This window comes from Nitrosomonas sp. Nm84, assembly GCF_003201565.1.
In the GTDB taxonomy this organism is placed as follows: domain Bacteria; phylum Pseudomonadota; class Gammaproteobacteria; order Burkholderiales; family Nitrosomonadaceae; genus Nitrosomonas.
In genome coordinates, this window is the sequence record NZ_QJJP01000029.1 from 1 (window position 1) to 46,405 (window position 46,405).

A 46,405-nucleotide genomic window follows, 5' to 3' on the forward strand; every position below is an offset into this window, starting at 1 on the left:
TAAGTTGCCTTGTTCTCTTTTCTTCATCAACAAATCCTGTCGGTTTTAACTTTCCGTAGTATCGCTTAATTTCTTGACAATTTCCCGACAGTCCCACCGTAGGTTCACTGTTCCTTTGCTACCATGTTCAAGTAGATAGTTAAAAGGTTTAAGAAACACTACAACGTCTAACACATGGTTATTATGACTATCTAAGGATGCTGAAGAACTTAGATTGGATTGAGTGTTATGAATAAAACCTCACCTTGGTATGCTTTTAAAGGTGTTTTAAATAAAACAGCAAGTAATTGAATGTAAATATGAATTAACACATAAACATCACTGTTTTTTAAGTATCCTCGGGGTTTGGGGCAGACAGCCCCAATATATTTTTGTGAGTGAAACGATCTCGGTAAGTAGGTTAGTATTCATGGATGTTCAATAATGCGTATTAAACTCGCTCAGCCGATTTAAAAGCTACTGAAGGTAGCTTTTGGTGGATTAATTTATTTGGAACGCTTAGGATGCGATCTAATGAAAAATAGGGGTATTTTATAAATACAAAATCTCTATTGTTTTGTTTTTGTAAAAAATTACTTATTTGTCTGACAAATGTGAGTGTCATAAATGTTATCCACATATTCACATATATGATTAATTAAAGACTAATATAAAAAAGATTAAAAGAAGAAAAGAATAGGGTTTTTTGAATCTTTATATTAATAAATGTAATCATAAAGATATTGGATAATTTTATAAACTAACTGTGAGTCATAATCACCACCTTTCATGAGGTGTGAGTTATAACCACCACATTTTGATACAGAGTGTGAGTCATAACCACCACATGTGTGAGTCATAACCACTACTTTTTAGTTGAGATGTGAGCTATAACCACCATATTGAACAGAAATATGTGTTTTTTTCTCTGCTGAAATCGGTAAGAATCTGTTAGAAATGTCGCTGTGTGAATTCTAACCACCACTTAATGTGACTTATAACCACCACTTTTTAAATAAACTGTGACCTATAGCCACCACAAAGTGTGAGTCATAACCACCACACTATCAGGACTTATTCACAGATATTAGGTTTGGGTCGATGCTATGCTTATCTGAATCACTGTTGCGTTTATTGGCGGCCTTTTGTTCGCTAATAAATTCATTTGATGGATATATTATGTATTTAACATCTGTAATTGCGCGGCTTTCTTTACGTTCGTCTGTTTCATAGTTTGCTATGATATTTTTTTCTTTTAGTTCGTTTAACGCTGAAAGTACTTTCTTTCTGTTATCAATTTCTCTGTTCTGCTGTAATAATCCGGTGCTTTTCAAATCTGAATACATGAAATGATAGTTATTAATAAGATTTGCATGCCGATAACGATTGATTAATTTCTTGTAAATTAGGCGAGTCAGTTGCTCATCACAGCTCATTAGGCGATCATAATTAAACTGTCTGTATTCAAGCTGATTTATTGCATGGCTAATAAACAGAGGTAATCTACCGATGTGTTGTGCATCGGTGTCAGCCAGATACTCTTCACGGCCAACAGTCACCAAGTCTTGTAGAATGGAACCTTTCCAGATTTCCTTTTTCTCTTTAGAGAGTGTGATTACACAAGAACTCATCACTTCTATGGCATGTTTTATTTGATTAATATTTCGGTCGCGACCTCTGGATGCGAGCTCTTTCAAAACCATTCTTAAAGAAAACCGAACCCATGTTTCAACCTTGTTGACATCATGAATACCATGATTTTGTATAGTGAGAATTTTTTTTAAAGCTTCTTCCACAAGTTCTTCAGTTATACCAGGGAAGAACGCTTGATATTTATTATTGCCTTGTTTTATTAAGGCGGGTTGAATACGAACAGTAAAATTACCGCCTTTCTCCGAATAGTTCCATTCATAGGGGTCAGCATGGCCTGTATCTGTTCTTAATTTCTTTACTTGAGCAGGCGTCAGAAAATATTTCGGAATACTTTCCCATATTTCAACGGTATTTGAAACCTCACTTTTGTCATTGGTGACAAACTGCGAGAACAGATCAAGCTGAAGGCTTTTGATGTACTTTTCTGGAGGTTTTTTCACTAGCTTATATCGTATATAAGGAATTGCACATTTATTTATAGATGCATGCGTAATTGTACTATTAATTTTCTGTGTGTTACTCATATCAAAACCTCTGAAATATTTTCCCGGATAAGATAAGTCCTAGAAAACAAGTACCATAACCAGGACAGCAATGAAGAACAGGCCTGTGGCCAATAAATTGATGATGGCTGCTTGCCTGGTATTTCTGACTATCGTTGCTATCTCTTTTATTTTCTCGTTAAAACCCGATTCTATTTTTTGATCGATTGACTCAAAACAGGAATTAATTATTTGTTCGGTTAACAGATTGGTGTTGCGAGAGCTTGCCTGTAGCAGCGAATTGGCTTTATTTTCCGTAGCTTGTGACCATTGATTGATATTTTCTTCCAAGGTCGAGCGAAAATTATTTAAAAGCACCTGGTGCGCTTTAATATTTTCCTCAAGCAAGATTTCATTGAGTGTGTGAATCATTAATATCGGATCATCATCCGTGAGGGCAATGCCGTGTTTGGCAGCGACTCTCTCAATGATCTTATTAAAATGATCCAGATCCGTCGTTGTCATGCTAGAACAGCGGCTACATTCTCAATGTTGGTGAAAAGCTGTTTCCTGATAATATTTAGCCGCTGACGCACCATGATGGGCAGGGATTTGCTCTCCAGAGCTTCACTGAAGGTTAATTTGGATTGTAATATTTCACTTAAATCCTTGCCGAAAGTGTCCGCTTTATAATTAGGGATTCTGATAATGGCTGAAACGCGGCTTTTGTTATCCAGATAAGTTTTCATTTCCTCGAATCTTTTTCCATCCATTTCTATTTCTCCCCAATAAGGGTTCAACCAAACAACAAACAGCGTATCAATTGGAAAGGATTCGATTAAATTCGCAAATCCTGTAAGGGTGTCGAGTAGCGCCTGGCTGCCTGTAATGACTGTATGAATAACCAGTTCATGGCCCATGTCTGGAAGCAGGGCAGGGATCTGGTTGCTGATGAGATAGTGCGACATGGGCACAAAGGTACTGGCACCGTTGTCAATAATGACGTCACTTTCCGATTTGGCGATGAGTTCAATCAAGTCGTCAAATTTTCTCGGATCAATTTCATCGCCGGACATCACATTAATCTTTCGCACGTTTAGCTTTTTGAATCCGTGGAATGTCGCATTCACGGGATCTGTATCAACACAAATCAGTTTTTTACCTTTGGCCAGCTTGTGCTGAGCCAGCGTTGATGCGATGAAAGATTTACCGACACCGCCTTTGCCTTGCAAAATCATATGTATTTTAGCCATCAGATTAACTCCTCTTTATCAATTGACGAACGATAGTTAAAGCCATGGTTATCCGGTTCCCGAGAAATGCCGGCTACCGGCTGCCCGTGCTTCTTCCTTGCAGATAAATCATCCGGTTTAGCAAAAATGTGCCTTTTGACAAGATTCCTGAACCAGAGATAGGAACAACCTATTTTTTTCTCATCTTTTAGAGTCGACCATATTTGTCGCATTGACCAGCCGTCATAAAGTGACTGGCTGATTTCTGTTTTCAGAGCCAGGAAAGCAGGTTCATATAAATTCCTGCGACCTGGATTCTTCTGCTCTCTCATAGAGATTCGTTCGGATAACGATGGGTTCATGGCAAATTCCTGACTGTTATTTGGCGTAAAAATATTCAAATTAATTACAGTATCTATTGGGTATTTATTTACTTCCTGTTTAGTTTAATTTGACTTACAACTATCTGTATTTGGTGCATATAAAGACAAGCTACAGATACTTTTTAGTATTGTTTAAATATTATTATATCCATATATTATACGTTTTCAATGTATTTGTTTAATGATAATATCTCTCGTGTAAACAAACTCTACCGGGCAAGATATGTGAAGTTAGCTAACTTTTAAAAAAGTTAACTCACATCACAAGGGTCTTATTCGCACATGTGCTCAACGAATCTTGCTCTGCGAGGCTATCAACGCCAGAATAATTTTTGAGGTGCGTCATGGTTCAAAAGCGGCTATTACATCTTCGAGTGCCTGTAACGCTGGATGAAGAGCAGGGAATCAGAACAAAAGCACGTGACACGGGTTTGTCAGTGGCCAGATACATGCGTCAGGTGAGTCTGGGATACCTTGTGCCGAGTGCCATCGATAATCAGCAAGTAGAGAAATTATTAAGAATTAACGGCGATTTGGGCAGGGTAGGGGGGTTGTTAAAGATGTGGCTGACCAATGATGTCCGGCTAAAAATAACCAGCAAGGCAGAAATTGAAGCGACTCTGGTTGCCATACGCACAACGCAAAACGCTATGCTGGATGCGATCCTGGAACTCAGAAACAAAAAGACAAATACTTAACGGTTAATTATTGCGATGATCGCTAAAATCATACCCATCAAATCAGTGCGAAGAAGTAACTTCTCTGCGCTGATACAGTACTTAACTGATCCTCAAGACAAGAGTGAGCGCGTCAGTCAGATCAAGGTATCAAACTGTTATTCAGATGATCAGATGGCGGCACTCATTGAGATACAAAATACACAAGAAATGAATAAGCGCGCCAAATCAGATAAAACCTGCCATTTGGTGCTGAGTTTCCCTGAAGGAGAGCGTTTATCCTTTAAGAGTCTCAATGCAATTGAAGAGCGATTCTGTGATGCTTTGGGTTTTACTGGTCATCAACGCATCAGCGTAGTCCACGATGACACCAATAACCTGCACGTGCATATCGCCATCAACAAGATTCACCCAAAAAACCTCACAATCCATAACCCTTACTATGATTACAAAAAAGTAGCGAAGCTTTGTGAGCAAATCGAACAGGAATATGGCTTAACAAAAGTTAACCATGAAACCGTGAGCGATAAAGCTTCCAGAGTAGCGCAGGAAATTGAAACCAGAACAGGTGTGGAGAGTTTGCTTGGCTGGATCAGGCGCGAGGTACTCACTGAAATCAAACACGTGGACAACTGGCAGGATTTACATCGGGTGTTAGCCACGCATGGTCTTACCATTAAAGAGCATGGCAACGGGTTTGTATTGGTTGCCAATAATAATGTGGCCGTTAAAGCCAGTTCGGTTGATCGCTCTCTCTCCAAAGGGAATTTAACTCAAAGACTGGGTGCATTTATACCTAGTGAGCATTCTGATCAACCTTCGCGTTCGGACACCAAACAATACCAGCCGAGACCGCTACAAAACCGAATAGATACTTCAAGGCTCTATGCAAGATACCAGCAAGAACAAGCGGATAGCGTCAGACAGCGCACTACTCAATGGGCCATGCTGCGACACACAAGGGATCAGCTCATTGAACGTGCCAAACGGGAAGCAAAACTCAAGCGCAATCTCATTAAAAGCATCAAAGCTGGGAGATTGGCAAAGAAAGCGCTGCATGCAATCGCCCATCAGCAGTTCAAAACAACTATAGCAGTCATTAAAAGTGATTATCAAGAAGCCTACCAGCACTCTAAAGCCAATCATTCCAGAACGGGGTGGCTGGATTGGTTAGCAAAAGAAGCCAAGCTTGGCAATGCTGAAGCATTGGCTGTTTTGCGATCCAGAAGAGTTGGTCAATTTAAGGGTAACCAGGTATCGGCTAAGCAAAGCAGTGATGGTTTCAGTACTGATGGCTACTTCAAGGATAGTTTTGTTGAATCGATCACTAAAATCGGCACAGTCACTTATCAAGCAGGATCAACCACCATACGCGATGACGGTAAACGGCTCATCGTCCTGCCAGATACATCGCACGAAGCCTTGGCGGATATTTTGCAAGTGGCCATGAAGAAGTACGGCAGCCATCTTGCTATCAGTGGAACTGAATCGTTTCGTCTTCAGATAGCACAGGTTGCGGTACAAAACCAAATGCGCATCACTTTTGATGACAAGCGGCTTGAACAATACCGTCAGCAGTTAATGAAACAGCACAGGGTAAATAGCGCGCAATTGGTAGGTCGGCAACGATCCACTACTTCAACTCCCAGAAGGGGTCTTTAATGAATAAAAACAGTCTATTAAATAAAAACAATAGGAATGTTAAGAAGGATGCGCTCATCGTTCGGCTATTATCCCTTGTGTGTCTGATCGGAGGATTGCAGGTAGCCACCCAGTATTTTGCGTACAAATTCAATTATCAGCCGCAATTAGGCGCACACCTTTTTCACATTTATGAGCCCTGGTCAATTCTGTTATGGGCAGGAAAATGGTATTCCCAGTATTCAGGCATCATCGATCTGGCGGCAGGTTTTGGCATTTTATTTTCAAGCATCGGTTTGATATTGGTGCTGGTCATCAAAATGGTGCTGGCTAATTCATCCAGAACCAATCAGGGGTTACATGGATCAGCCAGATGGGCAGATAAGCAGGACATTGTAGCCGCAGGACTGCTTTCAACAGGCAAGAATAATCATAATGATGCAGTTTATGTCGGCGGCTGGCGGGATAATTCCGGCAAAACCCACTATCTGAAACACAGCGGCCCGGAACATGTGTTGTGCTATGCCCCGACTCGCTCTGGCAAAGGGGTGAGTCTCGTCATACCGACTCTGCTTTCCTGGACTCAGAGTGCAGTCATTACTGATCTCAAAGGTGAGTTATGGGCATTGACCGCCGGTTGGAGAAAGCATCATGCTAAGAACAAGGTGTTGCGCTTTGATCCGGCATCAACCAGTAGCGCGCACTGGAATCCGTTGGATGAAATCCAGATTGGCAGTGGCATGGAAGTCGCCGATGTTCAAAACCTGACCACCTTAATCGTTGATCCGGATGGCAAGGGATTACAAACCCACTGGCAGAAGACCAGCCAGGCACTTCTTGTGGGTGTGATTTTGCATGTATTGTATAAATCGCAGCGAGAAGGAACTCCGGCCAACTTATCGACTGTCGATTCAATGCTATCTGATCCAGATCGCGATATCAAAGAGCTTTGGATGGAAATGGCCATGCAGGATTATCTGGATGGTAAAAGCCATCCCGTGATTGCAGCGAGTGCGCGAGATATGCTCGATCGCCCGGAGGAAGAAGCAGGTTCAGTTTTATCAACCGCTAAATCCTATCTATCCTTGTATCGAGATCCGATCGTGGCCAACAATATCAGCACTTCGGATTTTACAATCCGTGACCTCATGCACCATGAACATCCTGTCAGTTTGTATATTGTTTCACACCCCAATGACAAATCGCGGTTGCGTCCTTTAATCCGCATTCTGATCAATATGATCATCAGAATGCTGGCGGATAGAATAACGTTTAAAGGTGGTCAACCAGCTGCGCATTACAAACACAAGCTGTTATTGATGCTGGACGAATTCCCAAGTCTTGGAAAACTTGAAATCTTCCAGGAATCCCTCGCGTTTATCGCAGGCTACGGCATCAAAGCCTATCTGATCTGCCAGGACTTAAATCAGCTTAAAAGCCGTGAAACCGGCTACGGGCACGATGAAGCGATCACTTCCAATTGTCACATCCAGACCGCATTTGCACCCAACCGGATTGAAACGGCGGAGCATCTATCCAAACTGACCGGACAAACCACAGTTATTAAAGAGCAGATTACTACCAGTGGCCGCCGGTCATCGATGATGCATGGACATGTCACCCGTACCCTACAGGAGACGCAGCGTGCATTATTAACGCCGGATGAGTGTATGCGACTGCCCGGCCCCATGAAAGATGCTGAAGGCAAGATCACCCAACCGGGCGACATGATTATTTATGTAGCCGGTTTCCCCGCGATCTATGGCACGCAGCCTTTGTACTTTCAGGATGAAACCTTTACGGCACGGGCAAAAGTTAACTCCCCGAGCTTCAACGACAAATTAACCGGATTGTGAAAGACCTGGCACGCATGAGAATCAACTTCATGAAAAAACCAATCAAAATCCTGGCTGTTTCTGTTCTGGCAGTGAGCGTTAGCCTATTTGTGCTGAGTATTGGTTTTCAAATCAGCGGGATTTATATCAATACCACGCCAAGTTTGCCGGTGGGTTTCTACAAGGTCGTTGAGGAACCAATTGTCAGCGGCGCGTATGTCGCCTTCTGCCCACCACAGAATGTGGTTTTTGATATGGCCAAGGATCGATCCTACATCAATCCAGGGGATTGTCCGGGCGGTTATGGTTTGTTGCTGAAACGTGTGTTTGCACAATCCGGAGATACGGTTTCCATCGATCAGGCTGGCATCTTTGTGAATGGTGAACATTTACCTAACAGCGCTCAGCTAACGGCCGATGCTGAGGGTCATCCATTACCGCAATACCGGCTGGAAGCTGTGCTGGATGATGCTGAGTATCTACTGCTATCCGATTTAAACCCACAATCCTTTGATGCGCGCTATTTCGGGTTGATTGCGCGTGATCAGGTTCAACAGGTTGTACGTCCGATTTTTACCTGGAGTCATTAATTAAAAGGAGTCAACGCCATGCATAGACCGCAGATTGATGCTGAAACAAACAATCCTGACATACAAGAAGTCATAACGGACAAGCTGCTCGATGCAGAAATACCGGGCTTCCAGGCTGAATTTGATCCGTTAGAGGCGCAAATGTTAGGCGCATTTACGGAAGACGCCTTAAGTGAACAGGATGCGCTGGATAGCACGATTGATCATGTAGCGGAGGTTGAAGATGAAAGAGGCTAAGAAGGCTTTTCATGAACAAATCGCTGAGAATCTGATTGAGCAACTCAAAAAAGGTGTTGCACCCTGGCAAAAGCCGTGGGAACCCGGAGATCTGCTGGCTGCATTACCTGTCAATCCAACAACCGGCAAACGTTACCGGGGGATTAATAGCCTGAACCTGATGAGCCGTGCGTATACGGATCCGCGTTGGCTCACATACAAGCAAGCAACAGCTCTTAACGCACAGGTGCGCAAAGGTGAAAAAAGCACGCTCGTGCAATACTGGAAATTTACCGAGGAGCGTATCAAAGAAGATGATAACGGGAATCCTGTTCTAAATAGCAATGGTCAGCCCATTAAAGAACAGGTCAGGCTTGAGCGCCCCAGGGTGTTCTACGCATCCGTATTTAATGCTGAACAAGTGGATAATCTGCCAGAACTTGACATTAAAGCCCCTGACTGGGATCCACTGGAGCGGGCTGAACAGATATTACAGGCATCCAATGCCGTGATTCGTCATGGTGAGGCAGACAATGCATTTTACCGGCCATCAACAGACAGTATCCACTTGCCCCACAAGCACCAGTTTCCGACACCCGATCGATATTACGCAACAGCCCTGCATGAACTGGGCCACTGGACCGGTCATGAATTGCGCTTAAACCGTGATCTCTCGCATCCATTTGGAAGCGAAGGCTATGCAAAAGAAGAATTGCGCGCCGAAATTGCCAGCATGTTGTTGAGCGGTGAGCTGGGTATCGGTCATGATCCCGGGCAGCATGTGGCTTATGTGAACTCATGGATCAAAGCGCTGCAGGAAGACCCCACAGAAATATTCCGTGCCGCTGCTGATGCTGAAAAAATCCAGGATTATGTACTGGCATTGTCACAACAACAGAAAATGGTACAGGAAGTTGATGCGCAGGAGACAATCAAGATGGATCAAATCAAGCAAAACAACGCCACTTATTTACAGAATCTCTCCCCTGATCTGGCCACCCTCGCGTCCCACAACATAAAACTGTTGAATGATCTAACACTGGACATGCCAATCAAGGATCAAGATGCCATCACGCTGGTAGCCGATGCGCTCAAATTTTTGAGGGGCGGCGGCATTGATAATCTGGAGTTTGAAGCAGTATCTGAAGAAAAACTGGGCTTTAGAATTCCGGCTGACTGGAATGGACAGTTACAGATTCAGGGTAACGTAATTCAAACCGATGAAAATGGCATTGAGTCTATAGTATCCGCTGATTCAATGAATAGAGAGCCGCAATTTTGGGGAGTGACTATGCAGCGCGATGACCAGACTTTCCAATGGGTGAAAGACTGTGAATCCAAACAAGAAGCGCAGGATTTAACTAACCTGCTTGCTCTCATTGATGTCGCTGCAGAAAAGAATGAACATGAAAAGGCCGCTAAGCTTGCCCAGCTCCATGAAAATCGCATCCCAAATGACACGCTAAGTGCGGAAGAAGCGGTATCAGGAGCCTTGGCTCAGCGAGATGCCCAAATTCATCAGAATCAACAAGCCCAACAAATCAATAGGCGAGCGAGTCAACAAAACGGTGACAATTCTCGTAAATACTTATTTGTTCCTTACACAGAGAAAGATTTGGCAAAAGCCGCGGGGGCTCGTTGGGACAAAAAGGTTAGATCCTGGTATGTAGGGCCAAAAGCAGATATTCAGACATTGCAGCGTTGGTTACCTGAGAATGTTTCCAGACAGCAGGAACCCGCTATCGATCCGCACCTAGAATTTGCTGACTTGCTGCGCGCTCAAGGTTGTCTGGTTGATGGCAATCATCCGGTGATGGATGGCAACAAAAACAGAATTAAAGTTGAAAGCGACAAGCCCGGTGAGAAATCAGGTTTTTATGTAGCGCATCTGGATGGCCATCCTGCTGGGTATTTCAAGAATAATCGAACCGGAATAGAGATTCGCTGGAAGGCCAAGGGGTATTCGTTAACGGATGCACAAAAGGCTGAATTGATCGCCCAGGCCGCTATCAAGCAGCAAAACAGGAAAGCCGAACAACAGGCGCTGCAAATTAAAGTTGCTGATGCGCTTCAAGAATTGCTGGCAATCGCACCTGCTGCCGGTTCAGATCATCCTTACTTACTGGATAAGCATGCAAGACCGGGAGATTTGAGAATTGTGCCGCAGAATACGGATGATTTACCCAATGATTCAATCATCAAAATCAGTCAAAACTGGCAGGAAGTCAAACTACTTCGTGAAGAAAATCCAGACAGTATTGTGCTGACAGCCGGTGATTTATTGCTGAGCGCACAAGATATTCAAGGACAGATCTGGAGTGTGCAAACGATACAGCCGAGTGGTGCAAAGCTTTTTGCAGCGGGTAGCAGAAAGGAGAATAACTTTCATATCGTGGGAAATAACGGTCAGGGACTGGAAGCAGCCATCAATACAACACCTGCTATCGTGATAGCTGAAGGGTATGCCACCGCAGACACGCTATCCCAGGCGCTGGATTATCCTGTCATCGCCGCATTTGATTCGGGCAATTTGTCCAAAGTCGCGCAGGATTTGCATGAAAAGTATCCGCATAAACCCATCATTATTGCCGGAGATGATGATCATCACCTGGAATCCACCATTGGCAAAAACCCCGGCAAGGAAAAAGCATTGGAAGCAGCGGCATTGGTGAATGGTATGGCGGTATTTCCGGTTTTTGCACCTAATGAGCAGGTATCAAAGAGATTAAATGATTTTAATGATCTGGCCAATAAAAGCTCACTTGGTATTGATGCGGTTAAACGTCAGGTCGGATCGGTTGTTGAAAAAGTATCTCAGCAGGCTAAACTGACCTGTTTAGCGAAGTTACAAACCCGTGTTGAACCTAAGCAGCAGGAAATCAAGCAAAAACGGGCATTAGTCAGGTAATTTAAATCCGCTACTATTTCTTTAGGTGACATCCTCATTGAATATACGAAGGCATTCAAAATGATTTGTGTTATAGGTTTCGGCTTGCTAGATATATCACTTAGTGCTATATTATATTTAAGGCAGATACAGGATGATAATTTACAAGACACGATGGTTTGATCGTTGGGCAAACAAACAAGGATGACCTCGCCTAGTCTGTGCGCCGCTGTGCGTGAGATGACTGAGGGACTGTATGATGCCGACCTCGGCAATGGGCTGCTGAAAAAACGAATTGCGCGATTAGGACAAGGAAAGAGAAGCGGCTTTCGCACATTGGTCGTCACCAACAAAGGAAACCGTTGGATATTCTTATTTGGCTTCCCAAAGAACGAACGTAGCAACATCGACAAAGATGAAGAGATAGCGCTAAAGCTGTTGGCTGCTCACCTGCTGTCACTAACCGCGCAGGCGCTCGATAAAGCACAATATGCGGGAGAATTAATGGAGGTTAATTGCGATGCGCAAGACTAAATCAACCATTCTTGAGGCTGTACATGATACGGCCAAGGGTTTACACAAGGCTGGCGTGTTGGATCAGGTTACGCTACGCGAATTCGATCGATTGTGCTTGCCGCCTATTGAACCCTTGGGACCGGAGCAGATAAAACAAATTCGCGAAGCTACACGTGTCAGTCAGGCGGTGTTTGCTGCCATACTAAATACAAGTGTTTCGACAGTACAAAAATGGGAGATCGGACAGAAACGGCCAACAGGTACCGCTCTTAAGTTACTACATCTTGTGCAAAAGCGCGGTCTGGAAGCTGTCGTCTGAATGTATTAATTCCTTCTCTTGCAGCAATCTATGTACTTACGCAGCAGGGGCGCCATGTACGGTGGTATTGAATACCAGGATCAAAAGATTTATTTCCCGCAACCGGACGCACGCTTGCCTGTGCGGCTACGAGATAGCAATGTTACCTGGATAACGTGGGGCAGACGCAAGGATGAAGCCATCGGTAAATTTCCGAATGGCGGCTGGGCACGACTGAATTCTATCAAAAGCGACAAATGGAAGCCCTGGCACCCAAGACCGGTTTTAATTGCTGCTGAACAGTTCATGGAAAAAGACCATGACAATCAATCCCACTGGATAGAATTGGATAAGCGAATGATGATTCAAGGATTATTGGCAGAAAGAGACAAAGAAACTCGGGTTTATGTGGTGACTATCGACGCACCACCTGAATATGGGGTAGTGTGCACATAGCTGCAAAAACCACCACATAAAATGAGTTATCACGATAAAATTGCCAATAGCAAGCATGTCTTCTCATCTATTCCGCGTGTTGCGAGGAGAATTTTTGAAATGGCATTGGAGCAAAGACGAACTGGAAACTCGGTGGTCACTATCTGTCGGGAAATTGGTGTTATTGCTAGGCCGCATTGGTCGCGACCGACTTGGATGTGAAATTCTGCTCAAATTTTTTCAATTTCAAGACTTTTTCTCAAACGATCAAAAAAGCATACCTCATGAAATCGTTGTCTACGTTGCAAGTGTAACGAATTCAGCCCCAGAAGATCTGGATGCGTACGAATGGGATGGATGCACGGGTCAACGCCATCGTAAGAAAAATTTAAGTTTTTTGGGCTACGCCGCTCAACGAGCGAGTATTTAAAATGTTTACGCACATGGCTGACTGTCCACTACGTTTTGCCTATAGTAATAAAGCATCGAGGCTCCTCTTCAACGGTTGTAATTTCTGTTAATCTTGAGCGATCATAAAATAATTTTATTACATTAATACTTTATGCGTTTGCTTCGTTTTTCGGGATTTTATTACTTTCATTTTGCTTTTATTGGAGCCTTTGCACCTTATTGGAGTTTTTATCTGCAAACGCTTGTATTTAATGTGTTAGAAATAGGTGTATTGATATCCTTACAGATAAGTGTGTTAATGTCATTGTTAATGATTACGCGTATTTTAATTGATAATACAAATAAACGTGGATCTGAATTTACGACTCCTTATACACTATATATGCCAGAGAAAAAACCGCCAGAAAAGTACATTAAAAGCCTTCAACTTGATCTGTTCTCACAGTTTGTCACCAATGACAAAAGTGAGGTTTCAAATACCGTTGAAATATGGGAAAGCATTCCGAAATATTTTTTGACACCTGCACAAGTAAAAAAATTAAGAACAGATACAGGCCATGCTGATCCCTATGAATGGAACTATACGGAGAAAGGCAGTTATTTTACTGTTCGCATTCAACCGGCCTTGATAAAACAAGGGAATAATAAATATCAAGCTTTCTTCCCTGGTATAACTGAAGAACTTGTGGAAGAAGCTTTAAAAAAAATTCTCACTATACAAAATCATGGCATTCATGATGTCAATAAGGTTGAAACATGGGTTCGGTTTTCTTTAAGAATGGTTTTGAAAGAGCTCGCATCCAGAGGTCGCGATCGAAATATTAACCAAATAAAACATGCTATAGAGGTGATGAGTTCTTGCGTAATCTCGCTCTCTAAAGAGAAAAAGGAAATCTGGAAAGGTTCCATTCTACAAGACTTGGTGACCGTTGGCCGTGAAGAGTATCTTGCCGATACTGACGCACAACACATCGGTAGATTACCTCTGTTTATTAGCCATGCAATAAATCGCCTTGAATACAGACAATTTAACTATGATCGTCTGATGAGCTGCGATGAACAACTCTCTCGCTTTATTTATAAGAAATTAATCAATCGTTACCGGCACGCCAATCTTATCAATAACTATCATTTCATGTTTTCAGATTTGAAAAGCACCGGATTATTGCAGCAAAGCAGAGAAATTGATAACAGAAGAAAAGTGCTTTCAGCATTAGACGAATTAAAAGAAAAAAATATCATAGCGAGCTATGAAACAGACGAACGTAAAGAAAGCCGTGCAATAACTGATGTGAAATATACAATTTTTCCTTCTAATCAATTTATAAGCGAACAAAAAGCCGCCAATAAACGTGTCAATGACACAGAAAAACAAATAAATGATATATCCCCACCGATTTTAATTTCTAATTAAATTAGAGTCTTAGAAAATTAAAGCGGTTTTAGACGTAACAATTTAAGGGTTTTCTGATAGAGATTATCACCGCGATGATTAAAACGAAATTCAGTTTCTTTCAGGTGCAGATAAAAGGTGTGATCAGGCTTGAAGGACAGGGAGGGATGCCGATGACTGCAAACGATGATATACCTACCCCCCATGAGTCGGGGTTTTTACATATTTACTCTGCATTTTGTTAGTAGAATAAATGATAAGCTTTCATACACTCAACAAATATTAATAATGACAAGCTTGCTTCCAAAAAATACTGTTCACGCAACATAATAATCGGGAAAATTCATAGGGTGCAAAGATTTAAAGAATTCTTGGAAAATAGGCAAATCAGCATTTATTTTAGTACCGTAGCTATCGCAGCGGTTATAGGTATGTTTGTACCTCAAACAACTATACTTGAAGTAGGGATAAATCCAGCTTTAGCATTAATGCTCTTCGTAACATTTCTACAAGTACCTCTTACAAATCTTAGACAAGCATTTACTCGTATTCGGTTTTTTACTGCATTGCTTCTCACGAATTTTGTCATAATTCCTTTATTTGTTGCCGTACTGGTACAGTTTTTAATACCAAATCCGCTGATTTTATTTGGGGTGTTATTAGTTCTACTCACTCCTTGTATAGACTATGTTGTTACATTTTCACATCTTGGCCGTGCTGATGCCAGACTGCTCCTTGCCTCAACGCCAATACTCTTAATTGTTCAAATGTTGTTATTACCCGTATATATGGGGTTTTTTCTAGGGGATAACGCAACTGAACTTATCCATTTCACTCCATTCGTTCATGCGTTCATTTTTCTGATTGCGATCCCCTTAATACTTGCCAGTATTGTTCAAATTTGGGCAGCTCAGACTAACACTGGGGTTTGGGTATTATCTAGATTAGGATTATTACCAGTACCTGCCACAGCACTCGTTCTGTTTGTAGTTATTGCGGCTGTTGTTCCGCAATTGGAAGAGGCGATGGAGGCAGTATGGATAACAGTTCCGATATATATTACTTTTGCGGCTGTTTCTCCATTAATAGGGTGGCTGATAAGTCGATTTTTCCACCTTGATGCACCAGCTGGTCGTGCTATAGCTTTCAGCTCAGGTACACGAAACTCGCTAGTAGTGTTACCTCTGGCACTTGCAGTACCAGGAGCAATACCTGTGTTACCAGCGATCATCGTTACACAAACTCTTGTCGAGCTCGTGAGCCAACTCATCTATGTGCGATTAATTCCAAAACTTATAAATCATGAACTAACTGAAGTATCCTAAATGAAAAGTGTGTTTTGGGCTCAAAAAACATTTTTTCCCTGATATTTCATCAGATGAATCACTGCATGCCTAGTCAGCATGGCAATATAAGTCATTATGCTCTTCTGTATGTTACCGAGGATTGGTACAGGTGGAAACCAGAGAATGTAATCGCGCCATATATAAAAACGCAATTATTAAGGAAATTGTTATAACTGGGTTAAAGGAAAGAAATAAACCCAGCTATAACTCAAAGAAATGTGAAACGGTATAAGCCCGATAAATTATCGTTCAAGTGCGTATTAATTATATACATAATTTGTTAAAAATAACAATGTTTATCGTGCCTTTTTTCTTTTCAATAACTTATTTGATAGAAAGGCAAGTAACAAAAAGGTTAGTAAGTAAGGTACTGCTGTACTAAAGGCAGCTACATAATTGACCTTTTGGATTTTAAGAGGAAATTCATAGAGTAAAGGAGGAACTCCCTCACCGGTAATGAACATGGTATAGTTTCCTTCATCTAAGTTAAATTCGCCTTTAATCACCCCATCCGAATGATTTCTTGAATAAAAGGAAGATATCGTCTTGCTGTTATTTTTCTCGCTTCCTCTTACTAACTGTATTGCAATAGGCATATCGCGTAGCGCCTGATCTACTAGATCCAAAACCCATAGAATTTCGCCTTCTTTAGGAATCTCTGTGCAGTATTCAGCCTCCGGGTCGTGTTGTGGCTGGTAAGTGCTTAAATGTACCATGCTCCCCGCGATGTTTTTTACACATATATCTGATTCTAATGTTACTTTTCCATGTGCAAAAACAGAACTTACTGGAAATACTGTAGAAAAGGTAAGTATCAAGACGAATATAAACATTCTCTGTTTAGTCATTTCCTTCTCCCAGATTTTCTTTAATTTTTAATTCTAATCCTTTTTTAATTCCCGCCTTTTATTATTCATAAGAGGCGGGAATATTAAATAAATCTCAAATTAAGGAACAATCCGGTTATTGAGAATGTCTTTGCTTTGGTTGTTCCAGATTACGTCCGTCAGGTTTGAGTAACGGGTGATGATTTGCGCTGCAATACCACCTGAAAATAAACCTGCCCAACCCAGAATCACAAAGCCCCAGTGCAATGGCGCACTAAACAGTTCTTCCATGAACCAGAATGCATGGCCCCATTCGTTCAATCCTACGTTTGGCAGAATCATCAACGGGCCTGCAATCGCCATCACCAACGGAAATGATGTGCCGCGGCTATATAATGGCAGACGGGTCATCGCGTACAGGTATGAAGCTACGCCACATACAATGTACATCGGGAATGAACCATAAAACACCACTACGTGACTTGGTGTGAAGCTGGTGTCACGAATAATCACTTGGTGCCACGATGCATCTTGTTCGGTGAAGAAGCTGCCGCCCCAGTAAACGCCAAACAGATACACACCCAGCCACATCAGCCAGTAAAAATAACGTTTGATCTCTAACTTGGGATCCAGGTTGTCCAATTGCTCTTTCGTGTCACGGGTTTTTAATATCCAGCCCCAGGTAACCAGCGCAAACAGCGGCATCAGCGTCATGTGCACACGCCACAGCCCCATCCACACTTTGTCAAATTCCGGTTCCATCGAGTCCATGCCGTGTGAATATGCAAATGTCCTTTGATACCAGATCCAAAATATCGCTACAGAAAGCATCGTAAAAAGACCAATTTTGTAGTACTTTGAATCGTACCAAAGTGACATATCATAATCACCACTTTTACTGGTAACGTTACTACTTGTGTTATAGGCTGTTGCCATTTTAATACCTCCTAATCATTTAATTTTTAAAAAAAATCTTAAAAAGAATGATCTTATCTATTAGAAAATTAAATAGATGAAATCTAATTCCTTATAATTAAAAGTAGACTTTGTTTTTTCATGATAGTTCCCATAAAGCCTGCATTGGTATTATATATTCACTGGATTGAATTTAAAAGAAGGGTCTTAGGAAGTTAAAGCGGGTTTAAACGTAATAATTTGAGAATTTTATGATAGAGATTATCACGACGATGATTAAAACGAAATTCGGTTTCTTTCAGGTGCAGATAAAAGGTGCGCTCAGGCACGTTATTGAATTTTGCCAAACGGCGCTTGGCAAAACTTCAGAAAGATTCGATACCGTTAATATGCCGCTCACCACTGGCAAATTCATTGTTACCATGATGTACCCTGAAGTGCTTATCAAAGCCAATATCGACCAATCCGTCATAGCCCGCGCCATCCATCAGAATGGATCACGGTATCTGGTGCTACATGACCACGGATAATGGCTTGCAATGTCGCTTTAGAACAATCTGGCAAAAGCGCGATACCTTTGCCGATTTCTCCTATTGTAATAACGCAGATAAACAGATGTTCATCTGGAACATCATTAACAGCTTCATAAACCGTAACCAGTGGATCTGGTTTATAGAGTTCGGATAACACGCATGTATCCAATAATACCCTCATAGATCAACTAGCCGCATTGAACTTTTATCACGCATATCATTTAGATGGTCGATCTCGTATGGTGGAGAGAGAATATATTGCTTAAATTAAAAGTTTTCTTTTGACCAATCAGCGGTTCATATTCGTTTTTGGAAATGATTACAACATCACCATCCCGCCGGTGAACAACTTGAATTTTTCCAATCAGTGCATTATTGAACAATTCACTAAATTTATTTTTTGCATCTGCAATACGCCATTCATCCATAATTTTCCTATCTAGGCTAGATTGTCTAGACTTATGAAAAAAATCCTTCAATTAAAAAATCAGAAACACAACTTAAGTCCCATCTTTACTATTGATAAAATATGTTATCAATAGTAAAGTAATTCTATAATTCAAGAAGGTTGAAATATTTTTTTGCTTTATTAAATTCCATTGAGTAGGATAATATCCTACTTACTGAAAGGTATTAGAAACATACACAGGAAATAAAAAATGAAGCGCACCGATAAAGCAGAAAAAATCAGCATTACCCTTCCGCCTGACATGCTGAAAATTATTAGAGAAAAAGTGAAGGACGGTGCCTACGCTTCCACAAGTGAGGTTATTCGTGAAGCGATGCGTTTATGGCAAAGACAGGAAGAAGAACATCAAGCGAGAATTGCTTCCATTCGAGCGCGTCTGGAACAATCCGCACACAGTGGCGAACCTGTTTTGCTGGATGCGGCATTTGAAAAGCTCGAGCAGCTTCATCAACAACGCATAAGCGCACCAGGCCATGAAAAGCTATGAGGTGTATCTAACACCCGATGCTATCAAAGACCTGACTGATATTTATGAATATATAACTAAGAAGAGCGGATTTCCTGAAGTCGCGTGGGCATATATAGAGAAATTACGCCTAAAGTGCCATGACCTTAAAACAATACCTTTGATTGGACAACAGCGCGATGATTTGCGTAAGAATCTCAGAATCGTTGCCATTGATAAAAACGCGATCGCGGCTTTTGAGGTTATTGAAGACAAACAAATCGTCACTATTCTTAATATTTTTTATGGCGGCAGAGATTATGAAGCGATTATGGGTAGTGAAACATCGCATAAAAATGATGAGCTAGATAAATAATATGACAAATCTTATTACCACAAACAATCGCGCACTCACTGCGAAAGAATTTCAGGGCCTTGCTGATGTTCCACCTGAAGTGGAATGGTTTGCAAATTTAGGAAACAAAGCCACTCGTCGCGCTTATGAAAATGCCTTAAAGGATTTTATGAATTTCACGGGCATTCAGAATCCGGGAGAGTTCAGGATTGTGACCCGCGCTCATATTATTGCCTGGCGTGATGATTTGTTGAGTCGTTCATTAAGCAGTATGAGCATCCGACACCGTTTATCTGCACTGTCGTCTTTATTTGAATATCTATGCGACAAAAACACAGTTACGCATAATCCAGTCAAGGGTGTAAAACGTCCTGCAGTTGAGAGTTATGAAGGTAAAACTCCGGCAATCGGAGATCATCAGGCGCGCGGATTGCTCGATGCACCGGATACCAGCTCACTTAAGGGCAAGCGTGATCGTGCGATACTGGCCACTCTACTCTATCACGCATTGCGGCGTGATGAGTTGTGCCGATTGAAGGTTAAAGATTTTAAGCAGGAGCGGCGCGGTGTGCCCCATATAAAAATATCCGGCAAAGGAGGCAAGACACGTTATGTACCGTTGCACCCTGCGGCCAGTGGCTTAATCCATGATTATCTCGATGCTGCTGGACATGGTCTCGAAGATACTGGTGCATTATTCCGTTCAGCCAGTAATAACCGGATTAAGGGATCACAAAAACCGATTACCCCAGACGGTATTTATAAATTGGTACAGAAATACTCTAAAATGCTAGGTTTCAAAATCGGCGCGCATTCCTTACGCGCAACAGCAGCCACCAATGCGCTGGATCATCAAGCAGATATTGCCAAAGTACAAGAATGGCTGGGACATGCCAATATTGCTACTACAAGGATTTATGATCATCGCAGAACCCGGCCAGAAGATAGTCCAACGTTTAAGGTTGTATATTAAGTTTATTCCGGACTCTCTCAAAATTTCTTTGCGACAATTGTGTATAACTTTTCCTAGAAATTTTTCTAATATGGGTGTCAATCATCGTTGAGAACTTGCTAAGTAACGTCACAATCTTCCACCGGCAACAATCCCTATCACATTGTGATAAGGCATGATCTATTTTACATCGGGTAACATTGATTGCTGAAAGTGGCAAATTTTGGATGCTGTTTTACAGCGGTGAAGAATTCAACGAAGCGTTTCCGCATCAAGGGTAAGTGTGCGAGAGAACTACCAGAGAGGAGTGAAGGGGACCGATCCCTAACGCGATTTTTCTTTATCCTGATTTCTTCATTTTTGTTGAACAAAATCAGCTGTTGCATTATTTTGAATTCATTTGATGCTAAGCCATGTAGCGAGGGTTGCAAGCGTTAAAATCAATACTGGCACAGTCAGCACGATTCCCACTGTAAAGTAATATCTCCAAGTGATGACCATATTTTTCCGCGCGAGCACATGCAGCCATAGTAAAGTTGCTAAGCTGCCAATTGGAGTAATCTTTGGCCCCAGATCGCAGCCAATAACATTGGCATAAATCATAGCTTCCTTTATCGCACCTGTTGCGCTGGTCGCATCGACCGACAACGCGCCAATCAATACCGTAGGCATATTGTTCATGATGGATGAAAGAAAAGCAGCCAAAAAACCAGTGCCGAGCGTTGCACCCCACAAGCCATAACTAGCGAAATTATCGAGAAGGCTTGAAAGGTATTCGGTCAATCCTTCATTACGCAAGCCGTACACGACTAAATACATTCCCAGGGAAAAAATGACGATCTGCCAGGGTGCTTCACGTACTACCTTACGTGTACTGATGATATGGCCATGCGCTGCCACCGCGAGCAATATTAGTGAACCGATAACAGCCACAATGCTAATTGGAACTCCATAGGGTTCAAGACCAAAAAAGGCAATAAGTAACAAAACGAGAACCACCCAACCGGCGCGAAATGTTGCCGAATCTCGGATTGCTTCATTGGGTGCCTTGAGTTTGCTTACGTCATAGTGTGCCGGAATACTGCGGCGAAAGCAGAGGTAAAGCACGCCCAAACTGCCCAATACTGAAACAATATTGACAGGAATCATCACAGCAGCATACTCGGCAAAGCCGATCTTAAAAAAATCTGCCGAAACAATGTTAACTAGATTAGATACCATAAATGGCAAACTGGCCGTATCGGCGATAAAACCCGCTGCCATTACGAAGGCAAGTGTAGCAACCGGGTTAAATCCGAGCGCCAGCAACATCGCCATCACGATTGGAGTTAAAATCAAAGCTGCACCATCATTAGCGAACAAGGCTGAGACAGCCGCGCCCAATAACACAATAAACGCAAATAATAAATGCCCATTGCCGCGTCCCCAACGACCTACATGCAGCGCAGCCCATTCAAAAAATCCTGCTTCGTCGAGTAGTAGACTGATAATAATGATCGCAATAAACGCAGCCGTCGCATTCCAGACAATATTCCAAACGGTAAGAATATCGTTAAGATGTACCACACCGAGAATCAATGCTGCAGAAGCACCCATCATAGCGCTCCAACCAATACCCAGCCCGCGCGGCTGCCAAATGACTAATACAAGTGTAAATACGAAAATTAGTATGGCAATCAGCATACAAGGTCGCTCCCATTGATACAGTGTTTTTGAATTGCAGATATCGCCTTATGAGCGATGGTTAGAATCTTAAAACGCCTATGTTGTCCAGTCTCCGCTGTAAAGAGGGAGATTTACTTTTAATTAACTCTTCTATTGACGATTCAAAGAAAAACTCGATTCGCGCTCGCAATATGCGATAAGCACGCTCGAAAGCTGCATTAATCTCTTCTTCTGTGCCAGTTGCTTTTGCTGGATCAGCAACACCCCAATGAGTACGCAAAGCAGAGCCAAGATAAACCGGACAGGCCTCTTTATCAGCATTACCACAAACAGTGATTACGATATCTGGAGTCTCCGGTAAATTTTCCCAAGATTTGCTGAATAAGCCCTCTGTTGAGATGCCTTCACGTTCAAGCAACGCAAGCGAACGATGGTGAACTTGTCCAGTTGGTTTACTACCTGCGCTCATTGCATGCCAACCTTTGGGAGCAAGATGGTTGAAAGTAGCTTCAGCGAGGATAGAGCGGCAGGAATTTCCAGTACAAAGAAAAAGTACGTTCATGATTAACCTGCACAGCAAGATTCCGATTTAGCAGGAATCGAGGTGTCTTTCCCAAACATAGGGATAGTCTTTAGTGAATGAAACGCCTCCCATGCGATGCCTTGCGGGTCAACCGTCCAATATTTATTAGATGAGGCATAACAACATTGAGCGTTTTTTTGTTCTGAAGCAGGCACATCAGCACGAACCAAACGATCATTCATTTCGTTTAATGCTTCGTCTGAATCAACTTGTATTCCAACATGATCTAAGCCAGGTTTTGCACCTGTTGCCGATATTGCGAAATTGATATACGGATCATCCAACATCCATTTAGCGTAATCCGATTTGGTGACTGCGGGTTCTACACCAAATAATGCAGAGTAAAAACGAATATTATCTTGCAAATTATCGACAGCGATATGAACATGAAAGCGTTTCATCAGATTTACTCCTGAGTTAAATGAAATGAAAGGAAAAATTCTTTTTAGCTATTCTTTTTCATCGCAGCAGACTTCAACGGGACTACAAGGAACACCAGCACAACAATTCTCAGTGAGATAGCCTAATAAGGCATTCATGGTTTCAAAGTTTGCCGAGTAATAAATAAAGCGGCTTTCCTGTCGGGCAGTAACCAACTCCGCATTAGTCAGTTCTTTTAAGTGAAACGATAGCGTTGCATTAGGAATATTTAATTCCTTTGCAAGTTGACCTGCAGCAACCCCCGATTCTCCATCCTGAACCAATACTCTGAATATCGTCAGACGAGTTTCATGAGCTAGGGCAGTTAGGGCTTTAATAGCAATATTGATTTCCATATTTCCAATATAATGGAAACATAATTTACTGTCAACACTCTCAAAATATTTCACTTAAATTACTTAAAGAAAATAATTTCATTGAAAAGTCCCCCTCCTTTCTGGCTTGTTTAATTTTTTCGACCGCTACCATAGAATAATCTATCGCCTCGGCCAAATATCATATTAGCTGTATGCTTACCTTTATCTATCGATAGGCTGGGAATTGGTTACAATAAAAACATGAAAATATGCAAGTAAAATTGGATACTGGTTAATCTTCTGCTACCTTGGCTCAGTCTGCTTGCAGTGATGCAATAATTGGGCAGGAAACATTTCCTTTTCGTGTATGGCAGGCGCGTAAAAGCGCAGATAGCGCAGCCTCCATGCGCGTCAGATCTTTCAGTTTTTTACGCACATCTTTTAGTTTTATTTCAGTCAAATAGCTGACTTCATTGCAGTGAATGCCGTCTTCCAGCCGTAGCAATTCACTAATTTCATTCAAACTGAAACCCAGCCGTTGGGCAGATTTTACAAACCTTACGCGCTGCACATTAACTCTACTATAACGACGAATGCTGCCGTAGGGCTTGTTCGGCTCGGGTAGCAAACCTTTGCGTTGATAGAAGCGGATCGTTTCCACACTGACCTCAGCCGCCTTAGCAAATGCACCGATGGTCAGATTCTCCAGATTATTCTCCATACCGCTTGACTCCGTACATGACTACGGAAGTAATCTTACGGTACTCGTAAAATTTTTAAAAGGAGAAATGCATGGCCGAGCCACAACAGGGGCGCAGTGCCCTCGTCGCTGGAGGGTTGGCCGCTATCCTTGCCTCCATCTGCTGTCTAGGGCCGCTGGTATTGATCGCTCTGGGATTCAGCGGTGCCTGGATCGTCAATCTGACCGTATTGGAACCGTATCGCCCGATCTTCATCGGCGCGGCGCTGGTGGCCATGTTCTTCGCGTATCGCCGCATCTTTCGTCCGGCACAAGCCTGCAAACCCGGCGAAGTCTGTTCCATCCCTCGAGTGAGGATCGCCTACAAGATTATTTTCTGGATCGTGGCTGTCCTGGTGATGGTCGCGTTGGCCTTCCCTTATGTCCTTCCATTATTCTATTAACAGGAGATTCTCATGAAAAAACTTATCGCAATAGCTGCATTCTTAGCTACTCTGACTGAACCTGCATGGGCCGCTATCCAAACGGTTACGCTGTCTGTACCCGGCATGACGTGCGCCGCTTGCCCGATCACGGTAAAGAAGGCACTCTTTAAGGTGGATGGCGTGCAAGAGGTCAATGTGAGCTACAAGAAACTCGAAGCCGTTGTCACCTTTGATGATGCCAAGACCACTGTCGAGACATTGACCAAAGCTACCGAAAATGCTGGCTATCCGGCCTCGGTGAAGCAATGAACGTGAAAGACCCCAAAACCCTGGTTCGGGTCGGCCTGGTTGGCACGGTTTTGGTGGCGCTGTGCTGTTTCACTCCGATCCTGGTCATCCTGCTCGGGATTGTTGGGTTATCCGCCCTCACCGGGTATCTCGACTACGTGTTAATACCCGCGCTCGCCATATTCATCGGCCTGACTATTTATGCCATATGGCGCAAACGCAAGGCTGATGCCTGCTGTGCATCCACTGGCGCCGGAGAAAACAAATGATCGAAATGAAAGTAGATGGCATGACCTGCGAATCTTGCGCATCACATATCAAACAAGCACTGGTAAACGTGTCCGGTGTTAAATCAGCCGTTGTGTCCTACCTCAAGGGAACAGTGCAACTGGATACCGAGCCAAATACCTCACCGGAGGCACTGATTGCAGCTGTCACGGCACTAGGCTATCAGGCGATCTCCTATAAAAGTACAGCAGCGCTTGATAAAACAGACAATCACTTGCACGTTGCAATCATCGGTAGCGGCGGCGCGGCGATGGCGGCCGCGCTAAAGGCCGTCGAGCAAGGCGCTCAAGTCACATTGATTGAGCGCGGCATCATCGGCGGCACCTGCGTCAATATCGGCTGCGTGCCGTCCAAGATCATGATCCGCGCCGCCCACATCGCCCATCTGCGCCGTGAAAGTCCATTCGACGACGGCATCGCAACGACCGAGCCCTCGATTCAGCGCAGCAAACTGCTGGCCCAGCAGCAGGCCCGCGTCGATGAGCTGCGCCACGCCAAGTACGAAGGTATCCTGGATGACAATCCGGCTATCACCGTACTACGTGGTGAAGCCCGTTTCAAGGACAGCCATAGCCTCACCGTCCGGTTGAACGATGGCGGCGAGCGCGAAGTGACGTTCGATCGCTGCCTGATTGCCACCGGCGCCAGCCCGGCGCTGCCGCCCATTCCCGGCCTGAAGGAGACACCGTACTGGACTTCGACTGAAGCCTTGATCAGCGACACCATTCCCGAACGTCTGGCCGTGATCGGCTCGTCGGTGGTGGCGGTCGAGCTGGCACAAGCCTTCGCCCGGTTGGGCAGCCAGGTCACGATCCTGGCACGCAGCACGCTGTTCTTCCGCGAAGATCCGGCTATCGGCGAGACCATCACAGATGCTTTCCGTACTGAAGGGATCATAGTGCTGGAACACACACAAGCCAGCCATGTCGCTTATGTAAATGGTGAATTCGTACTGACCACGGGGCACGGCATCGTTTCCGCCGACAAGCTGCTGATCGCCACTGGCCGCGCAGCGAACACGCACGACTTGGCACTGGAGGCGGCAGGTGTGACCGATAATTGCCAAGGCGCTATTGTCATCGATAAGGCTATGCGCACGAGCAGTCCACATATCTACGCTGCTGGCGACTGCACCGACCAGCCGCAATTTGTCTATGTGGCGGCAGCGGCAGGGACGCGCGCGGCCATCAATATGACCGGCGGCAAAGCGGTGCTCGACCTGACCACCATGCCTGCCGTAGTATTCACAGATCCGCAAGTGGCAACCTTAGGTTACTCAGAGGCGGAGGCGCATTTGAAAGGCATTGAGACAGACAGCCGCACACTCACGCTGGACAACGTACCACGCGCGCTTGCCAATTTCGACACACGCGGCTTCATCAAACTGGTCGCCGATGCAGGCTCGGGCCGTTTGATCGGCGTACAAGCGGTGACCCCGGAAGCAGGAGAACTGATCCAGACGGCTGCACTCGCTATCCGGGCACATATGACGGTGCAGGAACTGGCTGACCAATTGTTCCCCTACCTGACGATGGTTGAGGGATTGAAGCTCGCGGCGCAGACCTTCTCCAAGGATGTGAAACAGCTTTCCTGCTGCGCCGGGTGAGGAAAAAAACAGGTATTCGATGAATGTCTACACAGTATTCCGTATAAATAGCTTTAAGTAATAAGAGACCGTACATGGACGCCCACAATTTGCAAAGCATTCAATTTTTGATGATGAACTGATTTAGATTGCAGCCATACATTCGGATTTTTCTTGGAGAACTTACTCCTATCCCTGATGGAATTCGCTAAATAGCACCTGATCACTGCAATGCACTCGAAGTGCCAGGTCCCGTTAAGGTTAAGCTAATTACGGTCTTAATTAAGGCATAGGTAATTAACATAAGTCTATTATTCACAACCTTTTCCACGGAATTTGTGGATAACGCATAGAACTGGCTTAATTCATATAAACGCCAGGTATTTTATTGTTTTCCGTGATAAAGCTTTTCTAGCCAGTCAGCCCATTTAGCGGCTCTGACCATCAGATCAGCGCGATATATTAAATTATATTTTGGAGTCCGTGAATGATAATTGGCCGCCTTTGTCCAGATGTCGCCTCTATCATTCTTGATATGCAGACGCACGCGCCATGCGGCCAAATCATAGGAATAACAACCTGGATTTGCTACATGATCAGGCGTGATGCCATATTTGGATAAATCTTGAAGATATGAGGTATTAAACTGCATCGAGCCAACATCGTGAGTACCGTTACTGTTACGCACCCATTGGCCCGGTTTTCCACTCTCCTTTTCGGCTATCGCTAGTAAAATATTGGCGGGTATTTCATACTTGATGGCGGCTGTAATTGAGCACACCACTCTTTCCTGCATATCTGGTGGCAAATCCATCATCAAACGAATCGCTTAAATACCTTATTCATTATTTGCCCCCTCCTTGCGAAATATTGTTCATACCCGCAGATTCCTGAGCCTGACCCTTTTCGATAGCGCTGCGTAAAGCATCCGGCCCCGAACTTCTTGCCGCTGCTAGCCGACCGGCTGCCAGTGATCCACCATAAGATGCAACGGCTGCAGCAGTACCTGCCGCTGCCATAAAACCACCGGCGCCATAGCTGCCAATTCCAGCGCTCGAGCCTATGCTACTACCCGTTATAATGCCAGCCAGTAACGATGGTAATCTGGAAATCAACACAAAAAATGCAATCGTAAAAATCAGCATAACCGCCAGTTCTTCATAATTCATAACATTTTTACCCATTTTGGCGTAAAAACTGGATAACAGATCACTGCCAATACCAACGATCAGGAGCATCACAAATAACTGTATTCCAATACCCAAAACCGTTTTAAAGTAGTTTATGGCGATGTCGGATGTCCAGCGTGCGCCACCAAAACCTAAAAAGAAGATACCTGCATACATTAACACCCATCCTGATATCAACAAGAGCAGCATGTTGACTGCTATTACTGTCAGAATAATTAAAATTATTAAAGAAATGATAAAACCCATCAAACTATCTATAGGTTGCATGAATGTAACGCTCTTCGTTGCCTGGTTCCAGATTAAAATCCCTGTATGCATAATACTGGCATGACTCGCACCACTCGGCAAACCGGCGGCAGTGCCGCCTAATTGCTGCATAGAGTCTATAATAGTGCCCGCAATATTGTGACCCGATACGGCATTAGTCAGCAGCCAGAAATAAAAACCTGTGAAGATAACGAAACGAGTGAATTCGGCGAAGAAATCACCAATATCGGCCTTGCGTAACAGCATCATGCCAAATGTCCACACCATTGAAATCAATACCAGAGACCAGAACAATCGCTCAGCTGCAGACTGAATAACAGTATGCCAACTCTTAACCTTTGTCCAAAACTTTTGGACGACTTGATCCAGAACACTCTGATTAGTTACTGGATCAACATATGCCAACTCAGCTGATGCCTTCGTGGAAAGTAATATCAGAAGCAAAGTACTTAATAAAATACACAATACTTTGTACATAGACTTGATCTCCCAATTCTTCCGGCAAATATTTTAGGTCAATAACTATTTTGCTTTCTCTAATTCAACTGGATTTCCCGATTCATCTACTGGCCCGTTAATAGTCCATCTAATTCCAGGCGGCATTTCACTTAATTCCTTCTTAGGCTCTTTCAGTTCAAGCTTGCCATCGCCATCCTTATAACAGCCTGACAACAACAAAGACGATAAACAGATCACTGCAATACTCAAATCACTCTTTTTCATTGTTTTTTCTCCTTCGATTTAGTGTTTTAAAAAGCGTCTCTTACAGACCAATTTCTACCAGCAGGCAATATTTCAGGACTCAATCGCTTGGTTGCTGCCTCACGTGCGGCCTGCTGCATGGCCTTCAGATCTACCTCAGCCTGATTTTTTGTATTGAAAGCATTGTGCTGAGCTATCAGCATTTGACGCATTTGTAATAGCTGATTCGCTTGATAGGCGGCCAATTGATTGGCATACTGAAAAGCTTCCATTTGCCCTTGAGCTGATTGAGTTTTTTGTTGTAAAAGTTGCAAATGAGCCGCATCCAGAGGAATCTGATTTTGATGTTCACTCAGCCCTCGTAAAAGGGAATCATTAGCATGTTTTTGTGAGTCTGTGCTCGTGTTTTGTCCATCCTTTAATAGTTTCCAGGCGGAATCGCTACATTTTTCCTCTAAAGTGAAGCAAGATGAGCTACGGTAATATTCAACATTGCGAAACCGTTGCATGTAGCTGTCTAGACCTCCATATTGTTGTTCATAATACCGTATGGAATTGGATAAATTGATTAGCTTAGTCATGGTGTATTCTACCTTCGCCCATACATAAGCAGGTGGTGCCAAAGTATTGCGAATCATGTTTTCATACTGCTGCAACTGGGTTCTGTATTGCTCAATTTGCTTTTCAGTTTGATTGATTGCTTCAATCGCTGTAATGGTGGATTGTTTTACATTTGCCATATCTATGACAGCCATTCCACCGGCTTTATTGATTGAGGAATAGCTTAAAATACCCAGGCTTAATAATATTGTGATCCACTGAATAGCTAGATTTTTACTATTTACCATAATTGAATGCTCCGGCATTAATAATCAAACGACTGATAGGGTTTAGAAAACTTCATGTCTTTGGTAACGATGATGTTAAAGCGATACCCCGGCCTGATCTCAAGGGTGGGCGAGATATTCAGGTTTTTGCGAATCAAATTGGCTGTTACCAATCCCAATTGCTGACCCAGCGATTGGCTCATGATGCTACCGGCATTCTGCCGCCCGAACGCACCTCCTGAGTCACGCTGGCTGTATGTTGAACCGGCCACAATGGCCGACATTATCAGGGCTGAACCAAAGATGCGCAGATAATGGTTATTGACCTGATCTTTAAAACCAGCATAACCCACCCCATCAGCACCCGGCATGGCACCAATATCCATGGTCTTGCCATCCGGAAAGATGATGCGCTGCCAGGCGACCAACACACGTGCCTGACCAAACTCCACTTCGCTGGAATAAGTACCCACCAATCTCGAGCCTTGTGGAATCAAGCGCCATTTACCTATCGGAGAATCATAAATATGCTGACTCACCTGTGCCATGATCTGGCCCGGCAGACTGGAATTAATACCGGATATCAAGGTTGCCGGTATGACAAACCCAGTTTGCAAGACATACGGTGTAGGAGGTTTTTTGACTTCACTATCCAGATTCCAGCGTGCATCCCCTTTTGCCGAATCAAAACGAGAATAATCCTGAGTCTGTCTGCCAACATCATCATCCAGCAAACGAGGGGCGCCATCGTTCATGAATTCATCACCCCTACCCGCTCCCATTCCTCCCGCTACACTTGATTCCCCATCCTGTCTCAACCGCGCCAGACGCGCATGATAGGCAGCCGTTGGATCTTCACGCAGATTTGCATCTATCTGTTGACGCACTGATGCCAATTTAGCCAACATTTCCTCGCGCGTTTTAGGTGCACCAGTGTTGGTTAAATCCGGCGATGATCCTGTACTTCTGGGTGCAATCACATTCACATTTGTTTTGGCCTTGATCGCTTCTTCCAGTTGCTGGCGTTTCAACATCCGAATATGCTCGATGTCAGCATGATGCGAGGGATCAGTAACTGCATTCAGGGATGGCGGCAGAGGCGGTTTATCCAGATCCGATGGCCGCTCGATAATGATTCCCTGAATGGGTGATTTTGCAACTGAATCTGAAGTTACAGATTGGGCTTTAGGCTCTATGATGCCGCCGATATAGTCTTTGGCAATGAGTGAAGCAAAGGAATTGCTCGACTGAATATCGCCATTCACATCAGAATCATTTTGACCTCGCTCAGCTGCGCGATTCATAGCGACGATCATCATAAGCAGCATGAATATCAGCATAATCGCGCCAAAAATTACAATCGGAAGGTTATTAACGCGCCGCACACCGGCGCTTCTTGCGACTACATCCGGTGACGAATCGGGTGATAAGAGTTTTGAATTGGTCGACATCTACCTACCCCCTTATTCTTTTCTTACCCAAAGACCGGCAGGATGAACACTGTCGGCCTGTGCCACAAATGCACGTGACAAGCGCGTATCGTCAATCGTAATATTGACATGATACAAATCACCCGATTGGTCAATTATGTAACTCAAGGCCAATCCTGTCGGTTGACTGGCACCATCCTCCTGGTGATTAATAGCGATGCCCGGAAGGCTGTCGCCCATCAGAATTTTTGAAACAAAAAGGGAATTATCCGAATCGATTCTCTCCTGAACCGCAAACCCTGCAACGCGCAGATTCTCTATCAAGGCATGACCAAACGGGTCATTGACTGTATGACGCAGATTAAATTGCGTGTTTGCAGCCGGATACAGACGCACTATTTGTGCTGTCACTTCATCGGCCATGACTTTGCTGTATATGGTTGAAGGATTTTGAATAAAACTGCCATAGGGTTGCGTAGCACAGCCGCTCAGAAGCAATAACAAAATGATAATTAAACTATTGGATCGCATGATCAATTCCCCCTTGAAATCGTCACCCGGCTTTGATTGCCGCCCACTCCAGCAACAAGAATTGCCTTGTCAAACACGGCATCCACGATATAGCGATCACCCTGTAAGCGGTAATTCACTATGACCGTCTCATCATCGCTAAAAATGCCGCCTTCCTTGTTCAATAGTAACAAAGTCGGTGCTTCTGTCTGCGCCATGATGGCAGGCATCTGTATGATGGTTTTTTGACCATCGTTATAGACACGCAACGGCTTCCAGGCAGCATCTCCGGCAACAGAATAGGCGAAGTCCAAGTTGCCAAGATATTCTCCGGTTCCAGGCAGGGTGCGTGAGCGTCTCACATCCATAGCATGACTTTCCCGGGTCTTGATGGCATCCCATTTGGCAATCGCATCCTCAGGATAAGTAAAGCCCACTCTCGGCATGAAATCGCGCCGGTGAGATCGCAATCGCATGTGATACGTGCGCCGGTTGGTAGTCACCACCAGGGATGTTTCCAGACCCACATCCAAGGGTTTTATAATTAAATGTTGTACCTCTAGAGCCCCCTGCCCTGTCACGGCCGGTTCAACCAGCCAACGCGCCTGATCGCCCAGATGGATGGAATTCACCTGTTCTCCCGGCTGCAATTCAATATCGCATACCTGCAATACTGCACACACGATGCTGGGCTGTTGTGAACCGAACAGAAAACGGATTGACCCATCCGGCCCCGCAACCGGTTTTGTGCCGCTAGGATTGACTGCTTGCCATTTCTTGGCCAGATCAATAGCGGCACGCTCTTGTGGCGTCAGTTGGGGATTCTTATCGGTGAAATACGCATCCGACAAACCATTGGCATAGCCTGGAGTAACCAGTCGAATGGACAAAATCAACATGCTCAGCGTGCCCAAGATACTTGGGGTACTTAAAAAGAGTAACGGTTTCATGATGAGCGGTCCCTTTATGTCTGCTTCGACCAGGAGAAATCCTGGATATAAATGCCCAGCGGGTTATTGCGGATCTGTTCTTCCGTTGTGCTTTGGGTTGTCGGCTTGTTATAGACTCTCAATAATGCACGCATCTTGAAAGGCGGCTCGGTTAAGTGCCCTTGCCGATCATAGATTTTCTCCAGCCAGTCGACCTGCCAGGTCTCCGGTGATTGGGGTATCACCGATATGATTTCAACATTGACGGTTTGTGTTTCAGCACGTTTGAAAGGACTGCTGGCTTCACTACTGTTGAACCATTCATTGGCTTTTGCAGTGGCCGGATCATTATTGGACAGCATGGCATACGCACGAAAAATGGCGCGACGCTGCAAGGCGATATCAGGGGTCACCATACGCAAATCATTAATGAATGCGGCAACTGATGCATGCACTACGCGCTGATCGGCCACCGCAGCGATATCCGCACGGGAAACCGCTACCGCCTCACCCAGTTTATTGACCTGCACCACGTAAGGGATGAATTTGGATTGACTGCCGATAGCAATGACTCCTCCTACCCCTGCCAGCGCAATCAATAAGCAAAGAATGGCCAGCATTTGCCACATATTGCGCGAAGCCTGAATCCCGCGCATATGATCATTCCAGGTACGCCGCGCTGACAGATAGGGGTTTTCATTTTCACCGCAGCGGCGACCACCTTCCATGAATGCATGATCCTCACGGATTTGTTTGTTCGACTTAATTTTTCCGGCAATTCTTATTTTAAAAAAATCACTGATTACACTCATCCAGCCACTCCATAGTCAGATAATGTTAATCCTTTAATCGCCAACCACTCGATAACCCAGCGGTCTCCATACTTGTCATGCAGGTTTTTGATAGTTGCGATTGATTCCTTATCCGTAGATCCCACAAAAGCTAACGCTAATGGCCCGAGTGCCAGGTCGTAGAGTCGCCTGCCGTTCTCGGACACGGTGTAATATTGCTTTTTAGGAATGGCAGAAGCCAAAATCTCAATCTGGCGTGAATTTAAACCCATGCGCCGGTAGAGTGCTGATGCTTCCTCATCGCGTGCAAACACGTTAGGTAGAAATATCTTGGTGGCAGTGGACTCAACAATGACATCGAGAATGCCACTGTTTGCGGCGTCCGACAGACTCTGGGTTGCCATCAACACCAGACAATTGTTTTTACGCATGACTTTGAGCCATTCCCGAATCTTGGCACGAAATACCGGATGACCGAGCATGAGCCATGCCTCATCCAGAAGGATGGCAGCAGGCTGGCCCTTGAGGCTTCTCTCAATGCGCCGAAACAGATACAACAACGTGGGCAGTGCGTATTTATCACCGAGATTCATCAATTCCTCGATCTCGAAGGTGGTAAATGATGAAAGATTCAATCCATCGGCTTCAGCATCGAGTAAATGCCCCATCATGCCATCAATGGTGTATTGCCGAAGCGCTTCACGGATGGTTTCATCCTGAATCGTCACCAGAAAATCCGATAAGGTTTTGGAGCCGCTTTGATGCATGTTAGCAATGGCATGACTGATTTCGTTGCGCTGTAACGGGGTGACTGTGATGCCGTTGAGTTCAACCATCAAACAAATCCATTCCAGCGCCCATGCACGATCACTTTTAGTTTGCAAGAACTGTAATGGGCAGAAAGACAGTGATTCATCATCTCCTGCTACTGTGAAATGCTGGCCACCCACTGCTTTTGTTAGTGGATACATCGACATTCCCTTGTCAAAGCAATAAATCGACATGCCCTGGTAGCGCCTCAATTGCGCGGCAATCAACGCCAGGTGCGTGGATTTACCCGCGCCTGTAGGTCCGAACATGAAGGTATGTCCCAGATCACGTACATGCAGATTCAGCCGGAAAGGGGTAGCGCCTTGAGTGACACAGTGCATCAAGGGTGGTGAATTGGGTGGATACATTGGACAAGGGGCTATTGGCTTGCCTGTCCAAATGGTATTGACCGGCAACAGATCAGCCAGATTCATGGTATTGATGAGTGGTCTGCGTACATTCTCGACACCGTGGCCGGGCAGGCTTCCCAGATAGGCATCCATCGTATTGATCGTCTCAACCCGTGCGGCAAAGCCCAGATGATTGATTGCTTTCTCTACCTTTCGCCCGGCTTCTTCCAACGCAGCCCGATCTTCCATCATCAGCACAACCACGCTGGTATAGTAGCCCTGCCCCACCATGCCGCTATTGGTCTCAGCAATGGCAGACTGCGCATCATCAACCATATTGAGCGCGTCCTCATCGATGTTGCTGCTTTGCAGGTTAAATACCTGATCCAGAAAACCGCGAATCTTTTGTTTCCAGCGTCTGCGGTATTTCTCCAGATGATTGACCGCCTCATGTGTATCCATAAAGATAAACCGAGATGACCAGCGGTACACGCCCGGCAACTCAGCTAGCAGATTTAACATGCCTGGTGAGGATTCCAAGGGAAAACCTTCAATGGAAACCACCTGAACGAAATTTCGACCAATTTTAGGTACCACCCCGCCCCACATTTCCTGACCACTCAGCAGCGTGTCCAGATACATGGGATTGGCAGGTAACACCATTGGATGATCCAGGCCGGTAATGCATAATTGCAGCCACTGTAAGAAATCATCATGGATGATGGTTGTACTGTCTTCATTGACGATTTTGCGGCTTTTTAAGCGTGACAGATGAAACACGCTGGATAATCTGGACTCAAAGTTGGCACATTCACGCTGAAAATATTCCAGCAATCCTTGCGTTCTGGCTTTTTGATCGGGTGCCTGGGTGTCATCATCAAACATGAGTTCTACGAACTTGCGCTGTGCCAACATCGGCGGCAAATAGGTCAGTGATACGATAAAACAACTCTCGTACATAGTACCGATACGTTCAAACAGATTGCGCCGCTCCTGATCAATGGCAGCGGTCACTGGATCAGGATAATTGGATAACGCTTTATCTGAGTAACCTTGTGCCGGTTTGCGTATAGCATCGACATGAATCATCCAGCCATTGCCCAAACGGGATAATGCCTGGTTAATCCGAAACGACACGCGTTCACGCTCGATATCGGTACTGCTGGCCGTATCATCACCAAAGAATATCCATGCGGCCATCAATGCACCATTCTTGCCGACAATCACGCCATCTTCCACCACCGCCGCATACACCAGCAAATCGGCAAAGCCCATTTCTTTTGATCGATGTTGATCCAGCCTTAATTCTTTGCCAGCATCACGAATACGCAGGAACAGCATCAGAAGCAGCAAAGCACCACACATTGCGATGAGGATGGTCATTGCGGCAATCATGGGTGCTGTTTTTCCTGTTGACGGTTATTGTCATAAAAAGGGGTGCTTCGCGCCGGATAGTATTTCTTGTATTGAATCTGGCGCAGATACACATGACGCAGTTGCGGATCATTTTTAGCCATCAGTCGCAGTGCAAACAGTGCAAAAAACCACAGCGCTATGCCAAAGATCGTGGCCTTGATTTCCATCGCCACAAAGATGGATGTGGCTGCAATCAGGATAGAAAACATAACGAGTTCGCGGTCACCGCCCATAAACAAGTTGGGGCGGTTTCCCGATTGACGGATAGGTATGGTTCGAAGTGCCATAGTCAGCCCCCCTGTTTAACTAACGTAGAGTGATGCTTTCTTCTGATTCTAAGATTGTCCCTGGCGCTTCACCCGGAATAACCGCACCCTGAAATAGATTAGTCATCACATTGTTGGCTCCAACGAGTAACGCCATCACCAATACGATAAAAATCAGGGTGCGGAAAAAAGCATTAAGCTCACCGCCAAAGATCAAAATGCCGCCTGCAACCACAATACCGATGATCGACAAGGTAAACGCTACCGGGCCGGTAACGGAGTTTCTGAGACTCACCAGCCAGGTTTCATAGGGAAGTGCTCCACCTGCGCCAACGGTTGCTTGGGCTTGATCAGCAGACAATAGTAGTAAAAACAAGACAGCGAATGAATAGATACAACCGAATGGAGAGATACCCTTGATAGTGATTAACTTCATTGCTCGACTCCTATGAAATATTTACAGCTTTTTGATTTGATAACTTCCTCTTTTAAAACCTTGTACTTCAATGATTTGTTGGATTTGTCTGCCATGTGGTGCGCGCGTGATATGCACGACCATATCAACCGCCTCTGCGATCAAAGGCATGATCTCTTTAGGCGCTGAAGGATTACGTGAAATCAGGGATTCCAGACGGGTGAGTCCTGACATTGCATCATTGGCATGCAATGTAGCGGCACCCCCCTCATGCCCCGTGTTCCAGGCATCGAGCAAATCCAGGGCTTCTGCACCTCTCACCTCACCCACCAGAATGCGATCCGGACGCATGCGCAATGTTGTTTTTAACAACTGCGTCATGTTGACATCGAGTGTGGTGTGATACTGGACGAAATTCTGGGCAGCGCATTGAATCTCGCCGGTATCCTCCAGGATAAAGATGCGCTCATCCGGATCATTGAGAACCATTTCATTAATGATGGCGTTGATCAAGGTCGTTTTACCTGACCCGGTACCACCAATGACTAAAATGTTGCGGTGCTTGCGCACAGCCTCTTTAATGACATCACAGTGCCTTGGCGATAGCACGCCGGTTTCCACATACTGCTCAAGCGTAAAAATCCTGATGGCTTTTTTGCGGATGGCAAAAGTGGGCGCTGTAACAATGGGGGGTAATTGACCGGCAAAGCGTGAGTTATCGAGTGGAAACTCACCTTCAATAATTGGATTGAATCGATTGATTTCCTTGCCGTGGAAACCCGCTACCGTTTTGATGACAGCTTCAACCTGGGCAGCCTGGATATTTCCGATATGTTGTATCTTTTGACCAAGCTTCTCCTGCCAAATCCGGCCATCGGCATTGACCATGATTTCAACCGTCTGAGGATCTTGCAGTGCAGACAGTATTTCCCGTGCATCGCGCTCCAGCTTGCTTTTAGCCCGATCTTTAACGGTTGTGATGTTAGGTGAGTGGTCGGACATTGTTATATCGGTGCAGCAATAAATAAATATTGCATACAACGATATAATAATAATTAATACTATGCAATATATTTTTATTGTTTCATTTTATTTTCCTCATGATCTCGCGGTTTTCGCGATCCCATTGCGCGACCTGGAATGCCTGAAACTCACTCAATACAGCGCCCTTCCAGACAAATCCCTTAGCCAGATGTCCAGCACTGCCATCTGCTAATAAGGCTCGCTCTGCTGTACTCATATCCGAATTGTCGAACAATAGCGGCAGCGGCGTATCCAGCGCCTTGGCAATCGCTTCTATGACTCTGAGCGATGGATTGGCTTTATCATTGGTCAGTTCAGTAATAAAAGAGATTGAAATACCCGCTTTTTCTGCCAGCTCAGCTTTTGTTATTTTCTTCTCGCGCAGAATTCTTAAAATGTTTGTTGTTAGAATTAAATTATACATATCGTAAATTGCGGCTCCCTTAACCGTTAAGTATTTGTCTTTTGGTTTAATTCATAATCATTTTTAATATACATAATTGTATTAAGGTTATAATGCATGTTCATGGATAAAATATACAATTCCCCGGTCAAATAAATATTTATAACAGATAGAATATCGCCTGGTTGCGATGTTTTTGGCGTCTATGATTCTTAGCTGTGTTTCCAGGCTAGTTCATAACAAGATCAATGGTTTAACTTTGGAGGGTATTTTATCAAATGTTTATGTCTATTCCTTTTCTTGCTTTGAGCAAGTCATCTTTATCTGAAAAGATACATTCCCCATTCACTTAAATTGAGAAGAATTATAGTAATGAAATATTGCCCTTAATTTTCACAGAATTCTATAACTCAGGAAATTACTTCTAAAACAAAGTAATAATTAAATCAATGACAAGTAAGAAAACTTTATCCGATGAGAGGAATAAAGCGCCTGATGTGTTGGGCGCGAGTCAGATTTCACTTGATTTAATTATGGAAGATGCAGCTCAACCTAGAAAAACTTTTGATGCGGCTTCACTCGCAGAATTAACAGAAACGATTAAACTGCGAGGTGTAAAAACCCCTATATCAGTGCGTCCCAATCCAGACAAACCCGGAACCTATATTATCAATCATGGCGCCAGAAGATATCGCGCCAGTAAAAATGCAGGACTTAGATCAATACCCGCCTATATTGATGCCGATTACAGTTTGGCGGATCAGGTAGTTGAAAACTTGCAACGGGATAATCTGACATCACGCGAAATCGTTGATTATATCGGGCGTGAGATTGCTGCTGGTAAAACCCATGAACAAATAGGCAAATTCATTGGCAAATCGGCTTCCTATGTGTCATTACATGCAGCGGCCATGGATTTACCCGATCCTATTGCCGAGCTGTTTAATTCCGGAAATTTGACAGATATAGCAGCCATATTTAATCTTAAAAAGATATTCAAAAACTATCCATTGGAACTGGTCGATTGGTTGAAATACAGCCGACCAGAAGACATTACCCGCACTAAAATACAGCAGTTTAGAAAATTCCTGGAATCAAAGGATGATGAAAAAGGAATTGTGGATGAATTAACCCGCCAAGCCCCCTACCCCTCTACAGACAGTCTTGAGATCAAAGCAGAAAAGAAAGAACGCAGCCATAAATCCCCTGCCGATCAATTGCTGGTCTATATTTATATACGTCTAAAGAAAAGAACGCATCAACCAAAAGACATCATGAGAAAACTATCTGATGCGCAAAAGACAATGATTATCGATGCGCTTAAAGTCTACTTTATTGCCGGTCGAAAGTGTAAGGATCTTTTTCAATCTATCTTATATTCATTGAAAGACGGCGACTTTGATGGAACAGGTCGCGGTGCTTTTAACCTGACCGCCTTCTTTTTTGGTGTAAACAAGAAAGAATTTGACTTGGAAATGATCATTCAAGAAGTCTATCTCAATTTATCCAAATGAAACAACGTCTCTTAGTCATGAACGGGCAGAAAATCCTTCAGAATTTTAATGAAAATGAATGGAAAACTACCGGATTAATTAAGAAAGCTGAGGAAGGTATCAAGCCAGGTATCTATAATATTTATTTGGCAAAAAAAGCTGAAACGGAAAATAAAGCCTATGAAGGTTTAATTCTCTTTATCAACAAGCAAGAAGGTGTTGTTTATCAACAAGTAAGAAAAGACTTTATAGCGCACAAACTGGAATCCTTTAGCTCTCCCCCACCCATTGGTAAGAATGTTTCTATTCAGTACGACAATCATGAGAAATTGAATCTGATTAAAGTAGATGCTGTTAGCAATAAAAAAATGCACAAAATATAATCATAAAAGAAAAACTATTCTATAGTTTTTTTGTATGTTGATTAACAGCCAGGTATGTTGGTATGGCATATGCTACTGGCTATGGCGTATAACTTAAAAAGGGTGCTCAGACTCTAAACCGCCCAGTCATCGCGCAAACATAGGGATATGGACCTCCTTTCCCGAAAATAACCGGCTTAAAGTAGTTGTTCCCAATTCATTTATAGAAAAAAGGGCCAAAATTTCCGATCGCCTACAAATGAAATCCTGAAATTAAAATAAGAGATTTAAGCGATTTTGCAAAGCTGTCTATATGTCTGATATTGCTAGAGTGTTAAAACTTTCTGGCAGTTCTGCGCTTGAAAGACCCAACTTACTGAGCGAAATTAAAGCTGCTCAGCACTCGGACTCGGGAAAAGCTGGTTTTATCCTTCAAATAATTGAATAAAATTCGGTGGTTGGTATTCAAGTAAAGCTTCTACGCAGCTTAACTCCCATGTTGATCTTAGTGCTAGATAATGGATATCGAGATTAAATAATATTATGTTATTATAATTGCATAATATCATAACTTCATAATATTATGATATCCCTTTTGCAAAACGAAACTAGAAATGAATATCTCAATTAAATTAAGGTCAGACCTGCTGAACTAAACCTCGGGCGGCGGTTGCTTCTTTTACAAGTACGATGCATCAATCAAATGAAAATGTTCAACCCATGGATTGAAATCTCGATCAGAAAAAAGTAGAGCTGCTTTATTTTCTATGCAGTATGTGGCAATGAGACAATCGATAGTTTTTCTAATAGTAATGCCACGCTTTCTTAACATACGATAGTATTCAGCAGATTTTATCGCCAATTCTACAGAGCAAAGAGGCTTTAACTCAAGCTCTATCAACAGGGATTGGGCAACTTGGTAATCATCATCATTTCTGAATCCTTGCAACAGTTCCGCGAGGATCAGGTCCCCTACTCCGATAACCGAACTTATCAGAAAAAAATCTAATCTCTCTGTTTGCTCAGTGACTTTACCGTTAAAAAAATCGATCCAAACGCTGGTATCGACAATTATCATCTATCAGTTCTCATATCATTGAGATCTCCATCCCATGCTAATTTCCCCCGATAACACCTGATCCTTTCCTGCTTCTTAATCCTTAGTAAGGTTAACAAACCGAGTTCAACCGCTTCTTTTTTTGTCTTTGCCCCTGTTAATTTAATTACTTCATCCATCAACTTATCATCAATGACAATATTCGTTCTCATGTAATCCTTATTGTGTATATTTTTAATGAATTATACACAAAGAATATTTCCTATTCATAGTTCATTGACTCCTGGCTCGAAGAATTTGGTAGTTCTTTCATGTTCTGTCTTTGATGCTTTTTAGTACTAATAATCCTGAATAAAGAATATCATCTTATTTAGATATTATAATATCATGATATTCTGATATTCTGATATTTTGATATTTTATTATTACAATATTATACTATATTTCTATGACATTATAATACTAAAAAATTATAAAATTACTATAGTATGCTTCTATGATATATTAATATTTTGCTATTATAATATTTGATTTATAGATATGAGAATCTGGACTATTACTAATCAGAAAGGCGGCGCTGGTAAAACCGTTCTTGCAACTAATCTAGCGGTCGAAGGTAGCAACAGGGGCCTTAAAACACTTTTAATTGATCTCGATCCGCAACAGTCTGCAACTAAATGGTGGGAGGCCCGAGAAGCTGAAGAACCACTTTTAATTAAATGTCTCTATAACCAGGTTATCGAGAATTTAGAAGCTGCAAAGAAACAAGGATTTGAATTGATCATTATAGATACTGCGGGTAGAGAAGGGCTTATCCACACCGAAGCAATCGATAAAGCAAGTTTTGCGATCATTCCGTGCCAGCCATCACTTGATGATTGTAGAAGTGCATTACCTACAGTTGAAATTATAAAAAATTCTAAAATTCCATTTTCCTTTGTTATTACTCGTTGCCCAGCTAGTGGTGAAGATTTACAGGAAGCCAAAAACAGTCTTTCAGCAATTGGGCTTGTTTGCAACACGCCAACTTATGAACGTAAATGCTATAAACGTGCTTATGCTGATAATTTAAGCGTCAAGGAATATGACTCAAACGATAAAGGGGCAGGGGAGATAGCTGCGATTTTTGAATATATATATAACAAAGAAGATCGGTTAGGAAAACAGATTTAACTGACAAGAGGAACAATGTATGAGTAAAAGAAAAGCTTCTTTAGGACTTACGACAATTATCGATGATAACATTGAACATCCCCAGGAGTTAAACCCGGCGCCGGTAGCCGCTACCAATGAAACTGTGAAATCCAAACCCAGTATCAAGAAGAAACAATCGATACCGATTTATGTCGACCCTCTTCTTCATGACGCGTTACATGTACTAGTCTTCTCTGAAAGACACAAGAAAACATCTTTTCAGTCTTTATTTATTGAAGCGCTAGATCTACTTCTCAAGCAGCGCGGATTGCCATCTGTGGATGAAATAACACGTGGTGAAAAAGTTATAAATTTATAATATCTTGATATTAAGATATCGTAATATTATACTATTCGGGCAGCACTCAAATAGTCAGCCATAAAGATCATGTCCCATCTTCCGAAACAGCAGAGTTTAGCGAACCATTCCGATATAAGTCAGTTATCATTCCAGAATTCTCCGACTAAATGCCGGATTTTCTCATCCTTAGAGGAAAATTTTTCAATGGTGATTTCACCCTCTCCCTGGTAATTTTTGTATGTTGATTAACATGAAAACCCCGCCATTTTTTCAAGCGGCGGGGGGTGTATCACCGTTTGCAGTCATCGGCATCCCTGCCTGTACTGCATGATTACTATAACGTAATTTAGAGAAACATGTGAACCGAATAAATATGCGACTTCCTATGACGGCGAAATGACACGTATTGTGGGGAAATAAGTTCGATAACGACCATTATCACGAGTAAGGATGCACCATCCTCTCACTGCCGCATGTGCGCCAATATAAAAGTCTGGAAGCGGTGCATGTTTAACACCACCAGATTTACGGTATTTCAGGAAACATTTTCCTGCTAAAAATGCTGCTTCATAAGGCAAGTTTTCTCGATGAATATAATCATTCGGTATTGCTTGCTCCAATTCTTCAATGCGCTCAAAGCTTATAGAGATTTCTGAATAAATAATGGGGTTTATATAAAGTAGTTCTCGCTCGGCCAAATCTGCGAGCATCTCTGATGACCATTCAAACCATTTAGGATCCTTGGTAAAGATATCCAGAATAACATTACTATCAACTAAAACAGGCATTATTCACCACGCGTTAATTTCATAATTTCGTCGGTACTCATAGAAACAGTACTTTTTCCGGACATCGTTTCTACCATTCTTTTACCTCGAACAATTTGTTTTGCTTTCTTGATATGTAATTCATCCCCAATACATTCAAACTCAACATGCGTATGAGGCAATAAACCTAATGCTTCTCTATATTTCTTGGGTATGGTGATTTGACCTTTTGATGTAATGAGCATAATTTAAATTCCTTAAAAGTAAGAATATTACCAGTATTACGCTTACTTTAAATATATACATACAAATCGAAAGAAGTAATCCGTGTATACATGGGAAAAGAGGGGAGGGGATTTAGAACAATATCAGTAGCATACTGTTTTTAGTAGCATAATTATCCACTAACAGTCTTTATACTTCAGAGCAATAACTATGCAATTTTAATATTTAATGTTATATATGCGCAGATGATAAAACGGCATCTTGAAGATAAAATTCGTTCTGCTCTGGCAACCAATTCGTCTGTGGCTCTTATGGGGCCACGTCAAGTAGGAAAAACAACACTTGCGATTAATATTGCGGATACTATTCCATCTGTTTATCTTGATCTTGAAAACCGAATTGATCTTCAGAAAGCTCAGGACATTGAAGCTTTTCACAAAGAAAACAGCGATAAACTGATTATTTTAGACGAAGTACAACGATTACCGGATATTTTTGCGCCGATCCGTGGACTAATTGATCAACAACGAAGAAAAGGAAAGAGGGTAGGACAGTTCCTGTTTTTAGGATCAGCTTCAATTGATCTGCTAAAACAATCCAGCGAAACTTTGGCCGGGCGTATTTCTTATATCGAAATGTTTCCGGTTAATGTCCTGGAATATACAAAAAGTGCTCAACATTCCGAAGCCGTAAATGATCTCTGGTTAAAGGGAGGTTTTCCTGACAGTCTGTTGGCCAATAATGACGAAACCAGCTTGAACTGGCGCTATGATTTCATCAGAACCTACCTTGAACGGGATATTCCGCAATTGGGACCAAGAATTCCTGCAGAAACGTTAGGAAGATTCTGGACGATGCTGGCGCATAGCCAGGGAACAAATATTAATACCTCAAAGCTTGCATCCAATATCGAAGTCTCAAGCGTAACAGTAGCTCGTTATATTGATCTTCTGGTTGATCTACTTCTAATCCGTAAAATACAACCTTATACGGCCAATATTAAAAAGCGCCTTGTCAAATCGCCAAGAATCTATGTGCGTGATAGTGGCATCACTCATGCACTGCTGAATATCGGTTCTTATAATGATCTACTAGGTCATCCGGTCGTCGGAAAAAGCTGGGAAGGGTTTGTTATAGAAAATATAGCATCTGTTTTACCTCCTCGCGTAAGGTCATATTACTATCGAACGGCAGGCGGGGCTGAGATTGATCTTGTCCTGGAATTTGGTGTTAATGAAAGATGGGCAATAGAAATTAAAAAAGGCACATCTCTTAGCTTAGGACGTGGATTTCATGAGGCTTGCGAAGATATTAAGCCGCAAAAAAAGTTTGTCATTTATGCTGGAAAGGACAGATTTCCACTACCGCATGATATTACGGCCATAGCCCTATATGATTTTATGGATATTCTAAAAGAAAAAAAGAACAATGAAATTTGACCACCCCTATGTTTCTGGAGCAGAGACAATGTTGTCTCAAACTCTTTATAGGGATGCCGTAAAGATTCCCGCGCGGCGCAAAGCACTGCCGATATCTCTGCGTTACACAGAATCAAGGGCTTCTATTCTCACAAATAGCTTTTTAAACTATATTCTTAATCCACTACTATGACATGAGTCTCAGTAAGGAGTAAGAAGTATGGTGCAACTGAACCGCATCACCCAGCAACCCAATGTAATGGGCGGCAAGGCATGTATTCGTGGAATGCGTGTTACTGTCGGCATGATCGTAGGACAAATCGGAGCGGGACATAGCTTCGAAGAAATACTCGCCGACTATCCCTACCTTGAGCGCGAAGACATTATGCAAGCGCTCCGTTATGCTGCATGACGAGCTGAAGAGCGCGAGGTCATATTGGTTTCCACATGAAACTGCTTGTCGATATGAACTTGTCCCCACGATGGGTCGGTTCGTTAGAGGATGCTGGCATTAAAGCAGCACATTGGTCAGCACTTGATGCGAAAAACGCACCAGACAATGAAATTATGGGCTACGCCAGAGCGAATAGCTATGTAGTCCTCACTCATGATTTGGATTTCAGCGATATCCTTGCCGCCACGCATGGCGAGAAACCCAGCGTTGTTCAAATCCGAGCGGATGATGTCAGCCCGAACGTTATTGGATTGCAGGTCATCACCGCCTTGCGGCAAATGACCTCTGAATTGAAAGACGGTGCTCTGCTGACCATTGACCCCAATCGTACAAGGATGCGTCTGCTGCCGTTACATATAAAGCCGTTAGATGAAACGTAACATTACAAATCGTAAAGAATCTCTTTTTAATGGGACATGGGTACTGTGGTTTTGTATCAATGATGATGTTTTGTTTTATCTCAAAGGGTTTCAAGGTAAATCTATGTATCGTTTCCTGAAGTAGATAAATGCTAATTGGTTATGCACGCGTATCGACGCAGGATTAGAACCTTGATCTTCAAATCGAAGTATTGACCAAAGCATTGGAAATACTGTGAGAAGGCGATATCCTCGTTGTTTGGAAACTAGGTTGTCTTGGTTGCAGTGTCAAAAATCTAGTCGATCTGGTTGGAAAGTTGCACAAGCAATGCATCAAGTTTAGAAGCCATACCGGTGCCATCGACACAGGAACCCCATCAGGCCGATTCTTTTCCACGTTATGGCTAGCTAGCTGGCTGAAATGGAACGTGAACTTACAATCGAGCGAACCTGTGCAGGATTGGAAGTTGCCAGACAACTTGGTCGTATAGTAGAAAGCAAACACTAAATGACCGACTGCAAGATCGAATCGGCCAAGAAACTTTTGGCCAATGGAGTGTTGCCTCGGGATGTAGCCAAGATTGCTAGATTCTAGCTTCGGTATAACCGTGGGCTTGTCGGGAAACTCAAAAGAGCTGAGAAAGACAGAAAACCGACAACGACACATCAAGAAGGCGCAGAATTAACAGAGAATAGAATCTCTGG

55 protein-coding genes and 3 pseudogenes are annotated in these 46,405 nt (G+C 43.4%); 27 read left to right on the top strand and 31 right to left on the bottom strand.

The annotated features are described in order from the left end of the window. Window positions 1-1,046: 1,046 nt before the first annotated feature. From C8R34_RS13075 to C8R34_RS13090, 4 genes are all read right to left on the bottom strand, one after another. Window positions 1,047-2,072 carry a hypothetical protein gene (locus tag C8R34_RS13075; RefSeq protein ID WP_258364502.1) on the bottom strand — a complete coding sequence of 342 codons (1,026 nt, stop codon included), beginning with the start codon at window positions 2,070-2,072 and terminating at the stop codon, window positions 1,047-1,049. A gap of 123 nt (window positions 2,073-2,195) precedes the next feature. Beyond that, entirely contained in the window at window positions 2,196-2,639 is a 444-nt protein-coding gene (locus C8R34_RS13080; RefSeq protein ID WP_103966875.1) for a conjugal transfer protein TraM, read from the bottom strand. After that, the gene (locus tag C8R34_RS13085; RefSeq protein WP_103966874.1) at window positions 2,636-3,367 is read right to left on the bottom strand and encodes an AAA family ATPase; all 732 of its coding nucleotides are present in this window, start codon (window positions 3,365-3,367) and stop codon (window positions 2,636-2,638) included. The genes C8R34_RS13080 and C8R34_RS13085 overlap by 4 nt, the downstream gene beginning before the upstream one ends. Continuing rightward, complete coding sequence (locus C8R34_RS13090) at window positions 3,367-3,708, bottom strand: TraK family protein (RefSeq protein ID WP_110341325.1); 342 nt, start codon at window positions 3,706-3,708, stop codon at window positions 3,367-3,369. The genes C8R34_RS13085 and C8R34_RS13090 overlap by 1 nt, the downstream gene beginning before the upstream one ends. A gap of 365 nt (window positions 3,709-4,073) precedes the next feature. Between C8R34_RS13090 and C8R34_RS13095 the strand changes: the two genes are divergently transcribed. The 11 genes from C8R34_RS13095 to C8R34_RS13150 all read left to right on the top strand — a co-directional run bounded on the left by C8R34_RS13095 (window position 4,074) and on the right by C8R34_RS13150 (window position 14,649). Then, window positions 4,074-4,427 carry a conjugal transfer protein TraJ gene (locus C8R34_RS13095; protein WP_110341328.1) on the top strand — a complete coding sequence of 118 codons (354 nt, stop codon included), beginning with the start codon at window positions 4,074-4,076 and terminating at the stop codon, window positions 4,425-4,427. 15 nt (window positions 4,428-4,442) lie between these two features. After that, on the top strand, window positions 4,443-6,068 hold the full coding sequence (gene traI, locus C8R34_RS13100) for a TraI/MobA(P) family conjugative relaxase (RefSeq protein WP_110341330.1): 1,626 nt from the start codon (window positions 4,443-4,445) through the stop codon (window positions 6,066-6,068). Further along, window positions 6,068-7,903, top strand: coding sequence for a type IV secretory system conjugative DNA transfer family protein (locus C8R34_RS13105; RefSeq protein WP_110341332.1), 1,836 nt, complete (start codon window positions 6,068-6,070; stop codon window positions 7,901-7,903). Before traI ends, C8R34_RS13105 begins: the two co-directional genes overlap by 1 nt. A 29-nt stretch (window positions 7,904-7,932) precedes the next feature. After that, complete coding sequence (gene traF / locus C8R34_RS13110; RefSeq protein WP_110341334.1) at window positions 7,933-8,472, top strand: conjugative transfer signal peptidase TraF; 540 nt, start codon at window positions 7,933-7,935, stop codon at window positions 8,470-8,472. An 18-nt stretch (window positions 8,473-8,490) separates the two neighbouring features. Then, window positions 8,491-8,709: a conjugal transfer protein TraD gene (locus C8R34_RS13115; RefSeq protein ID WP_110341336.1), complete on the top strand. Its 219-nt coding sequence runs from the start codon at window positions 8,491-8,493 to the stop codon at window positions 8,707-8,709. Then, entirely contained in the window at window positions 8,696-11,596 is a 2,901-nt protein-coding gene (locus C8R34_RS13120; RefSeq protein WP_110341338.1) for a zincin-like metallopeptidase domain-containing protein, read from the top strand. Before C8R34_RS13115 ends, C8R34_RS13120 begins: the two co-directional genes overlap by 14 nt. Window positions 11,597-11,779: 183 nt before the next feature. Then, entirely contained in the window at window positions 11,780-12,109 is a 330-nt protein-coding gene (locus C8R34_RS13125; protein ID WP_207896478.1) for a type II toxin-antitoxin system RelE/ParE family toxin, read from the top strand. Then, window positions 12,096-12,410, top strand: coding sequence for a DNA-binding transcriptional regulator (locus tag C8R34_RS13130; RefSeq protein WP_090541825.1), 315 nt, complete (start codon window positions 12,096-12,098; stop codon window positions 12,408-12,410). Before C8R34_RS13125 ends, C8R34_RS13130 begins: the two co-directional genes overlap by 14 nt. Before the next feature lie 30 nt (window positions 12,411-12,440). Next, window positions 12,441-12,845: a hypothetical protein gene (locus tag C8R34_RS13135; protein ID WP_258364503.1), complete on the top strand. Its 405-nt coding sequence runs from the start codon at window positions 12,441-12,443 to the stop codon at window positions 12,843-12,845. 94 nt (window positions 12,846-12,939) lie between these two features. Continuing rightward, the gene (locus tag C8R34_RS13140) at window positions 12,940-13,254 is read left to right on the top strand and encodes a DUF4158 domain-containing protein (RefSeq protein ID WP_165872575.1); all 315 of its coding nucleotides are present in this window, start codon (window positions 12,940-12,942) and stop codon (window positions 13,252-13,254) included. A 132-nt stretch (window positions 13,255-13,386) separates the two neighbouring features. Next, entirely contained in the window at window positions 13,387-14,649 is a 1,263-nt protein-coding gene (locus C8R34_RS13150) for an MFS transporter (RefSeq protein ID WP_258195775.1), read from the top strand. A gap of 17 nt (window positions 14,650-14,666) precedes the next feature. On the opposite strand, the pseudogene C8R34_RS13155 reads toward C8R34_RS13150, so the two are convergent. Then, window positions 14,667-14,771 (bottom strand): annotated as a pseudogene (locus tag C8R34_RS13155) (IS1595 family transposase); the annotation flags it as partial. 207 nt (window positions 14,772-14,978) lie between these two features. On the opposite strand from C8R34_RS13155, the gene C8R34_RS13160 reads away from it, so the two are divergent. Beyond that, window positions 14,979-15,953 (top strand): arsenic resistance protein, encoded by a 975-nt coding sequence (locus tag C8R34_RS13160; RefSeq protein ID WP_107787639.1) that lies wholly within the window; start codon window positions 14,979-14,981, stop codon window positions 15,951-15,953. Between the two features lie 317 nt (window positions 15,954-16,270). On the opposite strand, the gene C8R34_RS13165 is transcribed toward C8R34_RS13160, so the two are convergent. From C8R34_RS13165 to C8R34_RS13180, 4 genes and pseudogenes are all read right to left on the bottom strand, one after another. Beyond that, window positions 16,271-16,822 carry a hypothetical protein gene (locus tag C8R34_RS13165; protein WP_110341340.1) on the bottom strand — a complete coding sequence of 184 codons (552 nt, stop codon included), beginning with the start codon at window positions 16,820-16,822 and terminating at the stop codon, window positions 16,271-16,273. A 99-nt stretch (window positions 16,823-16,921) separates the two neighbouring features. Beyond that, window positions 16,922-17,737, bottom strand: a complete 816-nt coding sequence (locus C8R34_RS13170) for a methane monooxygenase/ammonia monooxygenase subunit C (RefSeq protein ID WP_107787636.1) — start codon at window positions 17,735-17,737, stop codon at window positions 16,922-16,924. A gap of 194 nt (window positions 17,738-17,931) precedes the next feature. Further along, a pseudogene (locus tag C8R34_RS13175) lies at window positions 17,932-18,283 on the bottom strand (IS1595 family transposase); the annotation flags it as partial. A 187-nt stretch (window positions 18,284-18,470) separates the two neighbouring features. Continuing rightward, the gene (locus tag C8R34_RS13180; RefSeq protein WP_107787634.1) at window positions 18,471-18,677 is read right to left on the bottom strand and encodes a type II toxin-antitoxin system Phd/YefM family antitoxin; all 207 of its coding nucleotides are present in this window, start codon (window positions 18,675-18,677) and stop codon (window positions 18,471-18,473) included. A 231-nt stretch (window positions 18,678-18,908) separates the two neighbouring features. Here C8R34_RS13180 and C8R34_RS13185 point away from each other — a divergent pair, with 231 nt between their 5' ends. From C8R34_RS13185 to C8R34_RS13195, 3 genes are read left to right on the top strand one after another with little or no spacing between them, the layout of a single operon-like run. Further along, window positions 18,909-19,205, top strand: a complete 297-nt coding sequence (locus C8R34_RS13185; protein WP_110341342.1) for a type II toxin-antitoxin system ParD family antitoxin — start codon at window positions 18,909-18,911, stop codon at window positions 19,203-19,205. Continuing rightward, window positions 19,192-19,539, top strand: a complete 348-nt coding sequence (locus C8R34_RS13190) for a type II toxin-antitoxin system RelE/ParE family toxin (protein ID WP_110341344.1) — start codon at window positions 19,192-19,194, stop codon at window positions 19,537-19,539. Before C8R34_RS13185 ends, C8R34_RS13190 begins: the two co-directional genes overlap by 14 nt. A 1-nt stretch (window position 19,540) precedes the next feature. Further along, window positions 19,541-20,491: a tyrosine-type recombinase/integrase gene (locus C8R34_RS13195; protein ID WP_110341345.1), complete on the top strand. Its 951-nt coding sequence runs from the start codon at window positions 19,541-19,543 to the stop codon at window positions 20,489-20,491. 375 nt (window positions 20,492-20,866) lie between these two features. On the opposite strand, the gene C8R34_RS13200 is transcribed toward C8R34_RS13195, so the two are convergent. The 5 genes from C8R34_RS13200 to merR all read right to left on the bottom strand — a co-directional run bounded on the left by C8R34_RS13200 (window position 20,867) and on the right by merR (window position 24,176). Beyond that, window positions 20,867-22,153, bottom strand: coding sequence for an arsenic transporter (locus C8R34_RS13200; RefSeq protein ID WP_110341347.1), 1,287 nt, complete (start codon window positions 22,151-22,153; stop codon window positions 20,867-20,869). 61 nt (window positions 22,154-22,214) lie between these two features. Next, window positions 22,215-22,697 carry an arsenate reductase ArsC gene (locus tag C8R34_RS13205; RefSeq protein WP_110341349.1) on the bottom strand — a complete coding sequence of 161 codons (483 nt, stop codon included), beginning with the start codon at window positions 22,695-22,697 and terminating at the stop codon, window positions 22,215-22,217. Window positions 22,698-22,699: 2 nt separating this feature from the next. Beyond that, a complete protein-coding gene (locus C8R34_RS13210) occupies window positions 22,700-23,119 on the bottom strand; it encodes an ArsI/CadI family heavy metal resistance metalloenzyme (RefSeq protein ID WP_110341351.1) in 420 nt (139 codons plus the stop codon). 48 nt (window positions 23,120-23,167) lie between these two features. After that, on the bottom strand, window positions 23,168-23,494 hold the full coding sequence (locus tag C8R34_RS13215; RefSeq protein ID WP_110341353.1) for a helix-turn-helix transcriptional regulator: 327 nt from the start codon (window positions 23,492-23,494) through the stop codon (window positions 23,168-23,170). Window positions 23,495-23,768: 274 nt separating this feature from the next. Beyond that, entirely contained in the window at window positions 23,769-24,176 is a 408-nt protein-coding gene (gene merR / locus C8R34_RS13220; protein ID WP_110341364.1) for an Hg(II)-responsive transcriptional regulator, read from the bottom strand. A gap of 71 nt (window positions 24,177-24,247) precedes the next feature. Here merR and merT point away from each other — a divergent pair, with 71 nt between their 5' ends. Genes merT through merA form a run of 4 tightly spaced genes read left to right on the top strand, consistent with a single transcriptional unit; the run spans window position 24,248 to window position 26,762 of the window. Continuing rightward, a complete protein-coding gene (gene merT / locus C8R34_RS13225) occupies window positions 24,248-24,598 on the top strand; it encodes a mercuric ion transporter MerT (RefSeq protein WP_110341366.1) in 351 nt (116 codons plus the stop codon). A 12-nt stretch (window positions 24,599-24,610) separates the two neighbouring features. After that, complete coding sequence (gene merP / locus C8R34_RS13230) at window positions 24,611-24,889, top strand: mercury resistance system periplasmic binding protein MerP (protein WP_110341368.1); 279 nt, start codon at window positions 24,611-24,613, stop codon at window positions 24,887-24,889. Between the two features lie 2 nt (window positions 24,890-24,891). Continuing rightward, window positions 24,892-25,137: a mercury resistance system transport protein MerF gene (gene merF / locus C8R34_RS13235; RefSeq protein ID WP_110341409.1), complete on the top strand. Its 246-nt coding sequence runs from the start codon at window positions 24,892-24,894 to the stop codon at window positions 25,135-25,137. Between the two features lie 20 nt (window positions 25,138-25,157). Then, a complete protein-coding gene (gene merA / locus C8R34_RS13240; RefSeq protein ID WP_375342130.1) occupies window positions 25,158-26,762 on the top strand; it encodes a mercury(II) reductase in 1,605 nt (534 codons plus the stop codon). Window positions 26,763-27,126: 364 nt separating this feature from the next. Here the strand turns inward: merA and C8R34_RS13245 are convergent, their stop codons facing one another. The 13 genes from C8R34_RS13245 to C8R34_RS13305 all read right to left on the bottom strand — a co-directional run bounded on the left by C8R34_RS13245 (window position 27,127) and on the right by C8R34_RS13305 (window position 38,091). Then, window positions 27,127-27,558, bottom strand: coding sequence for a transglycosylase SLT domain-containing protein (locus C8R34_RS13245; protein ID WP_258364505.1), 432 nt, complete (start codon window positions 27,556-27,558; stop codon window positions 27,127-27,129). Between the two features lie 28 nt (window positions 27,559-27,586). Further along, window positions 27,587-28,675, bottom strand: a complete 1,089-nt coding sequence (gene trbL, locus C8R34_RS13250) for a P-type conjugative transfer protein TrbL (RefSeq protein WP_110341372.1) — start codon at window positions 28,673-28,675, stop codon at window positions 27,587-27,589. A 45-nt stretch (window positions 28,676-28,720) separates the two neighbouring features. Then, window positions 28,721-28,921, bottom strand: coding sequence for a hypothetical protein (locus C8R34_RS13255; RefSeq protein WP_110341374.1), 201 nt, complete (start codon window positions 28,919-28,921; stop codon window positions 28,721-28,723). A gap of 26 nt (window positions 28,922-28,947) precedes the next feature. Beyond that, complete coding sequence (trbJ, locus tag C8R34_RS13260; protein ID WP_110341413.1) at window positions 28,948-29,748, bottom strand: P-type conjugative transfer protein TrbJ; 801 nt, start codon at window positions 29,746-29,748, stop codon at window positions 28,948-28,950. Window positions 29,749-29,765: 17 nt separating this feature from the next. Further along, the gene (locus C8R34_RS13265) at window positions 29,766-31,178 is read right to left on the bottom strand and encodes a TrbI/VirB10 family protein (RefSeq protein ID WP_110341376.1); all 1,413 of its coding nucleotides are present in this window, start codon (window positions 31,176-31,178) and stop codon (window positions 29,766-29,768) included. A gap of 12 nt (window positions 31,179-31,190) precedes the next feature. Continuing rightward, window positions 31,191-31,688 carry a conjugal transfer protein TrbH gene (locus C8R34_RS13270; RefSeq protein ID WP_110341378.1) on the bottom strand — a complete coding sequence of 166 codons (498 nt, stop codon included), beginning with the start codon at window positions 31,686-31,688 and terminating at the stop codon, window positions 31,191-31,193. 2 nt (window positions 31,689-31,690) lie between these two features. Next, the gene (trbG, locus tag C8R34_RS13275) at window positions 31,691-32,617 is read right to left on the bottom strand and encodes a P-type conjugative transfer protein TrbG (RefSeq protein ID WP_181415504.1); all 927 of its coding nucleotides are present in this window, start codon (window positions 32,615-32,617) and stop codon (window positions 31,691-31,693) included. Between the two features lie 14 nt (window positions 32,618-32,631). Beyond that, complete coding sequence (locus C8R34_RS13280; protein ID WP_110341380.1) at window positions 32,632-33,408, bottom strand: VirB8/TrbF family protein; 777 nt, start codon at window positions 33,406-33,408, stop codon at window positions 32,632-32,634. Then, a complete protein-coding gene (locus C8R34_RS13285; protein WP_110341382.1) occupies window positions 33,405-35,942 on the bottom strand; it encodes a VirB4 family type IV secretion/conjugal transfer ATPase in 2,538 nt (845 codons plus the stop codon). The genes C8R34_RS13280 and C8R34_RS13285 overlap by 4 nt, the downstream gene beginning before the upstream one ends. Then, window positions 35,939-36,250: a conjugal transfer protein TrbD gene (locus C8R34_RS13290; protein WP_110341384.1), complete on the bottom strand. Its 312-nt coding sequence runs from the start codon at window positions 36,248-36,250 to the stop codon at window positions 35,939-35,941. Before C8R34_RS13290 ends, C8R34_RS13285 begins: the two co-directional genes overlap by 4 nt. A 19-nt stretch (window positions 36,251-36,269) precedes the next feature. Then, complete coding sequence (locus C8R34_RS13295) at window positions 36,270-36,665, bottom strand: TrbC/VirB2 family protein (protein ID WP_110341386.1); 396 nt, start codon at window positions 36,663-36,665, stop codon at window positions 36,270-36,272. 21 nt (window positions 36,666-36,686) lie between these two features. Next, a complete protein-coding gene (trbB, locus tag C8R34_RS13300) occupies window positions 36,687-37,646 on the bottom strand; it encodes a P-type conjugative transfer ATPase TrbB (protein ID WP_110341388.1) in 960 nt (319 codons plus the stop codon). Between the two features lie 82 nt (window positions 37,647-37,728). Continuing rightward, window positions 37,729-38,091, bottom strand: a complete 363-nt coding sequence (locus tag C8R34_RS13305; protein WP_103966883.1) for a helix-turn-helix domain-containing protein — start codon at window positions 38,089-38,091, stop codon at window positions 37,729-37,731. 428 nt (window positions 38,092-38,519) lie between these two features. Between C8R34_RS13305 and C8R34_RS13310 the strand changes: the two genes are divergently transcribed. Beyond that, window positions 38,520-39,584 carry a ParB/RepB/Spo0J family partition protein gene (locus tag C8R34_RS13310; protein ID WP_110341390.1) on the top strand — a complete coding sequence of 355 codons (1,065 nt, stop codon included), beginning with the start codon at window positions 38,520-38,522 and terminating at the stop codon, window positions 39,582-39,584. Then, window positions 39,581-39,946 carry a KfrB domain-containing protein gene (locus C8R34_RS13315; protein WP_110341392.1) on the top strand — a complete coding sequence of 122 codons (366 nt, stop codon included), beginning with the start codon at window positions 39,581-39,583 and terminating at the stop codon, window positions 39,944-39,946. Before C8R34_RS13310 ends, C8R34_RS13315 begins: the two co-directional genes overlap by 4 nt. Window positions 39,947-40,604: 658 nt before the next feature. Here C8R34_RS13315 and C8R34_RS13320 read toward each other — a convergent pair. Next, on the bottom strand, window positions 40,605-41,003 hold the full coding sequence (locus C8R34_RS13320; protein ID WP_110341394.1) for a PIN domain nuclease: 399 nt from the start codon (window positions 41,001-41,003) through the stop codon (window positions 40,605-40,607). Further along, a complete protein-coding gene (locus tag C8R34_RS13325) occupies window positions 41,000-41,194 on the bottom strand; it encodes a type II toxin-antitoxin system VapB family antitoxin (RefSeq protein WP_110341396.1) in 195 nt (64 codons plus the stop codon). Before C8R34_RS13325 ends, C8R34_RS13320 begins: the two co-directional genes overlap by 4 nt. Window positions 41,195-41,522: 328 nt before the next feature. On the opposite strand from C8R34_RS13325, the gene C8R34_RS13330 reads away from it, so the two are divergent. Continuing rightward, on the top strand, window positions 41,523-42,155 hold the full coding sequence (locus C8R34_RS13330; protein ID WP_013646159.1) for an AAA family ATPase: 633 nt from the start codon (window positions 41,523-41,525) through the stop codon (window positions 42,153-42,155). Between the two features lie 19 nt (window positions 42,156-42,174). Continuing rightward, window positions 42,175-42,495, top strand: a complete 321-nt coding sequence (locus tag C8R34_RS13335) for a hypothetical protein (RefSeq protein WP_110341398.1) — start codon at window positions 42,175-42,177, stop codon at window positions 42,493-42,495. Between the two features lie 365 nt (window positions 42,496-42,860). Here the strand turns inward: C8R34_RS13335 and C8R34_RS13340 are convergent, their stop codons facing one another. Together C8R34_RS13340 and C8R34_RS13345 are read right to left on the bottom strand one after the other, a co-directional pair. Then, window positions 42,861-43,265: a type II toxin-antitoxin system VapC family toxin gene (locus tag C8R34_RS13340; RefSeq protein WP_207896479.1), complete on the bottom strand. Its 405-nt coding sequence runs from the start codon at window positions 43,263-43,265 to the stop codon at window positions 42,861-42,863. After that, a complete protein-coding gene (locus tag C8R34_RS13345; RefSeq protein WP_110341401.1) occupies window positions 43,265-43,489 on the bottom strand; it encodes an AbrB/MazE/SpoVT family DNA-binding domain-containing protein in 225 nt (74 codons plus the stop codon). The genes C8R34_RS13340 and C8R34_RS13345 overlap by 1 nt, the downstream gene beginning before the upstream one ends. Window positions 43,490-43,714: 225 nt before the next feature. Here C8R34_RS13345 and C8R34_RS13350 point away from each other — a divergent pair, with 225 nt between their 5' ends. From C8R34_RS13350 to C8R34_RS13365, 4 genes and pseudogenes are all read left to right on the top strand, one after another. Further along, window positions 43,715-44,908, top strand: coding sequence for an ATP-binding protein (locus C8R34_RS13350; protein ID WP_110341403.1), 1,194 nt, complete (start codon window positions 43,715-43,717; stop codon window positions 44,906-44,908). 199 nt (window positions 44,909-45,107) lie between these two features. Next, window positions 45,108-45,299 carry a DUF433 domain-containing protein gene (locus C8R34_RS13355; protein ID WP_110341405.1) on the top strand — a complete coding sequence of 64 codons (192 nt, stop codon included), beginning with the start codon at window positions 45,108-45,110 and terminating at the stop codon, window positions 45,297-45,299. A gap of 35 nt (window positions 45,300-45,334) precedes the next feature. Further along, window positions 45,335-45,721, top strand: coding sequence for a DUF5615 family PIN-like protein (locus C8R34_RS13360; protein WP_110341407.1), 387 nt, complete (start codon window positions 45,335-45,337; stop codon window positions 45,719-45,721). A gap of 182 nt (window positions 45,722-45,903) precedes the next feature. Then, window positions 45,904-46,295 (top strand): annotated as a pseudogene (locus C8R34_RS13365) (recombinase family protein). Window positions 46,296-46,405 lie beyond the last annotated feature (110 nt).

Bases quoted from the DNA above. Each gene is read 5' to 3' on its own strand.
- C8R34_RS13080 (WP_103966875.1), bottom strand. From the start codon at position 2,639: ATGACAACGACGGATCTGGATCATTTTAATAAGATCATTGAGAGAGTC.
- C8R34_RS13085 (WP_103966874.1), bottom strand. From the start codon at position 3,367: ATGGCTAAAATACATATGATTTTGCAAGGCAAAGGCGGTGTCGGTAAA.
- C8R34_RS13090 (WP_110341325.1), bottom strand. From the start codon at position 3,708: ATGAACCCATCGTTATCCGAACGAATCTCTATGAGAGAGCAGAAGAAT.
- C8R34_RS13095 (WP_110341328.1), top strand. From the start codon at position 4,074: ATGGTTCAAAAGCGGCTATTACATCTTCGAGTGCCTGTAACGCTGGAT.
- traI (WP_110341330.1), top strand. From the start codon at position 4,443: ATGATCGCTAAAATCATACCCATCAAATCAGTGCGAAGAAGTAACTTC.
- C8R34_RS13105 (WP_110341332.1), top strand. From the start codon at position 6,068: ATGAATAAAAACAGTCTATTAAATAAAAACAATAGGAATGTTAAGAAG.
- traF (WP_110341334.1), top strand. From the start codon at position 7,933: ATGAAAAAACCAATCAAAATCCTGGCTGTTTCTGTTCTGGCAGTGAGC.
- C8R34_RS13115 (WP_110341336.1), top strand. From the start codon at position 8,491: ATGCATAGACCGCAGATTGATGCTGAAACAAACAATCCTGACATACAA.
- C8R34_RS13120 (WP_110341338.1), top strand. From the start codon at position 8,696: ATGAAAGAGGCTAAGAAGGCTTTTCATGAACAAATCGCTGAGAATCTG.
- C8R34_RS13125 (WP_207896478.1), top strand. From the start codon at position 11,780: ATGACCTCGCCTAGTCTGTGCGCCGCTGTGCGTGAGATGACTGAGGGA.
- C8R34_RS13130 (WP_090541825.1), top strand. From the start codon at position 12,096: ATGCGCAAGACTAAATCAACCATTCTTGAGGCTGTACATGATACGGCC.
- C8R34_RS13135 (WP_258364503.1), top strand. From the start codon at position 12,441: ATGTACTTACGCAGCAGGGGCGCCATGTACGGTGGTATTGAATACCAG.
- C8R34_RS13150 (WP_258195775.1), top strand. From the start codon at position 13,387: ATGCGTTTGCTTCGTTTTTCGGGATTTTATTACTTTCATTTTGCTTTT.
- C8R34_RS13165 (WP_110341340.1), bottom strand. From the start codon at position 16,822: ATGACTAAACAGAGAATGTTTATATTCGTCTTGATACTTACCTTTTCT.
- C8R34_RS13170 (WP_107787636.1), bottom strand. From the start codon at position 17,737: ATGGCAACAGCCTATAACACAAGTAGTAACGTTACCAGTAAAAGTGGT.
- C8R34_RS13180 (WP_107787634.1), bottom strand. From the start codon at position 18,677: ATGGATGAATGGCGTATTGCAGATGCAAAAAATAAATTTAGTGAATTG.
- C8R34_RS13185 (WP_110341342.1), top strand. From the start codon at position 18,909: ATGAAGCGCACCGATAAAGCAGAAAAAATCAGCATTACCCTTCCGCCT.
- C8R34_RS13190 (WP_110341344.1), top strand. From the start codon at position 19,192: ATGAAAAGCTATGAGGTGTATCTAACACCCGATGCTATCAAAGACCTG.
- C8R34_RS13195 (WP_110341345.1), top strand. From the start codon at position 19,541: ATGACAAATCTTATTACCACAAACAATCGCGCACTCACTGCGAAAGAA.
- C8R34_RS13200 (WP_110341347.1), bottom strand. From the start codon at position 22,153: ATGCTGATTGCCATACTAATTTTCGTATTTACACTTGTATTAGTCATT.
- C8R34_RS13205 (WP_110341349.1), bottom strand. From the start codon at position 22,697: ATGAACGTACTTTTTCTTTGTACTGGAAATTCCTGCCGCTCTATCCTC.
- C8R34_RS13210 (WP_110341351.1), bottom strand. From the start codon at position 23,119: ATGAAACGCTTTCATGTTCATATCGCTGTCGATAATTTGCAAGATAAT.
- C8R34_RS13215 (WP_110341353.1), bottom strand. From the start codon at position 23,494: ATGGAAATCAATATTGCTATTAAAGCCCTAACTGCCCTAGCTCATGAA.
- merR (WP_110341364.1), bottom strand. From the start codon at position 24,176: ATGGAGAATAATCTGGAGAATCTGACCATCGGTGCATTTGCTAAGGCG.
- merT (WP_110341366.1), top strand. From the start codon at position 24,248: ATGGCCGAGCCACAACAGGGGCGCAGTGCCCTCGTCGCTGGAGGGTTG.
- merP (WP_110341368.1), top strand. From the start codon at position 24,611: ATGAAAAAACTTATCGCAATAGCTGCATTCTTAGCTACTCTGACTGAA.
- merA (WP_375342130.1), top strand. From the start codon at position 25,158: ATGACCTGCGAATCTTGCGCATCACATATCAAACAAGCACTGGTAAAC.
- C8R34_RS13245 (WP_258364505.1), bottom strand. From the start codon at position 27,558: ATGATGGATTTGCCACCAGATATGCAGGAAAGAGTGGTGTGCTCAATT.
- trbL (WP_110341372.1), bottom strand. From the start codon at position 28,675: ATGTACAAAGTATTGTGTATTTTATTAAGTACTTTGCTTCTGATATTA.
- C8R34_RS13255 (WP_110341374.1), bottom strand. From the start codon at position 28,921: ATGAAAAAGAGTGATTTGAGTATTGCAGTGATCTGTTTATCGTCTTTG.
- trbJ (WP_110341413.1), bottom strand. From the start codon at position 29,748: ATGGTAAATAGTAAAAATCTAGCTATTCAGTGGATCACAATATTATTA.
- C8R34_RS13265 (WP_110341376.1), bottom strand. From the start codon at position 31,178: ATGTCGACCAATTCAAAACTCTTATCACCCGATTCGTCACCGGATGTA.
- C8R34_RS13270 (WP_110341378.1), bottom strand. From the start codon at position 31,688: ATGCGATCCAATAGTTTAATTATCATTTTGTTATTGCTTCTGAGCGGC.
- trbG (WP_181415504.1), bottom strand. From the start codon at position 32,617: ATGAAACCGTTACTCTTTTTAAGTACCCCAAGTATCTTGGGCACGCTG.
- C8R34_RS13280 (WP_110341380.1), bottom strand. From the start codon at position 33,408: ATGAGTGTAATCAGTGATTTTTTTAAAATAAGAATTGCCGGAAAAATT.
- C8R34_RS13285 (WP_110341382.1), bottom strand. From the start codon at position 35,942: ATGATTGCCGCAATGACCATCCTCATCGCAATGTGTGGTGCTTTGCTG.
- C8R34_RS13290 (WP_110341384.1), bottom strand. From the start codon at position 36,250: ATGGCACTTCGAACCATACCTATCCGTCAATCGGGAAACCGCCCCAAC.
- C8R34_RS13295 (WP_110341386.1), bottom strand. From the start codon at position 36,665: ATGAAGTTAATCACTATCAAGGGTATCTCTCCATTCGGTTGTATCTAT.
- trbB (WP_110341388.1), bottom strand. From the start codon at position 37,646: ATGTCCGACCACTCACCTAACATCACAACCGTTAAAGATCGGGCTAAA.
- C8R34_RS13305 (WP_103966883.1), bottom strand. From the start codon at position 38,091: ATGTATAATTTAATTCTAACAACAAACATTTTAAGAATTCTGCGCGAG.
- C8R34_RS13310 (WP_110341390.1), top strand. From the start codon at position 38,520: ATGACAAGTAAGAAAACTTTATCCGATGAGAGGAATAAAGCGCCTGAT.
- C8R34_RS13315 (WP_110341392.1), top strand. From the start codon at position 39,581: ATGAAACAACGTCTCTTAGTCATGAACGGGCAGAAAATCCTTCAGAAT.
- C8R34_RS13320 (WP_110341394.1), bottom strand. From the start codon at position 41,003: ATGATAATTGTCGATACCAGCGTTTGGATCGATTTTTTTAACGGTAAA.
- C8R34_RS13325 (WP_110341396.1), bottom strand. From the start codon at position 41,194: ATGAGAACGAATATTGTCATTGATGATAAGTTGATGGATGAAGTAATT.
- C8R34_RS13330 (WP_013646159.1), top strand. From the start codon at position 41,523: ATGAGAATCTGGACTATTACTAATCAGAAAGGCGGCGCTGGTAAAACC.
- C8R34_RS13335 (WP_110341398.1), top strand. From the start codon at position 42,175: ATGAGTAAAAGAAAAGCTTCTTTAGGACTTACGACAATTATCGATGAT.
- C8R34_RS13340 (WP_207896479.1), bottom strand. From the start codon at position 43,265: ATGCCTGTTTTAGTTGATAGTAATGTTATTCTGGATATCTTTACCAAG.
- C8R34_RS13345 (WP_110341401.1), bottom strand. From the start codon at position 43,489: ATGCTCATTACATCAAAAGGTCAAATCACCATACCCAAGAAATATAGA.
- C8R34_RS13350 (WP_110341403.1), top strand. From the start codon at position 43,715: ATGATAAAACGGCATCTTGAAGATAAAATTCGTTCTGCTCTGGCAACC.
- C8R34_RS13355 (WP_110341405.1), top strand. From the start codon at position 45,108: ATGGTGCAACTGAACCGCATCACCCAGCAACCCAATGTAATGGGCGGC.
- C8R34_RS13360 (WP_110341407.1), top strand. From the start codon at position 45,335: ATGAAACTGCTTGTCGATATGAACTTGTCCCCACGATGGGTCGGTTCG.